The organism is Nostoc sp., from assembly GCF_036919575.1.
In the GTDB taxonomy this organism is placed as follows: Bacteria; Cyanobacteriota; Cyanobacteriia; order Cyanobacteriales; family Nostocaceae; genus Nostoc.
The window spans coordinates 57,672-115,342 of the sequence record NZ_JBALBY010000029.1 but is presented as its reverse complement, the minus strand read 5'-3'; the positions used below and the strand labels follow the sequence as shown (position 1 = coordinate 115,342).

The following is a 57,671-nucleotide window of genomic DNA, read 5'->3' as shown; positions in this document are numbered from 1 at the left end:
TTTTAACTAAATGATGAAGGGCTTAATTAAATGCTTGTTGTTGGCTAAAATCAAAAATTAATTCTTTGGATTTAATTAGGATTTAGAGTTTCAATCAATAAAATATGGAGTAAAATTATGGTAGTCAGCAAATTCAATATAAATGGATTAGGCAGATTTTTGAACACACAAAAGTGGCGTTGGCTGACAAAGTTGCATCTAAATAATTTAAAAGTCAATCGGATTTTGCGACCCACAGATGATTCGGAAATAGGGAAAACGCAGGTAGAAGTAAAAATTTTATCTCTTTCAGAAAAAGATTATAGGAATTTTGTAAATTCCGATGTACTTAGTAAATACAATCAGCTAGGTTTTGTCCATTCCAAGCCTCTTGAATACCTCACAACAATGACTCTGTTAGATTTGAAAGAAGGCGATCAAATATTAGATGCTGCCGGGGGTGAAAAAGCTGAATATATCAAGGCTTTAATGGCGGTTTGTGACTTTAAATTGACTGCTTACTGTCAAGACTCTTTATTAGATGGAAAAGCCGCAGATGGAATTAAATACATTGGTGGCTCTATTGATGCAATCCCTCTCCCAGATGAATCTTTAGATGGAATTAGCTGTCATCACTCTTTTGAGCATTTTCGAGATGATTTGGATATTGAGTTTATTAAAGAGGCAGTACGTTTATTGAGAGTGGGCAGAAAACTTGTAATTGCACCACTATTTCTAGCTAACGAGTATGCAGAAATCTGGAATAATAAACAGATTCAGAAGTCCAATGTTGAAACAGCGCTCACAATTTTTGACAATACTGCAACCTTTGCTGGATGGGGTCCATATGAAGGCTTTGCCAGAACTTATAGTCCGGCTGCGTTTAAAGCAAGAATTATTGACAATTTACCGAGCAATTGTCAGGCAAAAATTTACAAAGTTTTTGTAGATGGAAAACCCGTGCCAGATATCAAGAAAAATTATCATCAACCTCTGCTCAATTCGGAAATGAAGGTACTGGTAATAACTAAAAATTAGACGCCAACTTTTGAGTTTAGTAAGTTTGATCTTGGTATGTGAGAGTTAGTGGTATTTCTCTCATTTTCTATAGATTGGGGTCTATATTCGCTCACATCCACTTTTGTCTAAACTTCAGTTGAAGTGCTTTGATGTTTAATTAGGATCAAAGTACAATTGTATTAAACACGATCGCTACTTTGCTAGTGGATGACTCCGGACAATTGATAGATCGACTGAAACTTATATAGAAAATGCAGATAAATAATAGCCAGACTTCGGAATATAAACAAAATATTCCGTTAGATACTTTAACTCACATCATCGGCACTCAAGTTTTACAGGAATGGAATGACATTCAAGCAGTTGATCAGCAGGATCTATGCATCCATCAGATGTTTGAGATCCAAGTTGAGCGATCGCCTCAAGCCATTGCTGTAGTATGTGAAAATACACACCTGACTTATCGGCAGTTAAACCAACGGGCGAATCAGTTAGCGCACCACTTACGTACTTTAGGCGTTGGGCCGGAAGTACTTGTGGGCATTTGCGTGGAGCGTTCCTTGGAGATGATTGTCGGGTTGCTGGGAATTCTCAAAGCTGGAGGTGCTTATGTGCCTTTAGATCCGGCATATCCTTCAGAACGTTTAGCTTTCATCTTGGACGACACGCAGACACCAGTATTGTTAACCCAAGAAAAATTGGTCAAGAACTTGCCACCGCATCAGGCGCAAGTAATTTGTCTGGACTCAAACTGGCAAGGGAATATCCGAAATAGTCAGGAAAACCCGGTAAATGAGACGACAACTGATAATCTCATCTACGTAATTTACACATCTGGTTCTACAGGACAGCCCAAGGGTGTAATGATCCCTCACCGGGGAATCTGCAATCAACTCTACTGGAAGCAAACAACCTTTGGATTAACTCAGGCAGACAAAGTTTTACTGACTATTTCGTTTAGCTTTGATCCCTCAGTGTGGCAGATATTCTGGCCATTGTGCTTCGGGGGGCAATTGTTCATGGCTCGGCCAGGTGGACATCAAGATACTGCCTACCTTGTGAAGGTGATTACTGAGCAGCAAATCACCGTCCTAGCCTTAGTGCCTTCCATACTCCGTATCTTACTGGAAGAGAAGGGAATTGAAAATTGCCGATTCATCAGGCACATTACCTGCGGTGGTGAAGCTTTACCTGGCGAACTCATAGAGCGCTTTTTTGCCCAACTTAATTTGGACAATGTTCTGCATAATTGCTATGGCCCAACAGAAGCTTCCATTGATACCACTTTCTGGAGTTGCCAGCGCGGTACTAATTATGCCATTGCTCCCATTGGTCGCCCCATTACGAATGCAGAGATTCACATCCTCGATGAAAATTTGCAGCCTGTACCTATTGGTGAATCAGGTGAACTGCACATTGGCGGTATTAGTCTAGCGCGAGGTTATCTGAACCGTCCAGAATTGACCTTAGATAAGTTCATTTTTAACCCTTTTAGCTCTGAAAGAGGGGCACGCCTTTACAAAACTGGGGACTTGGCACGTTATTTAAGTGATGGTAATATCGAATTCCTTGGTCGCATTGACCACCAAGTAAAAATTCGTGGCTTCCGAATTGAATTGGGAGAAATTGAAGCTATATTAGGTCAACATCCGGCACTGACACAGACTTTAGTCATCGCTAGAGAGGATGTTCCTGGGGACAAGCAACTCGTGGCTTATGTTGTTGCCAGTCCAGAGCAAATTCCTAGCCAGGTTGAATTACGTCGGTTTTTGTCAACTCGGCTACCTGAATACATGGTGCCTAGTTTCTTTGTACTTTTGGACACCCTACCATTAAATCCCAATGGTAAAATAGACCGCCGCGCCTTGCCTGCACCGGATACATTTACTCTTGAGCTGTCAACTAACTTTGTTCCACCTCAGAATTCGACACAAGAAGTCTTAGCTAGCATCTGGGCGAAAGTTTTGCGTCTGGAACAAGTAGGCATCCACGACAATTTTTTTGAATTGGGAGGTCATTCACTGCTGGCCACTCAAGTTATGTCTAGGGTTCGCCAAGTGTTTCGGATAGAAATACCGTTGCAACTCTTATTTGAGAATCCCACGATCGCTACTTTAGCTGAAGCGATGCCTACGGCAACCCGAAGCGGGAACGCTCAAAACCAGACTCAAGAAGATGATCCCCAAAATCAGACTATTCTCCAAATAGCCAACCGGGAGTCAGCCCCTTTATCCTTTGCCCAGCAGCGAGTCTGGTTTTTGGAGCAGTTGCAACCCAACAGCCGAGCATATATCCTCTCGAATGCACAGCGCTTAACGGGCAAGTTAAATGCGGCTGTATTGCAACAGTCACTAGATGCGATCGTTATCCATCACGAGGCACTACGAACAAACTTTATCACATCAGTTGATGGTAGCCCCATACAAGTAATTGGCATGCCTCGGCCAGTGGAACTCAAAATGATTCAGGTAAGACAGGAGCAAGTTGAATGTCTGCTAAATCAAGAGGCACAACGCCCCTTCAACTTAGAATCTGACTTGATGCTGCGAGCTACTTTGCTGCAAGTAGACGAACAGGAGCATATACTCTTGTTAGTAATGCATCACATTGCCTCAGATGGCTGGTCAATAGGCATTCTCTGGCAGCAGTTAGCAGCCGTTTATGAAGCCTTTTTGAGCGGTAAGCCTTCCCCCCTGCCAAAATTGCCCATTCAGTATGCGGATTTTGCTGTCTGGCAGCAGCAATGGCTATCAGGTGAGGTACTTTCGGGCCAAATCAACTACTGGAAAACTCAGTTAGCAGGTGCTAATACTGTATTAGAATTACCAACTGACCGACCACGGCCACCAGTCCAAACTGACCGGGGATCGGTGCAATCCCTGATACTACCGCAGACTTTGAGTGCATCCCTAAAAGAACTCTCGCATCAGAAAGGTGTCACCCTATTCATGACATTGCTGGCAGCTTTTGGGACAATACTGCATCGCTACACTGGGCAAGAAGATATTCTCATCGGTTCTCCGATTGCTGGACGTAACCGTTCTGAGATTGAAGGATTAATCGGATTTTTCATTAACACCGTTGTTTTACGGACTGATTTTGTCGGCAACCCCAGTTTTAGTTCAGTGCTAAATCGAGTTCGCCAGATGGCATTAGATGCTTATGCTCATCAAGATATGCCCTTTGAGAAACTGGTAGAAGAACTGCACCCAGAGCGAGATACCAGTCGCAACCCACTGTTTCAAGTGTGGTTTAATATGCTCAACTTCAGGGACATTCAACTGGAACTACCTGGAGTGGCTATAGAACCAGTCTCGATGTTAGAAACAGCTTCCAAGTTCGACTTAACCTTGTACGTTACAGAACAAAACCAAGGAATCAAACTTGATTTAGTCTACAACACCGATCTGTTTACTTCAGAGCGGATGATGGAAATGCTTCATCAATTCCATCACTTGCTGAATCAAATTGTTGCTGCTCCAGAGAGGCAGATTAGTTTATATTCCCTTGTCACATCAGAAGCGCGACCTTTGCTGCCTGAGCCAACGGTGGTTTTGCCAGAACCACGGTATGAATTGGCGACAACAATGTTTACCTCTTGGGTAAATCGCACCCCGGAACATTCATCAATCCGTCAAGGATTTCGCACTTGGAACTATGGGGAATTGAGCAAAATAGCTCAAACCTTAGCACAGGTTATGTTGTCTTTGGGAGTGGAGCGAGGAGATGTCGTGGCCGTGTTTGGGACACGCAGCTTTGGACTGATTGCCAGTATGGTTGGCGTACTCTTGAGTGGCGGTGTGCTACTCACCATCGATCCCAAACTTCCCAGCGATCGCCAGCGACTGATGCTACAGTCAGCTAAAGCCAAATATATATTATATATTGATGGTCAGCGTCCAGAAAATGAAAAAATATGGGATTCTTTAACTATCATCTGTGTAAACCCAGACACAGGAGAAGCCATAAATTCATTCAAAAAGAGCATTCAAGCAGTAAACCTGCCTGAAATTGTTGCTGACGATCCAGCTTATATTTTCTTTACTTCCGGGACAACTGGTGTACCTAAAGGGGTGCTGGGGTGTCACAAAGGGTTGGCGCATTTTCTGAACTGGCAACGGCAGACCTTTGAAATTAATCAGCAAGACCGCGTTGCTCAATTAACTGGTCTTTCCTTTGATGTCGTCCTCAGAGATATTTTCTTACCTTTGACTAGTGGTGCAACCCTATGTTTACCAGAAGAAGGGGATAACTTAGAACCAACTAAAATTCTGCGTTACCTGGAAAATGAGCAAATTTCTGTACTTCACACAGTTCCTTCATTGGCGCAATTATGGTTAGCCAATGTGCCGTCAGGAGTTTCATTACGTAACTTACGCTGGTTGTTCTTGGCTGGAGAACCTCTGAAGGAAACACTTGTACTTCGGTGGCGCGATGCTTTTCCAGAATCAGGTGAAATTGTTAATCTCTATGGCCCGACAGAGACAACTTTGGCTAAATGTTATTACCGAGTACCTGTTGAGTGTCCACCAGGAGTACAGCCAGTAGGATTGCCGCTTCCTCAAACCCAAGCACTAGTTTTCACACCAAATCACCAACCGTGCGGCATCGGTGAACCGGGCGAGATTGTGATCCGAACTCCATTCCGCAGTTTGGGCTACATTAATGCTCAAGAAGAAAACCGTTCTCGGTTTGTCAAGAACCCTTTTCGGAACGATCAACAAGATTGGCTTTATTATACAGGCGATCGCGGCTGCTATCGTCCAGATGGCTCTCTAGAAATTCTCGGTCGCCGAGATCATCAAGTCAAGATCCGTGGGATACGCATTGAGCTAGGGGAAATTGAAACGGTATTAGCCCAACACCCAGACGTACTCCAGACTGTAGTCATTGCCCGTGAAGATGTTCCCGGCGATCAACGTTTGGTGGCTTACATTATACCGAATCAGAAGTCAGCAACTACGATTAGTGATATCCGGCGTTTCCTCTCGACAAAGTTGCCACAGTACATGCTACCTTCGGCTTTTGTCTTGCTGGACACCATGCCATTAACCCCCAACGGCAAGGTAGACCGCCGCGCCCTACCTGCACCAGACTTATCCAGGCAAGAGCCAGAAGCCACCTTTGTTGCTCCCCGCAACGAGGTGGAACGCCAGCTAATACAAATTTGGGAACAAATTTTAGGTGTCCAGCCTATCGGTGTCAGAGACAACTTCTTTGAGCTAGGGGGACACTCCATATTAGCGGTAAAACTGTTTTGGCAAATTGAGAAGACATTTAGTAAAAATCTACCTCTTGCCATTCTCTTCCACTCAGGTACCGTAGAGGCTCTAGCCAAAATAATCTGCCAAGAAGAAGATATAACAAGAAACTTGGCTTTAGTAAATACCTTAAACAAATCAAAATCTAGCTGGTCATCCCTAGTAGAAATTCAACCCAACGGTTCCAAACCACCTTTTTTCTGTATTCACGGACTGGGTGGAGAAGTGTTGTGTTTCCGTGAATTGGCACTGCATCTGGGTTCAGAGCAACCCTTCTATGGACTACAGCCACAAGGACTAGATGGAAAACAGCCTTTCCATAGGCGGGTTGAAGACATGGCAACTCACTACATTCAAGAAATTCAGACCCTTCAGCCCAATGGCCCTTATTTTCTGGGAGGTTATTCTTTTGGGGGTGTAGTTGCTTTCGAGATGGCTCGGCAACTCCAAGAGCAAGGCGAAGAAGTTGGTATTCTAGTTATGCTTGATAGTTGTCGTCTAGGTTATAGCTGGCGGGCGTCATTTCTCAAGCGGATTTTTTTGCATTTAAATAATATTATTCAACAAGGGCCTAGCTACCTTTGGCAAAAGGCCGTGAAATGGAGCTATTGGCGGAAGCAGCATCTCGAAAATAGATATAACCGTTACGTGGAAGAAGTACTTGATTTACCTGGAACTGACAAGCACTTAAAAATTATTGATGCTAACACTCAAGCCATCAGTGAATATATCTTTTCACCTTATTTTGGTCAAGCTATCCTCTTGCGGACAGAAGATCAAAATCGGGACGAAGCTATAGGCACAGAATACGATCCTCAATTCGGCTGGGGCGACCTAGTGCCTGAAGGATTAGATATCCATTACCTTCCTGGATCTCATCTTGACATACTTAAGGAACCCAACGTACAGATGTTGGCCGAAATCTTGAGAAATTGCTTAACTCAGGCGCAGTCTCCAAAGAATTAATGGTACGAGCGTCACCCGAAGGGTATCAACTCAGCCCTGCTGGGTTGTTTTGCTATTTCTTAGTCTAAAAACTAATTGGGAGAATAATGGAAAAATGCTTGCTAGTGGTAAGTACGATGAGATAATTAGTCTGTGGAACAGGAATAGTGATGTAGCGGTTCTCGCTTGAGTAGGTACTGAACCCCACCCCCAACCCCCTCCCCGCAAGCGAGGAGGGGGCTATGATATCCCTCATCTGATAGTCGAATAAGCTGTTGCGTATTTAATTTGTATATTGGACGCGGGCAAGATGCCCGCACTACAATATTTTTGGGTTTTCGTGTTATACAATTTAGCTGCACATCAACTTAACCAAAAGACGTGACCGATTTAATAATGTGATGAATCTTGCTAGTGTCACAGATTGAACAGAGGTAATTATTGTGGCACTGAAAGCTCGAATGACTGTCGTTTTTAGATTTTAAGTTGGTAAGCAATCCACAATCTACTGATGCTATATAGACGATTTGGACGCACAGAATTACAGATGCCAGTGTTTTCCTGCGGTGGCATGAGATATCAGTTCAAATGGCAGGATGTTCCCAATAATGAAATTCCTGCTGATAACCAGGCGAATCTGGAAGCCACTATTAGAAGGGCTGTCGAGGTTGGGATTAATCATATTGAAACTGCCCGTGGTTATGGCACTTCCGAAATGCAATTGGGAAGAATATTGCCCAACTTTGCCCGTGAAAAGTTGATTGTTCAGACTAAAATCAACCCACAGGCAGATGCGAAAGAATTCCGCGAGACATTTGAAAAATCACTACGAAATCTCCAGCTAGATTACGTTGATTTGCTGGGGTTGCACGGCATCAATCATGATGAGTCATTAGACTACAGCATCCGTCCTGGTGGCTGTTTGGAAGTAGCCCAGCAGTTGCAAGCTGAGGGAAAAGTTAGATTTATTGGCTTTTCCACACACGGTTCAACAGATATGATTGTGCAGACAATTAATACCAATCAATTTGATTACGTGAACCTGCACTGGTACTACATTAATCAATGGAATTGGGCGGCAATTGAAGCAGCTAAACGCCATGATATGGGGGTGTTTATTATTAGCCCATCTAATAAAGGAGGTTTGTTGTATGAACCTCCACAAAAATTAGTCAATCTTTGCGCCCCTTTGAGTCCAATGGTATTTAATGATTTGTTTTGTTTGAGTCATCAAGAGGTGCATACTCTGAGCTTGGGAGCAGCAAAACCAGAAGATTTTGATGAACATCTGAAGACTTTAGAATTAGTAGATCGAGCATCGTCAATTTTGCCACCAATTTTAGCAAGGTTGGAATCAGAAGCGATCGCTACTTTGGGAGAAGATTGGGTAAAATCTTGGCAGACAAATCTACCAACCTTTGATCAAACCCCTGGTGAGGTCAATATTCCGGTGATTTTGTGGCTGCGGAATCTAGCGATCGCCTACGATCTGGTAGACTATGCCAAAATGCGCTACAACCTGCTTGGTAATGCTGACCACTGGTTCCCCGGCAACAAAGCTGATCGACTAGATGAATTAAACTTGCGGCAATGTCTCGCCGGCAATCCCCACGCTGATAAAATCCCCCAACTTCTGGAACAAGCCCATCAGATGTTGGCGGGTGCAGAAGTGAAGCGATTGTCTCAGAGTTGAGGATTAGAAACTTAGTATATTTGATGATATACTAAGTGACTACATCTCAATAGTTAGTTAATTAAGTTGGCTAACAAAAATGAAATCTCTATTTTCGCAACATTCAAAACAAATAGAATTACCTCTACAGTTAGTAACTTATCAAAATAAATTCGCATTCATCGATCTATTTGCTGGTATTGGTGGATTTAGAATTGCTTTACAAAAACTCGGTGGTCAATGCTTAGGCTATTCTGAAATAGACAAACAAGCTATAAAAGTTTATCAACAAAATTTTATCAGCTACTTAAACAAAGATGAAATTGAATTAGGAGATATAACAAAAATTACTGAACTTCCTTCTCATGTTGATATAGTGGTTGGTGGTGTTCCGTGTCAACCTTGGTCAGTCGCAGGTCGTTTAAAGGGATTTGAAGATCCAAGAGGAAAGTTATGGTTTGATGTAATTCGACTAGTCAATAAAAATAAACCTAAAGGCTTTATATTTGAAAATGTCAGTGGATTAGCAAGCCCGAAAAATATAGATAATTTGGAACTCATTGTACATGAATTGGAAAGCATCGGATATTGTGTTAAATGGAAAGTCCTCAATGCTTATGATTTTGGTTTACCTCAAAATAGAGAGAGAGTTTTTATTGTTGGAATTAGAAATGATCTGGAAAAATGCCAAGAGTATAAATTTCCTATTCCTTTGAACATTCATCCAAAAGTTTTCGATATATTAGATGATATTAAATCTGCAAAACTTATTGAAAAAGTCAAGTTAGATCGACATACCTTATTTAAAGGTATGATTCCACCATCAAGAACTAGATTTCAAAAAGATGATGAATTAAATGATTTCTTTATTTTTTCTGATTTAAGAAATGGACATACAACAATTCACTCTTGGGATATTATAGAAACCAGTGATAGAGAAAAAATGATTTGCTTAACTCTTCTAAAAAATAGAAGAAGTAAAAAATATGGAGATAAAGATGGTAATCCCTTATCTTTTGATAATTTTAAACAAATAATATCTGATATAGAGATAAATGAATTAAATGAACTAGTCGAAAAAGGAATATTCCGATTAACTGCTGATCATAAGTATGAATTTGTTAATTCTAAAAATATGACAGGTATTAATGATATTTATAGAATTATTTTACCTACTGCTGATATTATGCCAACTTTAACTGCTACTGGCGCTAAAGATTATATAGCTACAGTATCAATTCATGCTAGTCATCCACAGGAATATAAAAATATTTTCTTAGAAAAAATTTATAACCAGAAAAAGTTCATCCCAATCACGGCGAAACACGCTTGCAAATTACAAGGTTTTCCTAGAAATTTTGAATATCACGAAAAAGACGATATTGCCAAAAAACAGTTTGGTAATGCTGTTCCTGTTCCTGTTGTTGAGTATGTAGCTAAAGAGTTGCTAAGTATTCTTGATATTTAAACTAATTTTGGTAAAAAATATCATTAAATTCGGCGGCAAAGTTTTCTTGTCCTAACTCAACAAAAAGTGCTTTTAATTGCTCAAATGTATTTTCAGTTCCAGAACAAAAATCCCAAAATTCATTTTCAACCCATATATCTTGAGCGATATCTAGAGGAGAACTAAATAACTTAGTTTTTTGCATTTCATACCAAGATTTTGGAAAAGGATTAAAAGGAATAGCAATACGAGCCTCTAACTTAGCATTTGTATTTTTAGCAAGTCTATAGGCGTACCACTGTAGCATTTGTTTGTTAAATTTTTGAAAATCACCTTGATTTGGCTGTGCAGTTTTTATATCAAAAAGATATTCAATTCCATCCTTAAACAAATGAATATCAACTCCAGTTCCTGATGGAGGAGATACGTAAATGTAGGCGGCAATGTCTTGGGGATTAGTTTTTTCCGCAGCGTCTCTTAGGCTATCTATGCATTCTTTTGTTGAAACTCTCCTGTTATTAGGCTTATTTTCACGTTCATAAACTAGTTTATCCAATTCATTCTGCAAAGCTTGAGGAAACGGAGTTGGAACTAATATCTTCTCTTTGATGATTTGAAATCCATTGATTTCAGCTAATGTTTTAGATATAGGTTCCCAAAAAGTTGTTCCTAAACTTGTTTCTAATCCACCTATAAGAGAACGTATTCGTCTTTCATTAGGAAAAATATCATCTAATACTTGGTAATTTTTTACTTTTTTATTGTTAAAAAATTTTCTAATTGAAATTTTAAGATTTTCCTTGATTCTTTCTTTAAGATAGTCATCCATAATTCAATTCTTTGATGTTGATTAGGGCGGGCAACATAAGATGCCCAACCGATAAGCTGGTAGGGTACGTTACGGGTTTAGGCTAACACACCATCTAATCTAATATTGGGCACAGTTCATGGAAAATATAAACGATAATTATCAATTCCCAATGCCCAATACTTCGGCTTCGCTCAGTACAAGTGCCCCATTCCCAATACTAGTCAGATTTTTTTGTATCTGCTGATTTACTTGCCTTCGGTATAACTAAGACTTTATCAACACGATTACCATCCATATCCATTACTTCAATTCGCATACTTTGCCATTCAAAATAATCTGCTGCGGCCGGAATACGGCCTAAATTGGTGATCACAAAACCGCCTAAAGTTTGATAACTACCGCGTTCATCGGGTTGCCACTCTTCCATACCGAAAAGTTCCAAAAACTCCTCTACAGGCAACATCCCATCCAAAAGCCAGGAACCATCTTCGCGTTGCACAGCTTGTGGTTGATCCTGCCCATCTGTGGAAGGAACATCACCCACGATTTCGCTCATGATGTCGTTGAGAGTGACTAATCCTTGAATCACGCCGTATTCATCGACTACTAGCGCCATGTGAGTGATGGTTTGCTTGAACAATTCCAAAACTTTCAAGCCACGGGTGCTTTCTGGCACAAATACGGGCTGTCGCAATCCGATCGTCAAGTCTAGCGGTTCTCCTCGGAAACTTCTGGCTAATAAGTCGGTGACAGGGATAACACCCAGCACATTGTCAAGTCCCCCCTGACAAATTGGATACCGAGAATAGGCGCTATCAACCATTTTTTGGCGATTTTCTTCGGCAGAGTCGTCTAAGTCTAGCCAGACAATATCCGGGCGGGGTGTCATTAAGTAGCTGACAGCGCGATCGCCTAAACGAAAGACTCGCTCTACCATATCCTGTTCCGCTTCCTCAAAGGTTCCCGCCTCAGTGCCTTGCTCAATTAAGATTTTAATTTCTTCTTCGGTAACTTGCGGGTCGGTAGAAGCTGTAATTCCCAGTAATCGCAGGATCAAATCTGTAGAAGCGCTTAACAGAAAGACTACTGGAGAAGCGATCGCCGCCAAAGCTTGCATCGGAATAGCTACAATTGATGCAATCTTTTCTGGGTTGTTTAATGCCAGACGCTTCGGTACCAATTCGCCAACTATCAGTGAAAAATAGGTAATCACCAAAACCACTATTCCGAAAGATAGCGGTTCACTATAAGGTGCTAACAAGGGGACACGTTTTACATCGATTGCCAGTCGGTTGGCAATTGTTGCTCCTCCAAAAGCACCAGTCAGGATACCGATCAGCGAAATACCCACTTGAACGGTTGACAGGAAATGATTTGGAGACTCAGCTAGTTTCAATGCTGCTTTTGCCTTGGCATCTCCTTGATTGGCAAGCTGTTGTAGCCTAACTTTCCGTGCTGAGACGATCGCCATCTCAGACATAGAAAACACACCGTTGGCAATAATTAGCACCAAAATGATTAAAATTTCAAAAGTGATGGAGGACATGTTTAAAATTGCGGCTTATCAGAGCGAACGTAGCTCAATCCCTAGTATCTAGTATTAAAGGTGTTTCGATAAATGCTTTAACTGTACACAAAGTAATAGTTATAGTTCTTAAGTCTATTAGTGGCTGTGCATTATTCTCCCACCGAAAGAATAAGAAGGCTGTTAACACTTTTAAAATGGTTGACATAAACTGCCTCAAGATTTTCTGATCCACAAAGACTCCCATCGCTAGTAGTACTTATGTCATTTTCTTCTATTGTGCGTGCCTTAGCGCGATCGCCGCTCACTACTGAATTTATTTCTAAGCTAAACCGACAACAAGAATTGCGGTTAAATGGCATTCCCAGGCTGCCCAAGGCTCTAGTGGCTTCGGCATTAGCCCAAGCTAGTGGCAAGGATTTGTTCGTGGTTTGCGCCACTCTGGAGGAAGCTGGACGCGTTTACGCACAACTGGAGGCAATGGGATGGCAAACAGTACATTTTTACCCCACCTCCGAGGCTTCTCCCTACGAACCTTTTGACCCGGAAACTGAGATGAGTTGGGGGCAAATGCAGGTATTGGCGGATTTGCTTAAAAGTAAAGAGTCATTGGTCATTAGGAGCCACTGCGTTGCGGGGGTTCCCCCCGTTGAAGCAAGTGGCGTTCATTTGTCATTAGAAACAAACCAAGAACAAAGGACAAATGACAAAGGACAAATGACAAATATGGCGATTGTGGCTACTCAAGGGGCGCTGCAACCTCATTTGCCTCCACCAGCAGCTTTTGGGCAATTCTGTCTGACTCTGAAGCGGGGGATGGAATTAGACTTGAATGCCTTCAGTGAGAAGATAACTATTTTGGGGTACGAACGGGTGCCTTTGGTGGAAACGGAAGGCCAATGGAGTCGGCGGGGTGATATTGTTGATGTGTTCCCGGTTTCATCTGAGTTCCCAGTGCGGTTGGAATGGTTTGGGGATGAAATCGAGCAAATGCGGGAATTTGACCCAGCAACTCAACGTTCAGCCCTCGATAAAGTTGACCAGTTAATTCTTACCCCCACTAGCTTTACTCCCGTAGTAATGGCAGCACTGAAGAATAGTTCTGAGTTAGGAGTTAGGAGTTATGAGTTAAATTCTGACTCAGAACTTAGCACTGATAACTCATCACTGATTGAGGGTAGTCGTCGGTTTTTGGGGTTAGCTTTTGAGCAACCAGCATCTCTGTTAAACTACTTAGCAGAAAATACCCTAATTGCCATTGACGAGCCAGAACAGTGTCATGCTCATAGCGATCGCTGGGTAGAAAATGCCCAAGAACAGTGGGGAATGGGGAATAGGGAATGGGGAGTAGGGAATGGTGAAGAATCTACCCCCACTCCCCACTCCCTACTCCCTACTCCCCTATCATTGCCGAAAATTCACCGTTCTTTTGATGAGTGTTTGGCTGATGTTGCCAGGTTTAAAACATTATATTTATCGGAACTGTCAGAGGAAAATAGTGGGATAAATCTGGCCAGCCGACCTGTTCCAGTCATGCCACACCAGTTTGGTAAACTAGCTGAGACTATCCGCCAACAACGCGATCGCAATTTCTCGATCTGGCTGCTTTCTGCTCAACCTTCGCGTTCTGTCTCGCTTTTGCAAGAACATGATTGTCCGGCTCAGTTTATCCCCAATCCCCGCGACTACCTAGCGATCGATAAGCTCCAAATCAACCATACTCCCATAGCCCTAAAATATTCTGGTCTGGCGGAACTAGAAGGTTTTATCCTGCCTACGTACCGTTTAGTAATCGTTACAGATCGGGAATTCTTTGGGCAGCATTCCTTGGCGACTCCCGGCTATATCCGCAAGCGTCACAAAGCTACTTCTAAACAAGTTGATCCCAATAAGCTGCGTCCAGGCGATTATGTAGTTCACAGAAATCATGGTGTTGGCAAATTTGTCAAGCTGGAAAGTTTGACGATTAATAACGAAACCCGTGATTATTTAGCCGTGCAGTATGCTGACGGGTTACTCAGAGTTGCAGCCGATCAAGTCGGTGCTTTATCTCGGTTCCGCGCCGCAGGTGATAAAGCACCGGAACTTAACAGGATGACCGGGAAAGCTTGGGAAAATACCAAGAATAAAGTCCGCAAAGCGATCAAAAAATTGGCGGTGGACTTGTTGAAACTGTATGCAGCGCGATCGCAACAACAAGGTTTTAGCTTCCCAGGTGATATGCCTTGGCAGGAAGAATTGGAAGATTCTTTCCCCTACCAACCCACAACGGATCAACTCAAAGCTGTTCAAGATGTGAAACGTGACATGGAAAGCGATCGCCCAATGGATCGTTTAGTTTGTGGTGATGTCGGTTTTGGGAAAACGGAAGTGGCGATTCGTGCTATTTTCAAAGCAGTCATCGCCGGTAAACAAGTGGCGCTCCTTGCGCCAACGACTATTTTAACACAGCAGCATTACCATACACTTAAAGAACGTTTTGCTCCCTACCCCGTAAATGTCGGTTTACTTAACCGTTTTCGTTCGGCTGAAGAACGCCGCGATATTCAAAAGCGCTTGGCAACGGGTGAATTAGATGTAGTTGTTGGTACACAGCAACTTTTAGGTAAAGGCGTGATCTTCCGGGATTTAGGATTGTTGGTAGTGGATGAAGAACAGCGATTTGGGGTAAACCAAAAAGAGAAAATTAAAAGCCTGAAAACTCAGGTAGATGTGCTTACTCTCTCAGCCACTCCCATTCCCCGGACTTTGTATATGTCCTTGTCGGGAATTCGGGAAATGAGTTTAATCACCACACCACCGCCAACCAGACGCGCAATTAAAACCCATCTGTCACCGATTAATTCCGAAAGTATCCGCAGTGCAATTCGTCAAGAATTAGACAGAGGGGGACAGGTTTTTTATGTAGTTCCACGGGTGGATGGAATTGAAGAGACAACGGCCAATTTACGAGAAGTGATACCGGGGGCCAGGTTTGCGATCGCTCACGGTCAAATGGATGAAAGCGAGTTAGAATCGACCATGCTCACCTTCAGTAATGGCGACGCAGACATCCTCGTTTGTACGACAATTATTGAATCTGGCTTAGATATTCCACGAGTCAACACCATTTTGATTGAAGATGCTCATCGCTTTGGATTAGCACAGCTATATCAATTACGCGGTCGTGTGGGACGTGCAGGGATACAAGCTCATGCTTGGTTATTTTATCCGAAGCAACGGGCATTATCTGACGCGGCACGGCAACGTTTACGAGCAATTCAGGAATTTACTCAGCTAGGTTCTGGATATCAACTAGCGATGCGCGATATGGAAATCAGAGGCGTGGGTAACTTGCTAGGTGCAGAACAATCCGGTCAAATGGATGCCATCGGTTTTGATTTATACATGGAAATGCTGGAAGAAGCAATTCGGGAAATTCGAGGACAAGAAATACCGAAAGTGGAGGATACCCAGATTGACCTTAACCTGACGGCATTTATCCCAGCAGATTATATTACCGATTTGGATCAAAAGATGAGTGCTTATCGGGCGGTGGCCACAGCTAAATCTAAATCAGAATTAAAGCAGATTGCAGCCGAGTGGAGCGATCGCTATGGTAGTTTACCAGTGCCTGCAAATCAACTTTTGCGAGTCATGGAACTCAAACAGCTAGCGAAAAAAATCGGATTTAGCCGGATTAAACCAGAACAAAAGCAGCACGTTGTTTTAGAAACGCCAATGGAGGAACCTGCTTGGAATTTGTTGGCGGCGAATTTACCAGAAAATCTCAAGACGCGCTTTGTCTATTCTCCGGGTAAAGTGACGGTGCGTGGGTTAGGAGTTTTTAAGGCGGATCAACAATTGCAGAGTTTGATTGATGCTTTCGGGAGAATGCAGGGTGCGATTCCAGAGGCGGCTGTAGTTTAACTTTATGAATAGAGTCAAAACAAATCTATGTCAGTTATCACAGTTAAATCTTACGTAGAATATCGTCAAGATGCTTATTGGGTTGCAGGAACTCGGATTTCCCTGGACTCGATTGTCTATGCTTTCCAAAAAGGATTATCGCCTGAAAGCATTGTTAATTCTTTTCCGTTACTGACACTTGAACAAGTTTATGGAGCGATCGCGTTTTATCTAGCCAATCGTGCTGATATTGATGCTTATCTAAAAGCCGAAGAAGCAGCATTTGATACTATGCCTCAACCACTACAAGCCGCCGATCCTGCTTTGTATAACAAGCTCATGGCAGCCAAGGCAGCAAGACAACAGGTAGAATCGTGAATGTTAGCTACCAAGCCGATGCTGATTTGAATCAAGCGATCGTTACGGGAGTTCTGCGACAAGAACCCACCATTGACTTCCAAACTGCCTTGGCTGCTGAATTAGAAGGTGTAAAAGATTCTGAAGTATTGGCGATCGCAGCACAGCAAAGACGTATTCTCGTCAGCCATGACCGTAAAACAATGCCATCAGAGTTTGCCGAGTTCATTACCAGCAATCATAGTGCAGGAGTGATCATTATTTCCCAAAAGCTACCAGTTGAAGTTGCGATCGAGGAACTGCTGATAATTTGGGCGATATCCAGTGCAGAGGAATGGGTTGATCGGATTGCAAAGCTGCCTCTTTGAAATGCGCTGGAATCGTTGATCAATGTATCGGCATAGACCAAACAAAATGCAAAGTGCGTAGGCATAGCCCGTCGTAGACATCGCAGAGGCGGCTATTGTTTGATCAGTAGAAAAAGATTAGTCTATCAAGTGAAAACCTATGTCAGACTTACTTAGAAGAATTACAGTTAATCCCAAACAATGCGGTGGTCGCCCATGCATTCGGGGCATGAGAATTCGGGTATCAGATGTACTGGACTTGTTTGCATCTGGACTTAGTGCTGAACAAATCTTGGAAGAAATGCCCGATCTTGAGGCCGATGATCTCAAAGCAGCACTTCTATACGCATCGCGTAAGCTTAATCATCCAGTGTTAGTAGCTTAAACATTACCGTGTTGTTCCCGGTCTTGTTATGGTACAGCCCTACACACGTTAACAGCTACCCAACACTACGACGTTTTGAGTAAAATGCAAGGTGCGATACTCTTATCTATGTAATTTCGTGGTAAGTTAGTTTTTCTGTGAGAGATTAGGCATCTAAGTTTCTATAGCGCGAACAACCAACGCATTTTGCTACTCTAGTGGCAATTTCTTAAGCTCGGTAGTAACGTTTGAGATATTTGAGATAACGGTGCGTTGTGCCCTTGAGATATGATCGATGCCATCACACTTAACTCTGTCCTCCTAGCATCCACCGTCTTTTGGCACCTTCATTAACCAAGTCTATTTTTATAATGAATTGATTGTCCGCTAATTTCTTCTGTATTAATTTCAAATCGTGATCACCTAAATGATCTGCTAGGTATGCTTCCAATAAAATATCTACTAGTCGAATAATACTACCAGTAGGCATTAAAATATATCTTTGAATATATTTAATTGCTTTTTCGTCATCAGTCATTGCCTTACCACCAATACGTTTAGCAACAACAAAGCAAGATAGTTCTGCATCGCTTGCACGCTTATTTTCGGGAACAGTTGACATCTCAACAAGATCCTCAATTTCTAGAGAAAAACGCGAGATTTCGCCACTATTAAGTAACTTATTGTAATAGGCAAGACTTTCAGGATAGCCTTGTTCAAACTCTAACTGCACATATATGGTGGTCAGTAAAGAATAACCTAACGCCTTTAGAAGATAAAAGCGATTAATATACATGAAGTGAATAATCACACAAGTATCGATAGTCACAATATTGCCCACTAATCACTTACCTCCAAATACGTTAGAAGATCACATAGTAGCTGAGATCCTTGCTCTAGGGGAAGAAGTAACATATCTAGAAGCTTGTGGTACGTGATTTCTCCTCTTCTATAAGCTTGTGTACTTAAATCAATAAAATGCCATGATAAGCCTTGACGAATAACTTGTGTTAGTTTATTTCGTACACCTGATGACAAACTTGGTGGGGTTTCAGGATCGAATTTTTCAGTACGTTTAATCACTAAACGTTTATCCTGAAGTAGCTGTTTCTGCAAATTATCATCAAGCCATCCAATTTCAGAAAATCGAATAATTACTACTTGTGAGCTTACATAAAAACGCTCTGCGACTTGTCGTGCAAGGATGACCCAATTTTCATAGGTAGAAACAGGATAATAATCTATCTCTATTCTCTCCTTTGGAACTAATAAATTGCCAGCAAAACTATTAGCTCTCCACTCAAACTTAGATTTATTATTTGATTTTAAGTATGTCACTTCTTGACCTTGAGATGAGTCAAATAAAGCGTGGCAGTATTCGTGAGCAGCAGAGAAATTTTGCCGATACAAATCCTCTAAATAATTAATGAGAATACAATGGCCAGCAATGGGGTGATTGATATAGAGTGCTGAAATATTCTGATCTTCTAGCTCGCGTTTGAAAACATGAATACCTTGACTTCGTATTACGTCAAAAATGTTTTCAATTGGTCGTTGTTCTAAACTTAGTCGTTTTCTTTCAAAAGTAGCAGCCTCTCTACCTTGTCGTTTAAAATTAGTATGTCTGAATGAGAATTGAGTATAATCAGGAATTAGTGTACGCTCACGCTTAAAAATCTCTCTTTCTAGAAAATCTTCGTACTCACATAAGCGAACAAATTCCTGAATTGCAATACGGTCGCTGCGAGAAAGTGCGGCATTCTGGCGATACATTTCTTGCACTTGAGATTCTGCTGATGGATAATCGCCAGTAACAAAATATCTAAAATCACGACGGTACATAACTGTTAGCAGTACTAACTGATCTCCTGTTACATTTGCAGTTCCAGATTCAATTTTTAAATACTCCTGTATGGTTATTTTAAGCCGTGTTGCTGCCTCTTCTGATGTTATTTGAAGACTCTCACGTGCATTTTTGAGCTTTCGACCTAATACTCCATAATCGAACGTCATAGCTTATATCACCACTGCACAACATAAAAAGGTTTTACAAAGTTTGCGGGCTATCAGGAAGTAGGTTTATTGTACACAAACAATCGGCATCGAGACACAGGTTTACTGGTGAATTTGCAGCAACTTTAATACTGAACACTGACAGATAAGCTGGATGTACTCCTCTGACCGAAATTAACCCTGTTTTGTCACTCTCGGAAAACAATAATCGAAGCAAGATTCTGAACTTTGATTGAGTCAAGCTTTGAGTCTTTATTTTCTAACAGTCACTAAAATTTATAGCCAAAACCTAGAAATTAAAGCCCCGAAAGGCTTTCAGCGATTGGGTTTTCCCAAAGTGATAAAAGAGGGTTAAGCGGTTTAACTATTTATTATATGGCAAATATCAGTATAATTATTTACTTTATAACTATATAAGAACATTAAATTTACCAGAAAATCTCAAAATGCGCTTTGTGTATTCTCTTGGGAAAGTGACGGTGCGCGGTTTAGGAGTTTTTAAAGCAGATCAACAATTACAGAATTTGATTGATGCTTTAGGGAAAATGTAGGATGCAATTCCAGAGGCGGCTGTTGTTTGATGAGCAGGCGGAAATTCCAGACCTAACCCTTTGAGTCTAGTTAGTAGAATTAAAGGAAATACCAACCCAACTTCAACTTATGATAAAAACTATCGAAGGCATTTATCAGGATGGACAAATTCACCTCACCCACCTACCGCAAGATGTTAGCGATCGCTCCCAAGTTATCGTCACCTTTCTAGACCCTGGTAAAATTGACCCCACGAAATTACGCCAACTGATTGATCAGTTGGAGACAATTGCTGGAATTGGACAAGGTTTCGAGGAACTCAACGCTGGTAAAACTCGCCCCATTGGGGATTTCGTCCAAGAAATGCAGCAAAAGTATGGCATTTCAGGTTGAGATTACCCCAATTGCGGAAGCTCAGATTGAGCAAGCTTATCGCTGGTATCGAGAGCGGAATCCTGAATTTGCTGATCGTTGGTTTCGAGGATTGATGAATGCTATTGCTACCCTACAAGAGAAGCCCCAACGTTGTGCTTTAGCAGTCGAACATGAAATTTTTCCAGAAGAAGTACGCCAACTCCTTTATGGAAAAGCCAAAAACGTATACTGAGTACTTTTTACAATTCGAGGTACTACAGTGAATGTGTTGTATGTGCGCCACACTGGACAAGCACCACTGACAGTAGATGATCTAGAGGAGTTAGAAGGTGGAGTTTAGGATTTCAAGGCGATCGCATCCTGTTCATCGCAATCAAGATTTGAAAGTTGGAACCTTGAAAGCCTTGATGAAAATAGCCCAGCTATTTGAAGAAGATTTACTTTAATTTCAAATTACTGCTCTGATTCATTCACTAACTTGCTTGGTTCACCGGGGTAGAAGTCATAGTCCACAATCTCTGACAAACTGTAAGGACACTCTACCGGAAAAGTACGCTTGGGCAAATCTGTTTCTCCAACAGCTAATTCGACACCTTTAAGGTAGGCTTTGCGAAGTGCTTCTTCAAGGTAGGGCTTTAAGCTAGGATTATCTTCAAGCAGTTCAGCAATATCTAAGCGTTGAATCCGAAGTGTTGCTAACCAACTACGGCTACGGCACGCTGACTGGTACTGCCATTTTAGTAAATGTCCAATCAACACACTCAGACGGTTTCGCAGTTCTTGACGTTGCTGTTTACCCAAAGATTGAATCTCCTCAATCAGATTTTGCAGATCAATCTGACTCCACTGCTCATTGCGAAGTAAAGTTACTTGTTCCTGTGTCCAAGCGTAAAAATCAGTTTCGTAGAGGCTTGGTGAAGGCATTGGTATCTTTGGGTTTGTTTCAGGTACACCCATTAGGTTAGTTCAACCTCAACGTCTTTGCTTTTATTGTAGAACTGTCTGAAATCGAGGTGATCAATAAGACGACAAAGGTGGTTGCAAAACCGGGGTCTAATATTTTGGTTGGAGCGATCGCAATTATACAAGTATTATTTATAGCGATCGCACCAAGTTAAATTCAGCTAGTGGCGAACGTTGAAAAACTAGATGCAAAGTTGGGTTAATCGCAGGAAATCCAACACTTGCTACTCAAACCCTATGAATTCTACTATTGAGAGCGATCGCTATGGTAGTTTACCAGTAAGAGCAAATCAACTTTTGCGAGTCATGGAACTCAAACAGTTAGCAAAAAAATCGGATTTAGCGCACTCACTCCTGATACGCTATTATTGGCAGATACGAGGAGATTCCAGCTTGCCCACACTAGAACAGTCAGATACTGCCATATTTGTCTGTCAACTCCTTTCTACTCTGTACCAGCCAATTCAAGTTTTTCATTACTACCAGAAATTCAACACCATTTACATTCAAGCTGGGGTCAATGATGAGATTGCACTTGTGATCGATGAAGATGGAAGTTGGGAGTTTGTTCTATGACATGGAATCTGTCTGAGATGACAAATACTGAGTTAAAACAGTACCTTTCTGAACACAGAAATGATCAGCAAGCTTTCCAGGCGGCATTGGAGGTCTTGATGAGTCGCCGTAATCCAGCCAATCGTCAACCATATCCTTTCGACCTTGCCGATCCCAAAACTGAAGTCGAAGCAATTTTTAGGAAAAAGTTAAACCAGACTGAGTAATAAGAACTCCACCGACGTTTGGCAGAATGGGTTATTTGTCATTAATTGAAGTATTGGGGCTACATTGTCAAATTTCTCTTTCTATCTTATAAAAAAAGTCCGAACACCTTAGAGGGTCGGACAGATTAAAGTTTAAGACCAATCTATTAATTTAGCCCATAAACTTATGAGGTCAGGATACCCCGTTGAGCCAACTCCATAACTATGACACTATAGCAACCACGATAGGCTGCTTCTTTACGACCCACTTCAGCAGGTTTACCCTTGTTGTCTTCATTTTCCTTAAGCACTATTCCAGCCATCTCGTCGATCGTAGCTTTTAATAATTCTTCAGGGTTCACTAGCCAGTCTAGCTCCCCTTGTTCCCAAGCCGCACGAGAAATATTGGCTCTGAACGCTGCTACCATTGGGTAGAGCCACCCAAGGTGCAGATGCCCATTAATTAGCCCACCAGCAAAGTGAGCTTTTCGCTCTTTATTTTTGGGCGAACGAACGCGATTATTTTTCTTTGTGTTGCTGACTTTGAGTTTGCCAGGAAACTTTGGAGCTGCTAATTGCTGTATCCGATCAATTAGAATCAGGATATCATCTAGATGAGGAACAAGTCGCTTAAACACACAACTATCCTTTTCCTTCACATCCTTGATAAAGGTGTCAAGAACAGCTTTGGGCTTACCGAAAATTGTATGAGGATGGTTCTTTCTGTCAGGAAACAGCTCTAAATTAAGGAGATTCATATAAGTGAGGATTTGCTCAATATCAAACTCTCCCGAATCGCCCATCTTGTAGGCTATTTGATCAGATCCTTGTTTTCCTTCTAGAGAACGCTTAATTTCATCAAAAGAGCCTTGCAGATTCTCGATAGAGGTATTGTCTACCTGCAATGAGCGGTTCAATCCTTCAGCAATATCGGCAATCAGGTATGAGTCAACATCCTCCATTGCTAGGATGTGAAGGCGAACATACGCATCCCAAGGATTGGGATACTCGCCGTCTTCAGTTACTTCACGAATTGCAAAGAAAGTGTGACCCCCATTGATCAAGCCGTGCTGAGAGGGGTCTGTAAGTTGCAAGGTTACTACACCTTGCCCACCTTTCTCCTTTACGAACTCTGTGTCCTTTACAATCAGATAAATACCTTGATTTTTGAAAGCAAATTTTTCAGGATGCTCCCTTAAAGTTTCAACGATTTGATGAGCGACAACTCCTGCTAGCGCACCTTTCGTGTTGCGGCGGGGGGTACGCGGGTTAATGGACATCCAATCTTCCAGCTCTTGAGGAACATCTTCTACCCGTACAAAGCAAGTTGCTAGTTTTGCTTTACTTATAGCTCCGTTAGAAGGAACTGGCATAGTACGATATTCATCCGCTGGAATGCGGAATTCAACTACTTTTAACATTATTTTTCCTCAAAAATCCAGTGAGCTATACCCGCTGTAATTGACAAGAGCGCTGAATCAGAGGCTTGATTAAGACTCTAGATTTTGTTCAGTGCTAGCTATTATTGTTACTATAATCTTGCTCTAATTGTCAAGTGAGCGCTCGTATTAGAGACAGAGTGATTGCACATTGGACTGGCGTTAATAGTCCGGTATTAAGTAGCTGGATAAAAACATTTACAGTCATTGCGAGCGGAGCGAAGCAATCCCAGCCCTTGCGGTTGCTTCATTTCGCTTCGCTGCATTCGCAATGACATTGTGTAATTAATTCTGTCTGACTACTTATCTTAGGTTAAGTCCAGGCATAAATGCCCACTGTAAGTGGCGATCGCACCCTAACAACCCCAACAGAGTGCAAGCAGAGATAATTTATACTATAACTTTCGTAACGATTGACAGCTATGACAGAGCTATTTGAACAAGCGATCGCTAAACCCATAAAGAGATAAAGTTTTAATAATACCTTCGCCAATTTCCGAGGATGAGTTGATGATACTTTGATTATTAACTTCGTTTTCTCGCTCGGCTTGGCAAAAACAATAAGTTCTAAAAATTCCTTTAAGGTTTCACACAAGGGTTTTTTAAAGTATGGCTGAACATCCATTTAATGACCAACTGAGTTTAGAAGAACAAACTGAAAAACTTGGAAAGCAAGCAGTAACATTAGGTTTGATTCCCAGCTTTGTGGTACATTACTTTCCCGATACCTGGGTATTTTTTATACCTAATGAAAGTCAATCAGAACCACTGACACCAGAAGAGGCATACCTTCGTTTAAAACAACTGGTTAAACAGTAGATTTCCTATATTTTGACGCCTCGGCGGAGCTTTTCCCTTGCTCCGCTCCTGAATTCTGTTTCGATAATAGCTAGGCACTGCAATTGTTAAGTAACAGTAGTTATGGCGAAACCTGCAATTTTAACTGTCGATGATGATCCAGAAGTGTTGCAAGCGGTGTCACGAGACTTGCGACATCAGTATGGCGATCGCTTCCGCATTGTCCGGGCAGATTCCGGTATTGCCGCTCTGGACGTGGTGCAGCAACTCAAATTGCGGAATGAAGCAGTTGCTCTATTTTTGGTAGATCAAAGAATGCCCCAAATGGGAGGTGTGGAGTTCCTAGAACAGGCAAAAGACATCTTTCCTGATGCCAAACGTACTTTGCTGACGGCCTATGCAGATACGGATGCTGCGATTAAGTCAATTAATAGTGTCAGACTTGATTACTACTTACTTAAGCCCTGGAATCCACCAGAAGAGCGACTATATCCGGTTTTGGATGACTTGCTAGATGACTGGCTAGCTGGATTCCGCCCACCCTTTGAAGGGATTCGAGTCATTGGTAATCGCTGGTCGCCTTTTTCCCATCAGGTGAAAGACTTTCTAGCACGTAACCAGATTCCATACAAATGGTTGGATATTGAACTGGAGCCGGATGCAGCAAAATTAGTGGAATACGCAGAAGCTGATTGCAGACAGCAATTGCCCTTGGTGCTGTTTGCCGATGGTTCCCGATTAATCCAACCATCTAATCTAGAGATTGCCGCGAAAATTGGACTGCAAACCCAGGCAGAACGTCCTTTTTATGACTTAGCGATCGTCGGTGGTGGCCCCGCCGGATTAGCAGCCGCCGTCTATGGCGCTTCCGAGGGATTGAGTACAGTCTTAATTGAGCGTGAGGCACCGGGCGGACAAGCAGGCACGAGTTCACGCATTGAGAACTATCTGGGGTTTCCCGTTGGCTTGAGCGGTAGCGATTTGGCCAGGCGAGGAGTTACCCAGGCGCGGCGATTTGGAGTAGAAATTCTCACTCCTCAAGTAGTAACCGGAGTTAAGCTGCAAGATCCTTATCGGGTTCTGCAATTGGGGGATGGCAGTGAGATTAGTTGCCATGCACTTTTAGTTGCAACCGGCGTTTCCTACCGTTGGTTAAATGTCCCAGGAGCCGAAAAGCTTACAGGAGCCGGAATTTATTACGGTGCTGCCATGACTGAGGCGATCGCCTGTAGCAATGAAGAGGTTTACCTAGTCGGCGGGGCAAATTCTGCGGGACAGGCAGCAATGCATTTTTCTAAGTATGCCAGTAAAGTGATCATCTTGGTGCGCGGTGAGTCGCTTTCATCGAGTATGTCCCAATATTTGATTGACCAGATTGCAGCTACTGCAAATATCAAAGTTTGCACAGGTTGCAGCGTCATCGAAGTAAAGGGAGATAAACATTTAGAAGAAATTGTGATTGCCCATGCCTTGACTGGACAAATTGAAACCGTGCCAGCGCGATCGCTTTTTATCTTCATCGGTGCTACCCCCAAAACTGATTGGCTCGATGGTGTTATTCAACGCGATGCTCAAGGGTTTATCATCACAGGGCCGGACTTAATAGATAATGGCAAATCTCCTCCAGGTTGGCGTTTGGAACGCTCTCCTTTTTTGCTAGAAAGTAGTGTTTCTGGGATCTTTGCAGCCGGAGATGTGCGATCCGGGTCAATTAAGCGGGTGGCATCCGGCGTGGGAGAAGGTTCGATCGCCATTCAATTCGTTCACCGCTATCTGAGCAATGTTTAGCTGGAGTCGGAAAAACTCAGGAGGTTGATTGATGTTGTGTATTGAAGAACTGATCAACTTAGACCCCTTTCAACAGCTTCCGAAAGAGCAATTGGAGTGGGTTTGCGATCGCGCTCAAACGGTTGAACTCCCTACGGGAAAAGTGTTGGCACATGAGGGAGATCCTGGACACGGCTTATTTATCCTAGTCAAAGGTAAAATTAATCTCACCCGCCGCAGTCAAGGAGTTGAAATTCCCATCGGGCAACATCAAGCCCCATCCTTTTTTGGTGAAATTCCAGTCCTCACAGATGAACCTGTACCTGTGACAATGCGGGCATTGACAGATTGCAACCTCTATGAAATTAAGGCAGAAGACTTCCGCAAACTGCTGCATGAATGTCGTGATTTTGAGCGGATGGTCTTCCGCATTATGGAACGTCGTCTTCGGGGGCTAGAATCCTTTATTCGGGGACGGGAAAAGATGGCAGCTTTAGGAACACTTGCCGCCGGTCTAGCTCATGAACTCAACAACCCAGCATCAGCCCTGGTTCGGACTTTCCAGGAAATGCCAGCTGCCATCCTGGAGCTACAACGAATGAACTTAGTTTATGGGCAACGCCATGTTGAGGAAGCGCATACTCAAAACTGGTTGAGACTGCGCGATCAGGGCTATGACGCAATTTTGAATGATCGTTTAGATCCGGTGAGACTAAGCGATCGCGAAACCGTGTTGCTGGAATGGTTAGAAGATTATGGTGTAGAGCAGGCATGGAAATTAGCAGAACCTTTAGCGGAAGGTGGTGTTGAGGTCGAAACCCTAGATCAGATAATGGAACGTTGGCGCAACGACGACACTGAATTGCGAGAAATGGGATTGCACTGGCTATCGCTTTCCTTTGAAGTCATGTCGATGATTAAACATGGTTTGCGAGGCGCTCAGAGGATTTCCGAACTTGTGCAAGCGATGAAGTCTTATGCTTACCTCGATCAAGGCGTTCAGCAAGAAGTGAATCTGCATCAAGGTTTAGAAGATACATTGCGATTGTTTGCTCATAAACTTAAGTGCGGTGTCCAAGTACAACGCAATTACGATCAATGTCTTCCTAAAATGCTTGCTTATGGCAGTGAACTGAATCAGGTGTGGACAAACTTAATCGACAACGCCATTGATGCAATGGATGGTAAGGGACTCCTAGAAATTACAACATACCATTGCGATCGCTTTGCCCATATTGACATCATCGATTCTGGCAGTGGAATTCCATCTGAAATTCAAACCCGCATTTTTGAACCTTTCTTCACCACCAAATCAGTGGGGCGTGGTTCAGGACTCGGTTTGGAAACCGTTCGCCGGATTGTAGAAAATCGTCATCACGGTACGCTCTCATTTGAGTCGCAGCCAGGCAGAACTTGTTTCACCATTTGCTTGCCTTTGTCAAATCATTGAGTAAACCAGTGATGAATATCTGGGAAAGAGATTTTTTTGAAAAGCCGTTTCAATCGCAGTAGCTAAATCATAATATAGCGGTTCTCGCTTGAGTAGGTACTGAACCCCACCCCCAACCCCCTCCCCGCTCTTCGAGAGGGGGCTATGATGTACCTTATGTGATTAGGAAACGCTATAAGTTTCCATAGATCAAATCAAGGCAGTAGGTCTGGGTAGTTCATAGATTAGAATAGGACTTGCTCATGAGGTGTTAATCAACCTCTCAAGTTGAAGCTTGCACTCCGATTATGACCGATCTACCACCCAACGCTCAAAATCCCGAAGAAAATGCTAACAACGATGTGGCACAAGAATTACTGCGAAAGCTGAGGCAAAAACAAGGCAACTGGGTGGAGTGGGGAATGGCGATCGCCTCGTTGCTAAAAGCCGGTTACAATCCCCAAGAAATTTTTGAGGCGACTGGATTTGAGCCAATTCAACAAAATCAGGTAGTTGTTGGTTCTCAAGTTTACAATTCTTTGGAAAAGTTTGGAGCCTCGTCAGCAGCGCGATCGCACTATGCCACACGCGGCAGTGATGTTTTATACGAACTGCGTTTGCTCACCCAAGAAGAACGCGCCAGCGCCGCCGAACTGATTTTCGTCCAGAAAGTCGATGCGGATGAGGCGCGGGAAGTAGCCAAAGCCATTAAAGAGTTCTCCTATTTCCGCATTTTGCCAGAAGGGTTTTCTGCCCATCCTGGGGATGCAGTTGCTCACCAAGTTTGGAAACGCGCCCGCCAAAATACAGATTTGCAACAGCGATCGCGTCTGATCGCCAAAGGTTTACGCTTTGCTCACACGCCAGAAGCAAGGACAAAAATCGAACAGCTACTGACTGATTTTACTAGCGTTCCCCAGCGTCCGGCTCCAATTTTACCTTTTTACCGCCTGGAATCTGAAGAACAATTACCCCGAATCATTCCCGTAGTCGGTGAGTTGCCATTGTCACGGCAAGACTTGCAAGCTGTGCCCATAGTCACAGAAATTGAACCATTTCGCATGGTGAAGTTTTCTGGAGAGCAAGCTTGGGTACCTTTACCAGGTTGGCAAGTGCTGTTGGCGGCAGAAGATCCAGTGGTAATTATCGCCAATAGCGATCGCTTCCCTATCCAAAACCAAAGCCGAATAGAACCCGTCGTCGTTGTGATAGATCGTGCCCAACGACAATGGGATATTTCCAACTACTTTGTCGTTGAAAATGGTGGTGAATTAGATTTTCAGTGGTTTGAAACTGAGCCGGAAATTCCTCTACTAGGACAAATTATTATCATTGTGCGTCCTAAGAAAATTCTGGATGAAGAATTAACTAAGGATTCATGGCAGATTGACGAGTAAATTCAATTTTAGGCAGGACTAACTCTGCGATCTAATCTGTTAAGACTGTCCAAACAATAGCAGATGGGGCATTGGTTCAATTTTCTGTTTGGCCAATGCCACCATTTGTTTTAACTCTCTTAATCAGAATATAGGAATCATATTTGATTTCTGAAAAAATCTCGGTAGTCTTGTAGTAGACCGTCTAGGCTAAAATTTTCCCAAAAAATTGCTTTGTTGGGTGGAGGCTTTGCGTAACCCAACATCCTGATAATTAGTTGGGTTGCGCTCCGCTCCACCCAACCTACGTCTACGTCTAATGCACTATTGCGATCGCTCGGAGGGCTGCTGCCTCCCAGTTTGACAGGAGGCAGCAGCCCTCCCACAAGAGCATTACAAGGCAGAGCCTTGTAACGAGAGGTAATGCACATTTGGTTATGTCTGTCAATGCGTAAGTCCGATAAATTTTAATATAGCGTACTGGATCAAGAATCTCAACAGATGTATCATTCGAGCAAAATTCTTAAGAAATTAGGCATTTTTTTTTGTGATTTTAGCTTTTCCGGTATCTTCATATTTAGGACTTACGCATTGACAGAAAAGCCTAAATGACAGATATGCTTTTCAAGCCTTTTAGCTAGATTTTTCAACGACCTTTTTGCGATGCTCTTCGGCGTAGGCTCAGGGTAAGACCTGGGTTGGGCTACGCCGAAGCAACTAACAAAGGATGGTTTGTAAAAGGCTGAAACGACCTATTTATCTTAATACACAAGATGATTCGTTTGTACAGTGCGTAAGTCCTAATATTTTATCACCGCAATTATTCAGGAAAAAACAAATTCCTATTTTTTCGATTTAGTTTCATAACCAAACAAACGCAATAGATTTCCTGTTGATAGGAATGACTCAAACATTGTGCAACATAGCTATCACTCGTTTGTAGCTGAACAAGGAGTTTTCCCAAAATGTCTCTGACGAAACGTTGTTTGGCCGAATTTATCGGCACATTCTGCCTTGTTTTAGGTGGCTGTGGTAGTGCTGTTCTAGCCGCAGCCTACACAGCAGATGCGGCAAAAATCAGCGAGAGTACTTCTTTTCCATTGGGTATTGGATTAGTAGGTGTATCTTTGGCATTCGGGCTTACCGTCCTCACAGGGGTTTATGCTCTTGGTCATATTTCTGGTGGTCATTTCAACCCGGCTGTTTCCTTTGGACTATGGGCAGGTAAACGCTTTCCGGGGTCTGACTTACTACCTGACATCGGCTCTCAAGTAATCGGTGCAGTTGTTGGTGCGGGCATTATCTACCTGATTGCTAGCGGCAAAACTGGATTTTCCCTGACTGGCTCCAACCCATTGGCTACTAACGGCTACGGAACTCACTCTCCAGGTGGTTACACGCTGTTTGCTTGCCTGATTAGTGAAATTGTGATGACTTTCATGTTTCTGGTGATTATTCTGGGTGTGACTGATAGCCGCGCTCCTAATGGATTTGCACCACTGGCAATTGGTTTTGGGCTTACCTTGATTCACCTGATTAGCATTCCTGTAACCAATACCTCGGTTAATCCTGCTCGTAGTACTGGAGTTGCTATATTTGCAGGCGTAGAACTATTTTCGCAAGTCTGGCTGTTCTGGATAGCTCCGATCTTCGGGGCTATTTTAGCAGGATGGTTATATGTAGCCGTCTTTAGTGAATCAACTGTGGAAGAACGGCAAAATGTCAAAGAGCTAGCCTAAAAGTCATTTTCAACCGGGCTGTACTAGTAGTCTGTCAAGAAAGAATTGATCGGTAAGCAAGTTCGTAGTAAGGATTAAAGTCCTTACTACACACCTTTAAAACCAGCCTGACAAAGTACTAGTACAGCACGGCAGAAATAAGCCACCCATTTGAAACGTCTAAAACCCTTATATAAGAGTAATTACGAACTCTGCAAAGCGGTACTAGCCTGTAATTTCTGATTGTTACAGGAGTTCCTCAAAAGGGGCAATACTTAAATCTGCTTTGTGCCTTTAATCATTAGTGAGAAATTCAGGAGAGATTAAGATGGCATTTATTTACGGTACTACACGTCCTGACAAGATAAATGGGACTTTGGGAAATGACACGATAGTTGGTTGGGCTAAGGGTGGTAATGCCAATATTCCGTCCGGTAACGATAGCTTGAATGGTGCAGCTGGTAACGATTCCCTCGCTGGTGCGACAGGAAATGACACTCTAATTGGTGGCATTGGCAATGACACACTTGCTGGCGGCACAGGTATCAACATCTTGAATGGGGGAGTAGGCGACGACCTTTACATTATTAACAACACAAGTGACATCATTATCGAAGCTCCTAATGGCGGCTCGGATAACGTCTGGTCTTATGTCACCTATACACTGAGTGCCGAACTGGGCGACTTGAAGCTGCTGGGAACTAACGCTATCGACGGGACAGGTAACAGTGTTAACAACTTCCTCTTTGGTAATAGTGCTAACAACACTCTGAATGGAAGAGCAGGCTATGACACACTAGATGGTAATTTCGGTAATGATACCCTCAATGGTGACGACGGCAATGATAGTCTCCAGGGCGGGCCTGGCAATGACTTACTCAATGGGGGTAATGGAAACGATATCCTCATCGGTGTTTATCCTGGTAGTCTGCTTCCACCTGGATTAGGCGAGCTTGATACCTTGACTGGCGGGGCTGGGGCAGATAAATTTGTCCTGGGAGACGCTGTAAATGTTTTCTACGACGATAACAACAGTACGACTCCTGGTTTTGGGGACTTCGCTACTATTACTGACTTCCAGTCTAACCAAGATCAAATTCAACTCAAAGGAACTCCACAGGACTACCGCTTACAAGCTGTTGGAGGCAACACACGAATATTCTATGAGCAACCGGGACAGGTAGATGAACTCATAGGTATTGTGCAGGGGAGAAACAATCTCCAACTTCGTAGTAATGACTTCCTTTACTATGAGCGGGAAGATGCTGGACAAAGTACAAACAACACACTGGGTAACGCTGATGGGTTAGGTTCCTTATCATCAGGCTCAAAAGTTAATATTTCAGGTCAGTTAGCAACACCTCAAGCGGGGGGCAATCCCGATGTTGACTTTTTTACATTTTATTTACCAAATTCAGGAACGGTCACTGTCAACACAGTGACATCGGGAAAGGCAATTATCGGACTGTTTAACGATTCTGCGACTCTACTGACCAGTCAAAAATCGGCACCAATCACCGGTTTCCTGGGTGCAGGTACATACTACATTTCAGTGAGTAAAGATTCTTTCGTACCTCAAAATAATGCAACTTTCTTTGGTATCAACTCTGGACCTGATTTTTCCTATACGCTAGGAATCAGTATTAAATAAGAACGTTATCAACTTCAGAAAGTACTGACATCAGAAGGCAGATTCAAGGATACTTTTTCTGCTGACTAGGGGGACACGGCAACGTGTCCCCCTCATTTTAATTCTTAACCGAACCGTATTGAAATCACTGTAATCGAATATTTGCGATAATTGAAGATTAGGAAGTAAAAAAATAATTGAGGAGTGATAATTGTTTGTAGTTTAGGCTTAAGAATCACCGAAGATTATTCATATCTGCGGTTTGGGAATTACATTCAACATCTATTTAAAATATAAAATTTGATATGTCCGACTCTAAATTTACTGCTGCTGCACCTTTGCAATCACTCCACTCAGAATTGTCTGAGCGATCGCCTGTTCTGACTTTACGGGAGAAGATTCTGGCAATCCGCAACAGTCTACGCCCCGGACAGCAACAAATGGCTGACTGGCAATCTGGCCCTTTGGCTATTTCTGCCGTTCCTGGCGCAGGCAAATCTACTGGTATGGCGGCGGCGGCAGCGATCGCGATCGCCCGTCAATATGAACGTTCATCTCACCGCCGTCACTTGGTAGTTGTGACTTTTACTCGCTCGGCTGCTGCCAATATTAAAGCGAAGATTCGCAAATTCTTACGAGATGATTTATCGCTACCTCAGATGGGCTTTTTTGTCTATACCCTACATGGTTTAGCCTTAAACATTGCCAACCGCCATTCTGATTTGTCAGGTTTGCAGTTAGAAAATGTCACATTAATTACACCAACCCAAAGTCACCGCTTTATCCGAACGGCTGTAGAGCAATGGATTGCGAATAACTCAGGAATATATTTGCGGTTATTAGAAGGTCATCAATTTGACGGAGAAGAGACAGAGAGGTTGCGTCGCCAATCGGTGCTGCGAACAGAAGTATTACCAGAATTGGCTAACACGGTAATTCATGAAGCAAAAAGTTCGGGGATATCGCCAGAATTGTTGCGGGAGTGGAGTAAACAAACCACAGACGAATATCCAATTTTGAGCGTAGCGGCGGGATTGTATGAGCAATATCAAAACTTAATGCGATCGCGTGATTTCATTGACTACGACGATATGATTTTAGCCGCACTGCGCGTTTTAGAAAACGACAGCGCTCGTCGCATCGAGCAAAACCAAGTATTCGCCGTCTTTGAAGACGAAGCCCAAGATTCTAGCCCTCTTCAGACGCAGCTATTGGAAATTTTGGCGAGTGATGGGGGAGATGAGGGAGATCATTATTCACTCAATCCAGACGCGATGAATATAGACGCGATGAATATAGACGCGATGAATATAGACGCGATGAATCGCGTCTCTACTGCTGATTCTTGTACAGACGCGATTCATCGCGTCTCTCCTCACTCCTCACTCAACTTGGTACGAGTTGGCGACCCCAACCAAGCGATTAACTCCACATTTACCCCAGCTGATCCGATTTATTTTCGGCAATTTTGCGAAGAGTGCGATCGCATTAAACGATTGGCAACGATGGATCAAGCTGGTCGTAGTACTAGAATTATCATTGAAGCTGCTAACTTTGCCCTCAAATGGATCAATAATCAGTGGTTAGCAACAACGAATAACGGACAAAAGACTCCTGTCAACCGACAACTACCATTTCGCTTGCAAACAATTCGCCCTGTTGAAGTTGGCGATCCGCAAACTAACGCTAACCCCGCACCAGTCGGACGAGGACTAGAACTTTATACACCGCGTGACATTCATCATACCCTTGAATTGTTATCTCAAAGGGTGATTGAATTATTTGGCGAAGACCCAACACAAAATAGTGCAGCAGTTTTAGTGCGAGAAAATCGCCAAGGACGATGGTTAGCAGAGGCTCTCACACCTGTGTGCAAAGAGCATAATATTATACTTTATGATGTGGGAGAACGCGATCGCCGTTCTCATGTGCCGCAAGAAATTTTAGCATTGCTGCAATTTTGCGATCGCCCCCATTCCCCCGATTACCTCAAAGCCGCACTAGAAGCATTAGTACAGCGCCAATTAATTCCTACCCAAGACCTCAACGCCCTTGCTAGTCTCCCAGAAGAATTTTTGTATCCTGGCCCCTTAGCAGAATCCCAGACAGAAACAGTACAAAAAGCTGCTCGCTTGTGTCGTAGTTTACTTCGCGCTCGCTTGGAATTGCCCCTCTACCAGCTAATTTCCTTTCTCGCCTTGACCTTAAATTACGACCAAGCAGAATTGGCAACTGCTGACAAACTCGCAGAACGGGTAAACCAGCAGATAGCTGGCAATAGTTCGATGGGGGGAATGCTGTCAGCTTTAAGTGAAATCGTCAGTTCTGAACGGTTTGAACCAGTGGAAACCGAGGATTCGGAAGAACGTTACACACGTCGCGGTCAACTGACCATTATTACCATGCACAAAGCCAAAGGGCTGGATTGGGACTATGTGTTTCTTCCCTTTCTCCACGAAAACTTGATTCCTGGGAGATTTTGGGTTCCTCCCCAAAGCCAATTCTTAGGGGATTTTACCTTATCAGAAGTAGCCCGCGCTCAAATTCGGGCTGCTCTCCACGGAGAATCTACGATACCAGATGTCACACAAGCATGGGAACAAGCAAAGCACTTGAAAATATCTGAGGAGTACCGTTTACTCTACGTTGCCATGACACGAGCAAAGCGTCTGGTGTGGATGTCTGCGGCGCAGAAAGCCCCCTTTACTTGGAGTAAACCGGAGAATTTACAAGAACAAGCGCCTTGTCCAGTGTTTCCAGCATTAAAGCGCCAATTCCCTGAATGTGTGGTGAATTTAGGGGCAATGACTAAACAAGCATGATTAAATATGCTGTAGGGGAAAAGCCATGCTAAACCCCTACGAAATATCTGGCTTTTCACCTGATACATATTTGGTATTTCTTGTCAATGCGAAAGTCCTGGTGTTCTGAACGAAAGTCCTGGTGTTGTGAACGAAAGTCCTGGTGTTCTGAACGAAAGTCCTGGTGTTCTGAACGAAAAGACTTGTGTGTACACTATTCTAAGCAACATCAAGCGCACCCACAGCAATTGTTAAATCAGCGATGCAACGATATTAATAGTCATAGCTAAAATGGTGGTATTGAAAAAGAAGGATAATATGCTATGTAACAGAGTCAAGCGCCTCATATCGCGTGATGTCGTCTCTACATCCGAAACTTGACTAGTCATGCCAACTACAAAAGAATAATATAAAAATTCCCAATAGTCTGGACAGTCGTTATGAGGAAAATCTAAACCTCCAGTGATTTCTTCACTATTATTATGTCTAATGTATTTGTAATAGCTGTGTGCATATTGCACTGCAAACATCGTATGCACTAGTAACCAGGAACCGACAATAGTCATAATTGAAAGTATGACATGTAGGTCAAGCAGAGTTGGTGACAACCCTTTTTTATCAGTTAGTAAAAACACAATAGCTAAAACACTAGCACAAGCCGCAGCGATTACCAGCAAGAATATAGCCAAATGTCCTTCATATTCACTTTCAGAATAACGGCGGATTTTTTCTGGCGTAGCTCTGATCATTTTCCACCAGGTTATGGCTAAGAAAAAGTCAACACCGGAATTCCAAGCGCAGAGAATGCGAGTGGGTAAGTGCAGCCAATGCGGAAGGATTAGTGAAACTAATAGAGCGAGTCCGACAGCAATGAACAGTCGGGGTCGGGAGTCAAAGTTTTTAAATAGATTAAGTCTCACAAATGTTGCGATCGCAGAAATTATCCAGTCCAATTTAACTAATTCAATTACGAATTACGAATTACGAATTACTTTAATTTGGCTCTAATCGTCTCTATTCGCTGACGATTGACACCCAAATCGCTTTGACCTAAGCGTGAGGCTGAACGCACTTGGATAACTTTAGCATTCCGGTCTAGATAGAATTCTACATCATCCACAAATCCCAGTAAAGCACTTTTAAATTCTGCATATAAATAATCTTTACTTTCGGTAATAATTTTGGTTCTTGGTAAGGACTGAATAATCTTTTTGAGATTAGCCATCGCTTCTTGTGGAGTAGATGTAAAAGTCAGTGGTGCAATTTTGTGGGTTGCATCTGCACTCTGACTAGAAACGCAGTTAGGAGAATTAGGGCAGGATGCTAATTTACCGTTGTTAACACCTAAATTATTTGGTGGTTTGCCAGCAAAAACCATAATTATCTCTCCGGGTAAGTGAATAAGTAGACTGTCACACTTTATTTAAATTAGTGTAATATGTTGCGGCGATCGCATCTTCTGGCAAATGAGGAATTCACTAAAACATCGGTGATGCGTTCGCTCTATGATGCGATAAGTATCGTCTAGACGAAGACAGATTATGACGCAAACAATTTCAATCAACGACTCTGGGCGCTTGCAACTTACACCGCTAGAAATCCCATCCCGTTTACTGTTGGGGCCAGGGCCATCCAATGCCCATCCCACAGTTCTCCAAGCGATGAATACCTCACCGGTTGGGCATCTTGACCCAGCTTTTCTCGCACTCATGGATGAAATTCAGTCGTTGCTACGCTACGTATGGCAAACAGAAAACCCACTCACCATTGCAGTCAGTGGTACGGGAACAGCCGCAATGGAAGCAACCATCGCCAATGCTGTAGAACCCGGTGATGTGGTTTTAATTGGTGTAGCTGGTTACTTTGGTAATCGCCTCGTGGATATGGCTGGGCGTTATGGTGCCGATGTGCGAAGCATTACCAAACCTTGGGGACAAGTCTTTAACCTGGATGAACTGCAAACTGCTTTAAAAACTCATCGTCCAGCTATTTTAGCTCTAGTTCATGCCGAAACTTCCACTGGCGCACGTCAACCATTGGAAGGAGTTGCTGATTTGTGTCGGGAATTTGGCACTTTGCTGCTGGTGGATACGGTGACAAGTTTGGGTGGCGTCCCCTTATTTTTGGATGCTTGGGGGGTTGACCTAGCTTATAGTTGTAGCCAAAAAGGGTTGGGTTGTCCGCCTGGTGCTTCGCCTTTTACAATGAGTGCGCGGGCAGTTGAGAAATTGCAGCAACGCCAAACAAAGGTTGCAAACTGGTATTTGGATATGTTGTTGCTGGGTAAGTATTGGGGTGCTGAACGTACCTATCACCATACAGCACCGATTAATTTATACTATGCATTGCGGGAAGCATTGCGTTTGCTTGCAGAAGAGGGGTTAGCGAACTCCTGGCAGCGACATCAGAAAAACGTAGAATATCTCTGGCAAGGGTTAGAGAATTTAGGATTGAGTATGCACGTTAAGCAAGAGTATAGACTGCCAACGCTTACCACTGTTTGCATTCCAGCCGGGGTAGATGGGAAAGCGATCGCTCGGCAGTTACTCAATGAACATAATATTGAAATTGGCGGTGGTCTTGGCGAACTCGCGGGTCTTGTTTGGCGCGTGGGATTGATGGGCTTTAATAGTCGTAAGGAAAGTGTTGACCAACTTTTAGCAGCACTAAGGCAAGTTTTGCCTAAGTAGTTTTGGCGTAATTAGGTGCGTTAACAGCAGTGTAACGCACCTGAGACAAAAGGCGATCGCACAGCGAATTTGACAATAAATAACACGATTTGCCGACAAGCGAGCGTGTCTTTAGACCTGAGTAGAGGCAAACGGCAGTTTTAACTGCCTTGAATATTTAGCCGTGGTGTAGATCTTCAATATACTTTTTGATAACTTCGCTACTAACATTTCCCGCACTACTAACAAAATAAGTTCTAGACCACAGACTTGGTAATTTAAGGAGTTCTGGAAACTCTTTTCTCAGATAAAAACTAGAACGACCTTTAAAAGCCTTGATCGCTAGATGTGGTGCATCGGTAGGAGTTACGCTGGGAGTGTCAATACAATCCTTAGAAAGAGGAGCAAAAACCTAATGTCTAAAAAGTCCGATTCGCAGTTCCAAAATCTCTTTAGTTCACACAAATCAACCAACTGGGACGAAAGATTAGCCCAAGTAGCCTATCGCTTTAACCGAGAATATCAAGGTGAAACCTTTGAACTCCCAACAGAAGTACAGGCGATGCCGATATTCCGGGAGTGGATTGCTGGTAGTTTCTCAGGGAGAATTGCTTCCCCTTTCTGGGAAATTGCTCAACCTCAAAAAAACCAGCACTGTATAGATATCGGCTGTGGTATCAGCTTTTTAATTTATCCTTGGCGGGATTGGCAAGCATTTTTTCATGGGCAAGAAATCAGTAATGTGGCACGCGATACCCTTAATTCCCGTGGACCACAATTGAATTCCAAGCTGTTCAAAGGTGTTGAGTTGGGAGCAGCTGATCAGTTAAACTATTCAGCAGAGCAATTTGATTTGGCGATCGCCACCGGATTCAGCTGCTATTTTCCACTCGAATATTGGGATGCTGTATTGGCAGAAGTCAAGCGGGTGTTAAAACCAGGTGGACATTTTGTGTTTGACATCCTTAATCCAGAACAGCCATTAGCAGAAGATTGGGCAGTTTTGGAAACCTATTTGGGGGCTGAGGTATTTTTAGAGCCTGTGGCTGAATGGGAAAAAACGATTAAGGCGGTTGGTGGTAAAGTAGTCGCGCAGAAATCAGGGGAATTATTCGAGTTATATAAGGTACGATTTTGAAAATACTATAGGACTCCTATTTGATTTTTGAACAAATTAAGTACTAATCTAAAAGGCTTATTCCCTACTCCCCACTCCCATTCGGCTACGCTCACGGCAAGCCTATTCCCAACTCCCAGTCTACGCAAGTCAGTTCAATAATCAAAGCGGATTACTATATCACTCAGAGATAAGTGGACTCATTGGATCTAAAGAAGTTGTAAAAACAAAATAGATTACCCCAGTTCCGAGAATCATCACAGCGATACTGAACAGCAACACCCAACGGTCTGTTGGTTCATAAGTATCATCTTCGATATGACGACGCACAGCGAAATAGTGTGACGTTGAGAGCCACACCGTGACCAAACCCACCAGCGAGAAGACTAAACCTAACTTCCAGCCGTTGCCAGGATGGGGTATCAAAGGTACTTGGAAAGCACGCAAACGCACGATGACGACACCAAAACCTAAAAGAGCGATCCCTGTCCGCATCCAAGCGAGGTAAGTACGCTCATTTGCCAAGTGATCTCGGACTCTGGATGGATTCAGTCGTCCTGGCTTTTTTTTATCTTTATCTTCTTCTGTAGGTTTCAATTTTAACTGCATCAATAACACCCTTATCCCCAAAGCGGCTCTTTTCAAAAAAACGCGGAGGTAATACCAAATCTCCTTCCAGATGACTTGCACCCAGCGCAATAGTTGCGCTAATGAAATATACCTGTTGTGATTGTACATTTTTTTCAAAATTTATTTTAATGCAGATATCTAAATAAAACAAGCCTGACCGAGTAATTCGTTATTCGTAATTGATGGTACAGAGCAACTGTACGTAATAAATGGTCATAAAGAAAACAGCCCAGATCAGAGAGACTTTTCACAAGTGCTTGTCCTGTTTTTCCTCTGATTTTGGCTGTCACGCGATTTAAATTGAGAACAATCATTCAAAATATAGACTATGCAGTTCTATTTCAAGACTGATTGGTAGGCGCATTGGGAACTCGTGTATCTATTAGAGCCTGTGATACATTCGGGATAAACCAGTTAACTTCCTTAGCTTTGACAACTTGAGCATTAGGAACCTTGATTTCAATTGCAGCATTATCTGGATTGGTATTAATCACCAACTTACTGCCATCAGGTATTTTGATAGCAACTGGCTCTGTAAATACTTGTCCGTCTGGGATTAAACCTACGATTCTGGCATCATTTGGCAGATAAAAACCATCACAATCCCAGTTATTTTTAGTGGACTGACCATCAGCTAGAAAATACAGGTCATTGGCGTATACGGCATCTTCATTCTCTTCACCATTTGGTCTTTTGCCATATACTGCTACGGTCTTACCTGTTTGGTTGTCGCATTGACCCCAGTTGATTCCTGTCTCTAAAGTATATTTTTGGAATGCTAACTCATCGATTTTCTGCTGAATCTCCTCTGGTGTGACACCTTCGATTTCAGTTTGGGCTTCTTTTGCCTTAGTCAGTGCTTTAATTGATTTAGTGACTTCGATGTAATCAGGGTTTTTGCTAAATTTTGGTCTGTCAGCAAAAGAAGGTTGAGCAAAGGCTAAATTAACGAAAATCATCAAGACAATTAGCAGAGATTTCCAGATTTTCATGATTTGAGTCCTGTTAATGGGTAAATTTTGCAGATTTTAATTCATTTTGACGAAAAAGTTCATGATGCACATCTTCTTAAAGACTTAATCAAGAATTCAGAATTCAGGAGTCAGAATTCAGGAGTCAGGAGTCAGGAGTCAGGAGTCAGGAGTCAGGAGTCAGGAGTCAGGAGTCAGGAGTCAGAAGTCAGAATCAATGAGTAGGGGACTTAAACCCGTCTATTCAGATGCCCTTCGGGTTCGGCAGTCGCTCATGGGGGAAACCCCCTGTTCCCGCGCTGCCGAGGCTCGTTGCGCTAAAGCTTCTCGCCTTGGGAGAAGACTCGCTACCGCAAAGCTTACACCAGTCGTACAGAATTCATTCAGAATTCAGAATTCTGAATTCTGACTCCTGAATTCTGTTTTGTTAATTAATTTGCTCTTTAGGCGATGGCTGATTACTCATATTTAAAATTAATGAAAGGAGATAACTAGAAACTACAGCTATAAGAGTAAAAGTAATATTTTCCATGACTATAAACACACCCAGACCAATCAAGATACAAGGTACAAAAGTGTTGCCATTTTCAGTTAAAAAGTTTGCGATCGCAGGTAAGTAGGTTAACTTATAAGCGGCATAACACCACACACCCACTAGCGAAAAGAATACACCTAATATCACCAGCAGACTATCTAGTTCCGAATTGGCAAACAGGGGTATGTAGACGCTGATATTATCACTACCATTTGCAAAGGCGATCGCCGCTACATTGCAAGTTTGCGGAGAGAGAAAATTGCTCATTATAGAGGGACAAGACGGCTCGGCTTCTTCTTTGGCTTCCTCTGGTGAATCCTCTTCGCGTTTTAGTAAACTACTCAGACCAATGATTATTGGCATTAAACCAAGTAGTCTAATCCAGTCCTGCGGTATAATTAGTCCACCGAAGAAACCGGGAAGGCTAGCAATGATCAATGCAGCAAAACCGAGATATTGACCACCAAGGATGTGACTACTGCGGAACGTTTTATTTATTTGCGAAAAAAGCAGCGTCAGAATGACAATATCATCGATGTTGGTGGCAGTGAATGCCGTAATCCCTGTGGTAATTGCAGTTACTAAATCGCTCATTTTTTTTGGAAGTCCTTATTTTCATGCTTGGGCATTGGGCATTGGGCGTTGGGCACTTGTACTGACTTGTACTGAGCGGCATCGAAGCAGCATTTCCGTTGGCGCAGCCTCTCCAAGAGTTGTATTGGGTATTAGATACTTCCCCTTGCCCCCTCATCTCCCTCATCTCCCTCATCCCCTGCTCATTTGCTTCTGTGCCGAAGCCTTGATTTATACTTTAGTCAAACTAACCGATAGAATCAAATGCTTTTGTTTGTCAGAATGATAAATGAAAGTGATTAAAATTTTGACACCAAGTTGTAGGGATACCATAAATGGCAGGAATGACGCTTGAGCAGCTAAAAATATTTCAGGCTGTGGCGCAGCACTTACACTTTACTCGCGCCGCAGAGGAGCTTTATATTACACAACCTGCGGTCAGCGCAGCAATCCACAACTTAGAGCAAGAATACGGAGTGAAACTATTCCATCGGATTGGTCGCCATATCGAGATTGCTGAGGCTGGTAAATTATTGCAAGTGGAAGCACAGAAAATTCTCGATCAAGTGTCCTTGACTGAAAGGGGATTGCGAGAATTGAACAATCTGCAACGGGGTGAATTGAAATTAGGGTCGAGTCTGACAATTGGTAACTACTGGCTACCAAGCAAGATTAGTGAGTTTAAGAGCCGATATCCCGGTATCAAGATTGACTGTAGCCTTGCCAATACAGACGAGATTTGTGTGGGAACGGCGACCGGACAGTTTGATTTGGGTTTGGTGGAAGGAGATGTGAAGCCAGCGCTTCAGAATACTCTGGAGTACGAAATAGTGGGGAGCGATCGCTTGCAAATTGTCGTAGGTCAAAAACACCCTTGGTTTGAGTGGGGAGAAATTGACTTAAGCCAATTGACTCAAACCCTTTGGGTGATGAGAGAACCAGGTTCTGGAACCCAGCAAAGGTTTGAGGAAGCCTTACAAAATTGGGGAATCAATCTCAGTGAACTGAATGTAATTTTAGTGTTCAATAGTGGAGAGATGACAAAAGCAGCGATCGAAGATGGTGTCGGTGCAATTGGAATTTCTGAGTTGATGGTAAAAAAAGAAATCCAGTTGGGAACTCTGCGGGCAATTCGAGTTATTGATAACAGAGAGGGGAACGGTGCTATGCCTACGGCAGGCTACGCCTACGCAGAAATAGTTCGACCTTTTTTCAAACTCAAACATCGTCAGCGTTTTCAAACTGCTCTTTCCAAAGTCTTTGAACAAATGTTGATATCTTCTATGTTAGATAAGTAAGTCAGCGAGAAAAATTCAATGTATATGAAGAAATATAAATTTGAAGTAGGAGAGTCACTGCGCTGCGCGAGTATCCCGCGTTGTTCGCCCTTGGCGTTCTCGCAGGGTAGCAAGTGGCGTTGTGTTATGTGCCGTATCTCGTTCCCAGTCTCCGACTGGGAATGCCCCTCATTGAGGCTCCGCCTCCGTAACTTGCGGCAGAGCCACCAGGAACTGCATTTCCAGCAAGAAGCTGGAAACGAGGTTTGAAAAGGGTTTCGGCTTAAGTTGACACCAATGCACTGCGTTGCGCGGGTTTCCCGCGTTGTTCGCCCTTGGCGATAAATCCAATCGCCTTCAGACCTTCCGCATATTTCTACTGATGGGGTCAAAACCTCTAGAAAACCGCGTACTTTCATCGTAGTAAGCGCCAGTCAGATTCGCTCCATACAACTTGGCATAGTTGAGTTTGGCTCCCCGGAGATTTGCTTCATTCAGTTTGACACCGCTCAAATTAGCTCTGGTCAAGTTCGCTTTGGCTAAGTTAGTTCTACTCAAATCTGCTCCCCAGAGTTTAGCTTTAGCTAGGTTAGCTTCACTCAAGTCAGATCCCCATAAATTGATTCCAGGCAAATAGGCTCCAATCAGCTTGTCCCGACTCAAGTTGATGGCTGGAAAATATCTTTCTCCGGCGGCAAAACGCCTTTTTAATTCTTCAGCATTCATGCGTCGCGTTGACCTTCCTTAGCAATACAGAAGTTATTTGTTCCCATTCCTGGCTTAGTTCTTCCAAAAACTCTGGCTGACCACTGCGTTGATACCAGAAACGGGCATTGTTCAAATCGCCTTCTTTGCGGTGCAGGTAAGCATGAACCCAGGCACTATCGGCATCGCTGGCATTTGCAACTATTTCATGAGCTTTGCTCCAGTCACCTTTCTTGTCATACCACATTGCTTGCAGCACTTTTGGCAGTGTCTGAGGACATGAGCGCTGGTTTTCGATTAATCGCAGGAATTCCTCTGTATTCACGATCGCCACTCAACAACAATCTAACTTCTATTTCTAAGATACTGTGAGAATTTTAGATTTTAGATTTTGCGAAAAGTTGCGTGCGGGGGTTCCCCCCGTTGAGCAAACTTTTTAAGACGGATTTTGGATTAAAGAATTGAAATTTAATCCAAAATCGTCAATCCCTTTCACATCTACTTAACCGGAATAAGTTCAAACTCGAAAGTACTGATCAAACGGTCATCAATATAGACCTCTATTCTATGCTTACCAACCGGATCACCAGGAGCGATCGTCCAAAAATTCTCAATCACACCCTCTGGAGCCGACTGTGTGCGCCGTGTCACTGATGTAGTGCCGTCTGCTGATATTGAGAAGTCTTCACCATTGTCTGTACCCCAAGTTTCTGGAGGTTTTGGTAAATGCAAGACTTCGCGCCATTTCACTTCACCTTGGTAGTCTTTGAGTTTAATCCGCCATCCGTAGGCATTTCCTTCCTGAAGTGGCACTCTTGTTGTCCTGAAAATGCTAACGTTACCCTTGGAGTCAACTCTCTTGATCCCGAACTCGGTGTTAATAACAGTAATCTGTTTTGTATTCGTTGGTGCAGGAGATGATATAGCATTTTCTACCAAAACAGAAGTAGCGTTGATTGGCTCAGAACCTATGACCCCAGATATTAGCCAAGTAGAAGCTAGCACAACAGCAGTAGCCCAAATTCTCATTAGTATGGTTTTCCTGTCAGACTTTTAGTACTTATTCAAGTAATCTGATATGTTTTCCGGGTCAAGGTTATCGTAAATCAAATCACCGTAAAAAGTATACTGAAGTCTTGCCTCAACCTTTTAAATTAACCTTCCCCTCAAACTTTGACCCATCTTGATGAGATGAAACTTTTTCACTACTGTGATAACTTCTTCGCCAATTTTCGAGATAATCAATAGATATTGATTTAGATATGACGTTCACACCATTTCCTCGCCAAGCAACTTCCGAATCTGTTGTGAAAACCCCGCACTCTAATTGATCTAGCCTCATATTCCAATATTCACTAAATCGGCCTTTTAAAGTAATAACTTGCTCAAATACCTTGTTTCTGTGTTTATTTCTTCTTTTTCTTTCTGTCGCTCCTGTTGCTTCTGTATCAATAAACTTAGTTTCAATTAAAAACAGACTACCTTTAAAGGTCAGGAAGACAAAATCACACTTCCCTAAATCTGTATAATCTGAAATTGGAGATTTTTCAAATAACAGCAATTCAGCGCACGAGGGAAACAAGTCTTTAATATTCAGAAATAAATAAGCTTGCAAGAGAAGTTCCTTATCATAAGGAAACAAGATCACTCCTTCAAAAAACTTTTGAATGTCCTCCTGAGTTTGCGGTTGAATTCTTTTACAGTATGAAACAAATTTATGTAGCTCGTTTACGATCATCAAGTTCCTAACTCCTTCCCCCGGTCGCAGCCTTAAGGGTATTAGCATAAAAAGATACCACTCCCTTAAGGAAAATATCATCCGCATAAGTAACTAAAAAAACGATCCCAATCCTGAATATTTAAGGTAATTTACTGTTGACATTTCAGTAAAACTAATTTTTAACCTGCTTTTTAGTATTTGTTGGATTTTTCACTCCTGGACTCAGCTACCAGTCAGCGATTTTAGATGAGCAGTAAAACTGGCGTTTTGCAAAGCTTGAACAGTTATTCTAGAATCTTGTACGCAAAATTGCCAACCCAAGCGAACAAGTTTACGAGAATTTTCAGTTTGGATAATTCCAATCACTGGCATTTTTGCCTTTTCTTTGTCTCCTGACTGTTCTTGCAAAATTGTTTTCAAGTGATGTAGGTAATCGATATTACCTGCTTGCTGGGGATTTAACTCCACCATCACCATTTGTACTGTTTCCACTGGTTCTGCATCTTCAAGGATAAATTGAGTTTGCTCGTCGCGTCGATCTACTTTTCCCCAAATAATCAATCTGGTATCAACTACGAGTAGGGAACTAATGCGTTCATAGATTTTAGGAAAAACAACAGCCTCTGTTTGTGTAGTGAGGTCTTCTATTTGCAAAATTGCCATCTGATCGCCTTTTTTAGTAACCACTTTTTTCACGTTATTCAACATGACAACTGCACAAAGTCTTATTTCTTCCTTTTGTTCTCCCAGTTGCGAAAGGTTAATTGGCGTCAAAAGTGGTGCTATTTGCCGTAAGGATTTCAGTGGATGATCTGATACATAAAAGCCTAATAATTCTTTCTCCTTCTGCAACTTTTCCTGTGGGGTAAAATCCTTCACAGGTTGAGATTTGGGAACAGTTTCAAAGGCATTCTTTGCTCTTTTATTCTGAGTTGAAGAAAACCCGTCGCCTAATAAATCCAAGAGATTCCCTTGACCACTAGCTCTGTCTTTAGCGCGAGATTGCGCCCAATCATACACTAATTCTAAGTCGTTAATTAACTGTTGGCGGTTGCGTTCAATTTTGTCAAAGGCTCCACAGTAAATTAGCGATTCTACAGTCCGGCGGTTAACAGCACGTAAATCGACGCGATCGCACAAATCAGCGAGGGATTTAAACTCTCCTGTCTCATTTCTCGCCTCCAAAATACAGGCGATCGCATTATGTCCCACGTTACGCACCGCCGAAAATCCAAACAAAATCTTTCCGGCTGTCGGCGTAAAATCAACACCAGAACGATTAATATCTGGCGGATCTATGGAAATACCCATATTTGTACAGTTAGTAATATATCTCTGTACCTTATCGGTATCGCCACTGTTAGCCGTTAACAGTGCCGCCATATATTCCAATGGATAATTAGCTTTTAAATATGCTGTTTGATAAGTTACATAACCATATGCAGTTGAATGGGATTTATTGAAACAATTGGAAGATATTAAGCCATTTTTAACCGCAAAATTATGGTCACGCTCAACTCCAATGTCATAGACATTTTCTTTCCCTAAATATTTACGCGTGGCTATTTTTATCATCTTAACCTACCCCCCGAAAAAAAAAATTGCAAAATTAATTAATTGATAAAATGATGACAATTATAGTCGTATTAATACCTATAATACAAAATTATATCACTAGAAAACACTGCTACACTCTTACACAAAAGTAGCCCAAATACATCAAAACTTTGACAAACTCTTAAATAGACAGTTAATAGCTATATAATTGCTGCTTTGAAAGTTTATTAAACACATTGCAATACATAGTTAATCCGCTTAGTCAAATGACTAGTACCGCTTCTCTACGAGACGCTACGCGAACGCGTAATTCGTAATTCGTAATTCGTAATTACCTTTTAGCAAGGGTTTCAGACATTACAAATGGGTGGCTTATTTACGCCGTGCTGTACTAGGGAGTGGGGAAGAAGCAGGGGAACTCTTAGAGGATGTTTGTCAAGTCTGAAAGTGTACTATTCCTCCCCCCGTTGGCGTCAGCCTGCGGTTAGGCAAGCCCAGAGAGGCTTTGAAACCCCCATTACCTCGTAGGGAAGGGGGATTAGGTTTGGGAGGCTTTGGTGTTACGAAAAATACTTTTCAAACATCCTCTTAGAGGATGTTTGTCAAGTCTGAAAGTATACCAAAAAAACTCGCTTCCATTCGTCCCCTCGAAAGGTCAAGAGGCTTTGAAACCCCTATATTCCCTTGTAGAGAAGGGAATATGGGGGTTAAGTTTGGGAGCTTTTGGTGTTAGCAATAATACTTTTAAAACATCCTCTTAGCTGAGGAGAAAAGTTTTCCCTTCTGCACCCCGCCCTTCAGCCTCTTTCCAATGCCGAATGTGTCAGTTACTATCGTTGAAAAGCAACTCAGTATAAGAGGGTGTTGGTAGGTGAAAGTGGCGCTGATTGTAATTTTGGCGGTGGTTGTGGGATTGTTTGTGGTAGTCGAGATCGGACTGCGATCGCTCTTTGGCTTTGGTAATCCCCTAATTTACATTGGCGATGAGCAGATTGGTTATTTATTGGCTCCTAACCAGCATACCCGTCGTTTTGGTAATCGCATTGAAATTAATCAGTATTCGATGCGAAGTAGTCCGATAAATAAGACGCCTGCACCTTCTGGGCTGCGAGTTTTACTGTTAGGTGATTCTATTGCCAATGGTGGCTGGTGGACAGATCAGACTAATACAATATCAAGCCTGATGATGCGTTCTCTAGCATCATCTACTAATAGTAATTATCAGGAAGTAGAAGTGTTGAACGCTTCAGCTAACTCTTGGGGGCCAAGGAACGAGTTAGCTTATTTACAGAAGTTTAGCAATTTCAACGCGCAAGTGGTAATTTTATTAATTAATACCGATGATTTGTTTGCTACTCCTCCCACTTCTTTACCGGTAGGACGCGATCGCAACTATCCCGATAGTAAACCTCCCCTAGCATTAGTGGAAGTGTGGCAACGTTATATCGTCAACGAAAAGCCAATTCCCGAAATGAAAGCAGTGCATAATGAAGCAGGCGATCGCGTTGGAATTAATCTGGAGGCGATCGGCAAAATTCAAGCCCTGACTCGCCAAACTAACAGTCAATTTCTATTAGTCATGACTCCCTTACTGCGAGAAATTGCTGAACCAGGTTCCCGCGATTATGAAATTAAAGCTCGCCAGCGATTGAACGATTTTACCAAAGCACAGCAAATTAATTATATAGACTTTTTACCGATATTTAATTCAACTACCAACCCGCAAGCTTTGTATCACGATCATATTCACCTTAATTTACAAGGTAATAAATTTGTCAGTGAAGTTATGGAGCGATCGCTTTTAGAAATACTAGGGGAGGCGTCACTTGCTCACTAATAATATGGGCTACTATAGGACTAGTATAAGATTAGTGAAATGCACGTAGTAGACCCTCATGGCTTTAATAGTGCACTAAACGTAGGTTGGGTGGAGCGGAGCGCAACCCAACTGATTATCAGGATGTTGGGTTACGCAAAGCCTCCACCCAACCTACATTTTTTTTGCTAAGAGTAAGTTTAATTAATTTGGTTCTTCAGTACCTGTTATGCCAAATTATTAGTTAAACATCAAAATTTGGCTTAAAAAATAAGGTTAAAAGCCAAAATTATTGCTAAAACCCTAAAATGTTAGTAAATAATGTTAATTATGTTGATATATAAGGGTTTTAGGGTTTTATCAAAGGAATTTAGCATAGTAAGTACTGAAGAGCCATTAATTTTACATTGCTTAATATAGTTTGATGTATTCTTGCCCACTTGGTTAATTCTTCTTAACTGAACAATATTGCGTTATGTCGCACAAACTAATTTGTCGGTTTATGCGTCAACGATTGAATGACATTCAGTAGCTGCTCAGGCGTATATGGCTTAGTTATATAGGCATCAGCAGCTTGCTTCTTTGCCCACAAGTGGTGAATTGCCTGATTTTTGCTACTACAAATTAGAATCGGCACTTTTTGATTAGTCGGATTTGTTTTGATGAAGCGACACAATTCAAATCCGCTCATTCCCGGCATTACTACATCTGTAACAATCGCATCTGGCTTTTCTTCTAAGATTATTTCTAGAGCTTCTTTCGCACTAGTTGCCTTAATGATATTGTAACCCCTATCGCTGAGATAATGACTAATTAATTTCAATTCACTCAGGCAATCTTCTATAACCAGAATGGTAGCGATCCAGGTAATGCTCAATCTTAAATCTCCAAAAAATATGTTGGTAAGTGGAGTTATTTTTTATATTAAGAAATTAAACAATATGTTGAAAGATGACTTTTAGTAAATCTCCTTGTGTCAAAGGTTTAGTTAAATAGCCTGATGCTCCAACCATCTTAGCTTTAGCTCTATCTATAAATCCCACTTTTCCTGACACCATAATCACAGGTGTATTTTTAAAATGTGAGTGTTTACGCAGCAAAGTGCAGAGTTCATATCCGTCTAAATTAGGCATCGAAATATCCAACAAAATTATGTCGGGTTTTGTACGAACAATCTGCATTAAAGCTTTCAAAGAATCGGTGACTCCGACAACAGAAAATGTTTGCTCATCTAAATAACTTTTAATAACATTCAATACCGCCGGACTGTCATCAATACAAAAGATTGTGTAGAGTTTTCTGTCAACAGGCGGTTGGATGATTCCCTGACCTCTATGATCATTTGTATTAATAGGGTAGGCTACTGGTTTATAGCCGTTTGTACTAGGCAACTTTGGTGTAGTTTTGGCTTGAGGTTGTAGCTGATTTATTTGGAACAATTGTGAGGGGTGCGATTGAGAAGTTGGCGATGTCTGATGATAAGCCGTTTCGCTTCGAGGCGTTTGACATCGTTCAACTAATAAGCGGAGATTTAGATAACAAAACTTTGGCATGTCATCCAGAAAGCTATCAGGAATAAACTCATAACTCCCCTGTTCTAAGTTCATAAATGACTCCAAAACTTCTAGCGCTAATTGCTCTATCAATATCGCCGCTTGAGACGGACTGATATATTTTTGATTGACTAACCAGCAAATAGCCAGATAATCTGGATTCGGTATTGCTTGATTTTCAATACCAGTTTCAAATATCGCCCGCAACTGTTCGTCGATTCCGCGAGGGAGAGTAGAAATTTGTTGACTCAAGCGTTGCAAATTCCGATAAAGCGGCTCAAACATTTTCTCTGAATAGCAGGCATAAATTAGTTTACCCTCGTCCATATATATTGACCAAGAGCCTGACGTGCTAAACACCTGCAAACAACCAGTAACCGACTTACTAGTGATTTTTTTTAACAGAGATAAGGGCTGGAGCTTTTGAAAAAATCTGTATCTACTAATCGGAAGTGTCTTCATTGCGATGGCTCTGGAATAAAATTAACATTTGCAGGCAAAATTAGTGAATTACCTTTTCGGAATTCACCGCGACTTTGTTGGAAGCACTGTCAGATACAGCAGAATTCAGAATTCAGGAGTCAGAATTCAGAAGTAAAACAGGCTTTATACCTGGGTTTGAGACTTAGCTTGTGTACAACACCCAACTTGAAATCTCCTGTAAATATAGCGATAACATTTGAGTTAGTACAGAGATTCCACACCCCCCAACTCTTAATTCACCAATCTCTGTTAAGCTATAATCCACGAATTACAACTGAACCAATTCATGCTATTTAGCAATAGCAAAATTGCCCGACTAGTTGTCAGGATATAGTATTTCAAAAATTAGATTGGTTTTTTGTATCTTTCGCTAATCTAGCCAATCTAACAGTAACTCAAGTATCACACACAGACAATTGGCTCTCGCCCATCAGTCACAAAAGCATCATTGTTATCCGTATTTTGCAGCTTACAATTGTAAATACTTTAGTTCTCTTGCAAAAGTTTTTTTACCCCTCTAATATTAAAGTGTGGAGTGACCAAAATCTACTGTAACGTAGACAAAATGGCTTTATATCATGGCTTTTAGGCATTAAGTCCGCGCTGACGAACTATGTTTTTGTCGCCATGACGAAAGTCGTCACGTACTTTTCCAAGAAGTTTATTCTTGAGGGGAACTTCATTAAAAGAAAAAGTATTATTAAAAACTAAGCATTCCAAAAGTTCAATGTCTTACTTAAGTTTGTGATTGTAGAGCAACTCTTAGTGTTGGGATTGGGCAAAATTATCACTTGCACAACAAAAATGGTAAACCTCCGACCAAGGATGAGTTATATCATGTCCGGGTAATTAAGCATAATACCCGGAACCCCAAAGAGCCAAAGCTGCCCTTTAGCTCCCCTAAGAGCCTGCGGGGAGGGGTTGGGGGTGGGGTTCTTTTATTATGGGTAAGCACCGGGACATGATATTAGCTGATAATTGCCGCCATGATGGTATGTGGTGAGATGCACAGGCGACCAAATCAGCAGAAGGGAATCTCTTCATAAGTACAGGAAACGGGTTTTGATGTTTTATGGGGCTAAATAGTCACCCTGTACAGTTTGGAGCGACAAATCAAGAACTTACAGCGAAATTCTTGATTGGTAGTACATACCTGCAAAATAGCTATTTTCAGCTAGATGGTAGATAACAAGTAACGTACTCACTAAAATTCAGGTTACTATAATTTTCAAAAAAAGTTAGCAGAAATATATAAACTTCATGATAAGTCAGTAAACAAAACATCAAAACTAATTAATATCATCTTCCAGATAATTGTCATAAATATTTATTTTTTCGGATGTCCTGAAAGGCTGAAAATGTACAGTAAAAGATAATTTCCGATGCTTATTTAATTACACTTATAAATAAGTGAATCATTTTATGGTAGCAATTTGCCCGAAAAATCTCAAGTTTTAAAAGTCACAAATAAATATAAATACAAAATTATACCTGACTTTTCACGGTATCTGGAAAACCTTATCCAAATTGACTCTATAACTCACAGATTAAAACCTCACCCAAGATTACCCAAGGGTAAATCTTTCCCTCTCCTTATTAAGGAGAGGCACAGGTAGATTTAGAAATGGACATTCTCACTGTTATAGTTCTCCATCTACTTAAACTTGCTCCCGCCAGCACCAGTTTAAAAGTGTACCACCAGCCACCAGCTTAACTACTTCCAGCAGCCAATAACCACCGTGTAGTAAATTCATTGTCGATGGAAGAGCAGCAGCAGCTTCAAATAGGTTGAGTTGAACTCCTATAGCGCACATCTGCGGAGTTAAGAAATAGGTGTCAAGCATAGCTATAGTTAGCAGTAGCGCAGATAAAACAATACTGCCAATACGCCAGTGATATTGGGTTTTGCTCAAAGCTAATGTCCCAGTCAGTACTACAGCAGCAGAGAATAATTCCATCCGATTGAAGTTCCAAAAAATCGTATAGCCTGCTGTCGTAAAACCAGCTTGGCTCATCATCCCAGAAAGATAAAGACTAGGCATAATTACCCAGTCTAAAACTAGACTAGCACTAAGCCAGAAGCCCAAAGTCAATACGATCGCGGTTTGCCAAATTGGCCGTTTGAATTCAAGGTTAGAAATAGCACTCATATCATCAAATAATTGCGTGTGTTATATTCTTAGTCTCTAACTTCAGTAGCAGTTTGACAATAAATATTAACTAACTTTACAAAGCGATCGCTCTTAATTCTGAACTCAAGACTTAGAGGGTGTTTGAAAAGTATTTAGTTGTGATTTTAGGCACTTCTAGATCCCCCCTAACCCCCCTTAAAAAGGGGGGAACCGGAATCAAAGTCCCCCAATTTATCGGGGGATTTAGGGGGATCTAGAACGTTTTGCTACCAAGAAGAGGACTTTTCAAACAACCTCTTAGAGGAGATATTGGGATAATAGATCAAGCTAATGATGTTTTTAGCAGAAGGTAAGGTGATTATGGCAATCACATTCGATAAAGCTGCATCTGGGAATATGACTCTTGAGGAGTTTTTTAATTATGACGATGGTACAGATGCTCTCTATGAGTTTGAAGATGGAGAATTGCTTCTGATGACGGCTGAGAGTGAGATAAATCGACGAATTGCCATGTTTATCCTTGTCTGCTTTGTGCAACTGGGTATTCCTGCTTATCGGCTGTCGATGAAAACGGAAATTGTGACTACTGGCTCACGGGTGCGCGTTCCTGATTTGGTAGTGTTTTCTGAGGAGTTGGCAACTGCAATGGAGGGGGCTAAACGATCTACGGTGATGCCAGAGATGCCACCGCCGTTATTGGTGGTTGAGGTGGTGAGTTCCAATCAGAGCAGTCGTGATTATCGCTATAAGCGATCTGAGTATGCAGCGCGGGGTATTGCTGAATATTGGATTGTTGATCCGATAGAACAGCGAGTGACGGTTCTGGAATGGGTAGAGGGTTTTTATGAGGAGAAGGTGTATCTAGGAGATAGTGCGATCGCAACGCTTGTATTTGCTGATCTAAACTTGACTGCCGCTCAAATTTTACAAGGTTGATGGAGATTCAGAGATTCTGATTCTAGTTCCACCTTAGAAGAACAGCGACAAATTGCAGAGATACTCGATCGCACCCAAGAACTCAGTCTATACGTCGGGAAGCGATCGCTCTTAATTGTTAACTCAATCCCAATGTTTTTTAAACTTAGTTGAGAAATATTAAGATTTTATAAAAAGTAATTTAAATAATGTCCCAAGTGAATAGTGAAAAAGTATAGCTTAAAGACAAAGAGATATGACAATCCTTATTGAGTAGCGCCCTATTGGCTTAGGACTTACGCACAAGTTACGGAATAACGGGTGCATCCCGATTTGGCAGATTTATTTGTAGTGCGAGCATCTTGCTCGCTGCTATCTATTACGCGAGCGAGACGCTCGCACTACATATTACATTATGGGATGCTCCCCGGAATAACGAACCACAGAGGCGCAGAGGACACAGAGAAATCAGAGTTTGAGAGATATTTTGCGTAAGTCCTATGGCTGATAAAAAAACGATAATTTTTCATCCTTCAATAATCTCTAGATCGACGATAATTTCACCATTGGACAAAATAGTATTTTGGAACAAAGCCCCGTGGGTATGACCGAAATTACCAATAGCTCCTTTGAGGTTAGCATTTTCCAAACTGGCACCAACTATGGAAGCACTAGTCACATTAGCACCCTCAAAATTAGCACCAGTCAACTTAGCCAGACTCAATTTGGCATAGCTGAGATTAGCCCCACTCAAATTAGCCTCACTCAAATTAGCTGCCAACAGATTAGCTCGACTCAGGTTAGCTCCGCTCAGGTTAGTCCCACTCAGGTCAGCCTCTTCCAAATTAATCCCACTAAAGTCTCTCTCCCCAGCAGCATAACGCTTGAGCAACTCTTCAGCATCCATAAATCACCTCTTGCATCAATGTTCCCAAAGTCCATAAATTAGTTTGTAATACTTAATATTCGATAAACTAATAATTAGTATTTCATAATATTGTGATTTCCAACACATATTTTTTTGTATGGATTGTGTAAAGTCTATCTACGGAGTCAGATTACTAGATAAATTTATGGTAATTCGAGCGCCAAGCAGTAGCATCCCTAGCTCTGCCGTGGTATAGACCTTATTTACAGTTCGGTTCTTTCATTCCTTGTAGAGCAATTAGCAGACAACGGAAGCGCAAGTTTAGTTGCTGCCAAAGTATTCCATTATTACATTCACTATCTAGCAAGAGGTGAATACCTGAGAGCTAGACACGAGTATCTCAAAGCTTTATGAGGAAATGATTTTATTGCTCTGCCATCCCTTGTATTTTTTGGGCGGACGCAAATTGGCGATACCAACCGTAGAGCTACCGCTAACGCACTATAAAAAAGAAAAAAGCAGATGAGTACAACACGCAAGTTTCGTTTAGGTGCATTCATTCAAGCCACTGGGCATCATATCTCTGCTTGGCGACACCCCGATTCACAAGCAGATGCTGGTCTGAATTTCGAGCATTACAAGGAAATTACCCAGACAGCCCAACGCGGCTTGTTCGATGCAGTTTTCCTAGCGGACAGTCCAGGTGTCTGGGGCGGCGCTCCAGAAACTCAGTATCGCAACGGTAAAATCGCCCATTTCGAGCCGGTTACTCTCTTCTCGGCCTTGTCCTCCGTGACCCAAAACATCGGCTTCATTTCCACCGCCTCGACCACCTATGAAGAACCCTATACCCTGGCACGTAAGTTTGCTTCCCTGGACTACTTGAGTAAGGGGCGGGCAGGGTGGAATGTTGTCACCACAGGCAATGAGAATGCTGCACGTAATTTTGGCCTTGAGCATCACCCGGAACACAGCCAGCGTTATGAACGTGCTGAAGAGTTTGTGGAAGTGGTGAAAGGATTGTGGGATAGCTGGGAAGATGATGCCTTCATCCGTGACAAAGAATCTGGTGTTTATTTCGACCCAGATAAACTACATACACTTAACCACAAGGGCAAATATTTTTCTGTAAAAGGCCCTTTGAACGTCGGTCGTCCGCCCCAAGGTTATCCCGTGATTGTTCAGGCTGGAGCCTCCGAATCGGGACGGGACTTGGCTGCACGCACTGCCGAGGTGATTTTCACCGCCAATCAAACCCTAGCTGATGCACAAGAATTTTATACTGACATAAAAGGTAGGCTGGCGCAATATGGGCGATCGCCAGACGATCTAAAAATTATGCCTGGTGCTTTCCCAATCATTGGCCGTACTGAATCAGAAGCTCAAGAGAAGTACGAATTCCTGCAATCGTTAATCCATCCCGATGTCGCCTGGGGTATTTTAAAGAACTATTACAAAGGTGTCGATCTATCTAAATATTCTTTAGATGATCTGGCTCCTGAACTACCTAGCGACACCAACACTAACAAAAGTCGTCTCAAGCTGGTCAGAGATTTGGCGACTCGTGGGACTCTCACACTACGCCAGTTGTATCTCTCTCTTGCCACCGCACGAGGACATCGTACCATCCTTGGTACTCCCGAAAGCATTGCCGACCAGCTAGAAGAATGGTTCAACAACGGTGCAGCAGATGGCTTTAATATTATGCCGCCAATCCTCCCCACAGGATTAGATGACTTCATTAACCTAGTCGTTCCCATCTTGCAGAAACGCGGACTGTTCCGTACCGAATACGAAGGCAGTACCTTGCGTGAAAACCTGGGATTGCGTCGTCCGGGCAATCGTTTTGCCGCCAAACAAGTGGATGAAAGATTGGTGTTAGCGTAAATGACTTTTAATATCTGCACCGTATTTAAGCAGACATTAAAATTCATTAGTTATACACAAATCAGCGATACCGACTGTAGAGCTACCGCTAACGCACTATAGAAAAGAAGTATATGAGTACAACACGTAAGTTTCGTTTAGGTGCATTTATTCAAGCCACCGGGCATCATATCGCCGCTTGGCGGCACCCCGATTCACAAGCAGATGCTGGATTAAATTTCGAGCATTACAAGGAAATTACCCAGACAGCCGAACGCGGCTTATTCGATGCAGTTTTCCTTGCCGATAGTCCCAGCCTACAAGACAACAGTGAACCAGAGGTGCTGAAGCGCAACGGCAAATTAGCCAAGTTCGAGCCAGTGACGCTATTTTCCGCACTCGCCCCACTGACCAAACATATTGGCTTTGTTGCTACCGCTTCGACGACCTATGAAGAACCCTACACGCTTGCACGTAAGTTTGCATCGCTAGACTACCTAAGTAACGGTCGGGCAGCCTGGAATGTCGTGACTACAGGCAATGAGAATGCCGCCGGTAATTTCGGTAGCGACCAGCATCTAGAGCATGGACAGCGTTATGAACGCGCCGAAGAGTTTGTGGAAGTGGTGAAAGGCTTGTGGGATAGCTGGGAAGATGATGCTTTCATCCGCGACAAAGAATCTGGTGTCTATTTCGACCCGGATAAACTGCATACACTCAACTATAAAGGCAAACATTTTTCTGTAAAAGGCCCTTTGAACGTCGGTCGTCCGCCTCAAGGTTATCCGGTGATTGTGCAGGCTGGTGCTTCAGAAGTCGGTCGTGAACTGGCGGCACAAACTGCTGAAGTTATTTTTACTGCCAACCAGACACTCGAAGACGGGCAAGAATTTTATGCGGATGTGAAAAGCAGGTTGGCTAAATATGGCCGCCATCTGGACGATTTGAAAATCATGCCGGGTGTGTTCCCGGTGATTGGCCGCACTGAAGAAGAAGCCCAAGAAAAATACGAATTCCTGCAATCACTAATTCACCCATCGGTAGCGTGGGGCTTACTCAAAACACGT

49 protein-coding genes and 2 pseudogenes (1 of these 51 only partly in view) are annotated in these 57,671 nt (G+C 42.5%); 28 read left to right on the top strand and 23 right to left on the bottom strand.

Translation table 11 applies throughout. The features are described 5' to 3' along the window. The first annotated feature begins 117 nt into the window (after positions 1 to 117). The 4 genes from V7K27_RS09935 to V7K27_RS09920 all read left to right on the top strand — a co-directional run bounded on the left by V7K27_RS09935 (position 118) and on the right by V7K27_RS09920 (position 10,345). Positions 118 to 1,017 (top strand): class I SAM-dependent methyltransferase, encoded by a 900-nt coding sequence (locus tag V7K27_RS09935; RefSeq protein WP_334946620.1) that lies wholly within the window; start codon positions 118 to 120, stop codon positions 1,015 to 1,017. Between the two features lie 233 nt (positions 1,018 to 1,250). After that, positions 1,251 to 7,226, top strand: a complete 5,976-nt coding sequence (locus tag V7K27_RS09930; protein WP_334946618.1) for an amino acid adenylation domain-containing protein — start codon at positions 1,251 to 1,253, stop codon at positions 7,224 to 7,226. Between the two features lie 490 nt (positions 7,227 to 7,716). Further along, on the top strand, positions 7,717 to 8,898 hold the full coding sequence (locus tag V7K27_RS09925; protein ID WP_334946616.1) for an aldo/keto reductase: 1,182 nt from the start codon (positions 7,717 to 7,719) through the stop codon (positions 8,896 to 8,898). Positions 8,899 to 8,977: 79 nt separating this feature from the next. Beyond that, positions 8,978 to 10,345, top strand: a complete 1,368-nt coding sequence (locus V7K27_RS09920) for a DNA cytosine methyltransferase (RefSeq protein ID WP_334946614.1) — start codon at positions 8,978 to 8,980, stop codon at positions 10,343 to 10,345. Between the two features lies 1 nt (position 10,346). On the opposite strand, the gene V7K27_RS09915 is transcribed toward V7K27_RS09920, so the two are convergent. After that, positions 10,347 to 11,153: a TdeIII family type II restriction endonuclease gene (locus V7K27_RS09915; RefSeq protein ID WP_334946612.1), complete on the bottom strand. Its 807-nt coding sequence runs from the start codon at positions 11,151 to 11,153 to the stop codon at positions 10,347 to 10,349. 199 nt (positions 11,154 to 11,352) lie between these two features. Next, positions 11,353 to 12,681, bottom strand: coding sequence for a hemolysin family protein (locus tag V7K27_RS09910; RefSeq protein ID WP_334946611.1), 1,329 nt, complete (start codon positions 12,679 to 12,681; stop codon positions 11,353 to 11,355). A 240-nt stretch (positions 12,682 to 12,921) separates the two neighbouring features. Between V7K27_RS09910 and mfd the strand changes: the two genes are divergently transcribed. The 4 genes from mfd to V7K27_RS09890 all read left to right on the top strand — a co-directional run bounded on the left by mfd (position 12,922) and on the right by V7K27_RS09890 (position 17,637). Beyond that, entirely contained in the window at positions 12,922 to 16,569 is a 3,648-nt protein-coding gene (gene mfd / locus V7K27_RS09905; protein WP_334946609.1) for a transcription-repair coupling factor, read from the top strand. Positions 16,570 to 16,596: 27 nt separating this feature from the next. Further along, the gene (locus V7K27_RS09900; protein ID WP_334946607.1) at positions 16,597 to 16,926 is read left to right on the top strand and encodes a DUF433 domain-containing protein; all 330 of its coding nucleotides are present in this window, start codon (positions 16,597 to 16,599) and stop codon (positions 16,924 to 16,926) included. Continuing rightward, the gene (locus V7K27_RS09895; RefSeq protein ID WP_334946605.1) at positions 16,923 to 17,273 is read left to right on the top strand and encodes a DUF5615 family PIN-like protein; all 351 of its coding nucleotides are present in this window, start codon (positions 16,923 to 16,925) and stop codon (positions 17,271 to 17,273) included. Before V7K27_RS09900 ends, V7K27_RS09895 begins: the two co-directional genes overlap by 4 nt. 139 nt (positions 17,274 to 17,412) lie before the next feature. Continuing rightward, a complete protein-coding gene (locus tag V7K27_RS09890) occupies positions 17,413 to 17,637 on the top strand; it encodes a DUF433 domain-containing protein (protein ID WP_292805920.1) in 225 nt (74 codons plus the stop codon). Between the two features lie 286 nt (positions 17,638 to 17,923). Here V7K27_RS09890 and V7K27_RS09885 read toward each other — a convergent pair whose 3' ends face one another. Both V7K27_RS09885 and V7K27_RS09880 read right to left on the bottom strand, forming a co-directional pair. Further along, positions 17,924 to 18,445 carry a hypothetical protein gene (locus V7K27_RS09885; protein WP_334946603.1) on the bottom strand — a complete coding sequence of 174 codons (522 nt, stop codon included), beginning with the start codon at positions 18,443 to 18,445 and terminating at the stop codon, positions 17,924 to 17,926. A gap of 11 nt (positions 18,446 to 18,456) precedes the next feature. Beyond that, a complete protein-coding gene (locus V7K27_RS09880; protein ID WP_334946601.1) occupies positions 18,457 to 19,629 on the bottom strand; it encodes a helix-turn-helix domain-containing protein in 1,173 nt (390 codons plus the stop codon). A gap of 660 nt (positions 19,630 to 20,289) precedes the next feature. On the opposite strand from V7K27_RS09880, the gene V7K27_RS09875 reads away from it, so the two are divergent. Together V7K27_RS09875 and V7K27_RS09870 are read left to right on the top strand one after the other, a co-directional pair. Further along, on the top strand, positions 20,290 to 20,553 hold the full coding sequence (locus V7K27_RS09875; protein WP_334946599.1) for a hypothetical protein: 264 nt from the start codon (positions 20,290 to 20,292) through the stop codon (positions 20,551 to 20,553). Next, complete coding sequence (locus V7K27_RS09870; protein ID WP_334946597.1) at positions 20,537 to 20,767, top strand: type II toxin-antitoxin system RelE/ParE family toxin; 231 nt, start codon at positions 20,537 to 20,539, stop codon at positions 20,765 to 20,767. The genes V7K27_RS09875 and V7K27_RS09870 overlap by 17 nt, the downstream gene beginning before the upstream one ends. Positions 20,768 to 20,988: 221 nt before the next feature. Here the strand turns inward: V7K27_RS09870 and V7K27_RS09860 are convergent, their stop codons facing one another. After that, positions 20,989 to 21,459 (bottom strand): DUF29 domain-containing protein, encoded by a 471-nt coding sequence (locus V7K27_RS09860; protein ID WP_334946593.1) that lies wholly within the window; start codon positions 21,457 to 21,459, stop codon positions 20,989 to 20,991. Between the two features lie 294 nt (positions 21,460 to 21,753). Between V7K27_RS09860 and V7K27_RS36440 the strand changes: the two are divergent. From V7K27_RS36440 to V7K27_RS09850, 3 genes and pseudogenes are all read left to right on the top strand, one after another. Beyond that, a pseudogene (locus V7K27_RS36440) lies at positions 21,754 to 21,857 on the top strand (TRCF domain-containing protein); the annotation flags it as partial. Between the two features lie 34 nt (positions 21,858 to 21,891). Next, a complete protein-coding gene (locus V7K27_RS36435) occupies positions 21,892 to 22,074 on the top strand; it encodes a DUF6888 family protein (RefSeq protein WP_442947603.1) in 183 nt (60 codons plus the stop codon). Then, positions 22,071 to 22,280, top strand: coding sequence for a DUF6887 family protein (locus tag V7K27_RS09850; protein WP_334946589.1), 210 nt, complete (start codon positions 22,071 to 22,073; stop codon positions 22,278 to 22,280). The genes V7K27_RS36435 and V7K27_RS09850 overlap by 4 nt, the downstream gene beginning before the upstream one ends. Positions 22,281 to 22,444: 164 nt before the next feature. Here the strand turns inward: V7K27_RS09850 and V7K27_RS09845 are convergent, their stop codons facing one another. Together V7K27_RS09845 and V7K27_RS09840 are read right to left on the bottom strand one after the other, a co-directional pair. Further along, positions 22,445 to 23,680, bottom strand: coding sequence for an AIPR family protein (locus V7K27_RS09845; protein ID WP_334946588.1), 1,236 nt, complete (start codon positions 23,678 to 23,680; stop codon positions 22,445 to 22,447). A 331-nt stretch (positions 23,681 to 24,011) separates the two neighbouring features. Next, positions 24,012 to 24,293 carry a hypothetical protein gene (locus tag V7K27_RS09840; RefSeq protein ID WP_334946586.1) on the bottom strand — a complete coding sequence of 94 codons (282 nt, stop codon included), beginning with the start codon at positions 24,291 to 24,293 and terminating at the stop codon, positions 24,012 to 24,014. A gap of 14 nt (positions 24,294 to 24,307) precedes the next feature. Here V7K27_RS09840 and V7K27_RS09835 point away from each other — a divergent pair, with 14 nt between their 5' ends. From V7K27_RS09835 to V7K27_RS09820, 4 genes are all read left to right on the top strand, one after another. Next, positions 24,308 to 24,517 (top strand): hypothetical protein, encoded by a 210-nt coding sequence (locus tag V7K27_RS09835; protein ID WP_334946584.1) that lies wholly within the window; start codon positions 24,308 to 24,310, stop codon positions 24,515 to 24,517. A 102-nt stretch (positions 24,518 to 24,619) separates the two neighbouring features. Then, positions 24,620 to 26,284, top strand: a complete 1,665-nt coding sequence (locus V7K27_RS09830; RefSeq protein WP_334946583.1) for an FAD-dependent oxidoreductase — start codon at positions 24,620 to 24,622, stop codon at positions 26,282 to 26,284. Positions 26,285 to 26,315: 31 nt separating this feature from the next. Further along, a complete protein-coding gene (locus V7K27_RS09825) occupies positions 26,316 to 27,713 on the top strand; it encodes an ATP-binding protein (RefSeq protein ID WP_334946582.1) in 1,398 nt (465 codons plus the stop codon). Between the two features lie 287 nt (positions 27,714 to 28,000). Next, a complete protein-coding gene (locus V7K27_RS09820) occupies positions 28,001 to 29,089 on the top strand; it encodes a RuBisCO accumulation factor 1 (protein WP_334946580.1) in 1,089 nt (362 codons plus the stop codon). A 137-nt stretch (positions 29,090 to 29,226) separates the two neighbouring features. Here V7K27_RS09820 and V7K27_RS09815 read toward each other — a convergent pair whose 3' ends face one another. After that, positions 29,227 to 29,499, bottom strand: coding sequence for a hypothetical protein (locus V7K27_RS09815; protein WP_334946578.1), 273 nt, complete (start codon positions 29,497 to 29,499; stop codon positions 29,227 to 29,229). 534 nt (positions 29,500 to 30,033) lie between these two features. Here V7K27_RS09815 and aqpZ point away from each other — a divergent pair. The 3 genes from aqpZ to V7K27_RS09800 all read left to right on the top strand — a co-directional run bounded on the left by aqpZ (position 30,034) and on the right by V7K27_RS09800 (position 35,238). Then, the gene (gene aqpZ, locus V7K27_RS09810; protein ID WP_334946576.1) at positions 30,034 to 30,807 is read left to right on the top strand and encodes an aquaporin Z; all 774 of its coding nucleotides are present in this window, start codon (positions 30,034 to 30,036) and stop codon (positions 30,805 to 30,807) included. 307 nt (positions 30,808 to 31,114) lie between these two features. Next, positions 31,115 to 32,437, top strand: coding sequence for a calcium-binding protein (locus V7K27_RS09805; RefSeq protein WP_334946574.1), 1,323 nt, complete (start codon positions 31,115 to 31,117; stop codon positions 32,435 to 32,437). Positions 32,438 to 32,721: 284 nt separating this feature from the next. Further along, positions 32,722 to 35,238, top strand: a complete 2,517-nt coding sequence (locus tag V7K27_RS09800) for an ATP-dependent helicase (protein WP_334946572.1) — start codon at positions 32,722 to 32,724, stop codon at positions 35,236 to 35,238. Between the two features lie 230 nt (positions 35,239 to 35,468). Here the strand turns inward: V7K27_RS09800 and V7K27_RS09795 are convergent, their stop codons facing one another. Both V7K27_RS09795 and V7K27_RS09790 read right to left on the bottom strand, forming a co-directional pair. Beyond that, positions 35,469 to 36,170 carry a DUF1345 domain-containing protein gene (locus V7K27_RS09795; RefSeq protein WP_334946571.1) on the bottom strand — a complete coding sequence of 234 codons (702 nt, stop codon included), beginning with the start codon at positions 36,168 to 36,170 and terminating at the stop codon, positions 35,469 to 35,471. A gap of 35 nt (positions 36,171 to 36,205) precedes the next feature. Next, positions 36,206 to 36,595, bottom strand: a complete 390-nt coding sequence (locus V7K27_RS09790; protein WP_334946569.1) for a DUF1499 domain-containing protein — start codon at positions 36,593 to 36,595, stop codon at positions 36,206 to 36,208. A gap of 163 nt (positions 36,596 to 36,758) precedes the next feature. Here V7K27_RS09790 and V7K27_RS09785 point away from each other — a divergent pair, with 163 nt between their 5' ends. Beyond that, on the top strand, positions 36,759 to 37,907 hold the full coding sequence (locus tag V7K27_RS09785; RefSeq protein ID WP_334946567.1) for an alanine--glyoxylate aminotransferase family protein: 1,149 nt from the start codon (positions 36,759 to 36,761) through the stop codon (positions 37,905 to 37,907). Positions 37,908 to 38,064: 157 nt separating this feature from the next. On the opposite strand, the pseudogene tnpA reads toward V7K27_RS09785, so the two are convergent. Beyond that, positions 38,065 to 38,256, bottom strand: a pseudogene (gene tnpA, locus V7K27_RS09780) (IS200/IS605 family transposase); the annotation flags it as partial. Between the two features lie 45 nt (positions 38,257 to 38,301). Here tnpA and V7K27_RS09775 point away from each other — a divergent pair. Beyond that, positions 38,302 to 39,024 carry a class I SAM-dependent methyltransferase gene (locus V7K27_RS09775; protein WP_334946565.1) on the top strand — a complete coding sequence of 241 codons (723 nt, stop codon included), beginning with the start codon at positions 38,302 to 38,304 and terminating at the stop codon, positions 39,022 to 39,024. Between the two features lie 159 nt (positions 39,025 to 39,183). Here V7K27_RS09775 and V7K27_RS09770 read toward each other — a convergent pair whose 3' ends face one another. Next, positions 39,184 to 39,612, bottom strand: a complete 429-nt coding sequence (locus tag V7K27_RS09770; protein WP_334946563.1) for a YidH family protein — start codon at positions 39,610 to 39,612, stop codon at positions 39,184 to 39,186. Positions 39,613 to 39,974: 362 nt separating this feature from the next. Beyond that, entirely contained in the window at positions 39,975 to 40,625 is a 651-nt protein-coding gene (locus tag V7K27_RS09765) for a hypothetical protein (RefSeq protein ID WP_334946562.1), read from the bottom strand. A 27-nt stretch (positions 40,626 to 40,652) separates the two neighbouring features. Here V7K27_RS09765 and V7K27_RS09760 point away from each other — a divergent pair, with 27 nt between their 5' ends. Beyond that, complete coding sequence (locus tag V7K27_RS09760; RefSeq protein ID WP_334946560.1) at positions 40,653 to 40,829, top strand: hypothetical protein; 177 nt, start codon at positions 40,653 to 40,655, stop codon at positions 40,827 to 40,829. Positions 40,830 to 41,031: 202 nt separating this feature from the next. Here the strand turns inward: V7K27_RS09760 and V7K27_RS09755 are convergent, their stop codons facing one another. Beyond that, on the bottom strand, positions 41,032 to 41,733 hold the full coding sequence (locus V7K27_RS09755; RefSeq protein ID WP_334946558.1) for a cadmium resistance transporter: 702 nt from the start codon (positions 41,731 to 41,733) through the stop codon (positions 41,032 to 41,034). A 314-nt stretch (positions 41,734 to 42,047) separates the two neighbouring features. On the opposite strand from V7K27_RS09755, the gene V7K27_RS09750 reads away from it, so the two are divergent. Further along, positions 42,048 to 43,010, top strand: coding sequence for a LysR substrate-binding domain-containing protein (locus V7K27_RS09750; RefSeq protein ID WP_334946557.1), 963 nt, complete (start codon positions 42,048 to 42,050; stop codon positions 43,008 to 43,010). A 336-nt stretch (positions 43,011 to 43,346) separates the two neighbouring features. On the opposite strand, the gene V7K27_RS09745 is transcribed toward V7K27_RS09750, so the two are convergent. The 5 genes from V7K27_RS09745 to V7K27_RS09725 all read right to left on the bottom strand — a co-directional run bounded on the left by V7K27_RS09745 (position 43,347) and on the right by V7K27_RS09725 (position 46,989). Then, the gene (locus V7K27_RS09745) at positions 43,347 to 43,715 is read right to left on the bottom strand and encodes a pentapeptide repeat-containing protein (RefSeq protein ID WP_334946555.1); all 369 of its coding nucleotides are present in this window, start codon (positions 43,713 to 43,715) and stop codon (positions 43,347 to 43,349) included. Next, positions 43,705 to 44,019: a hypothetical protein gene (locus tag V7K27_RS09740; protein ID WP_334946553.1), complete on the bottom strand. Its 315-nt coding sequence runs from the start codon at positions 44,017 to 44,019 to the stop codon at positions 43,705 to 43,707. The genes V7K27_RS09745 and V7K27_RS09740 overlap by 11 nt, the downstream gene beginning before the upstream one ends. 173 nt (positions 44,020 to 44,192) lie before the next feature. Continuing rightward, positions 44,193 to 44,723: a hypothetical protein gene (locus V7K27_RS09735; protein WP_334946551.1), complete on the bottom strand. Its 531-nt coding sequence runs from the start codon at positions 44,721 to 44,723 to the stop codon at positions 44,193 to 44,195. Between the two features lie 112 nt (positions 44,724 to 44,835). Continuing rightward, the gene (locus V7K27_RS09730; RefSeq protein WP_334946656.1) at positions 44,836 to 45,432 is read right to left on the bottom strand and encodes a hypothetical protein; all 597 of its coding nucleotides are present in this window, start codon (positions 45,430 to 45,432) and stop codon (positions 44,836 to 44,838) included. Positions 45,433 to 45,636: 204 nt separating this feature from the next. Continuing rightward, complete coding sequence (locus V7K27_RS09725) at positions 45,637 to 46,989, bottom strand: helix-hairpin-helix domain-containing protein (protein WP_334946549.1); 1,353 nt, start codon at positions 46,987 to 46,989, stop codon at positions 45,637 to 45,639. An 853-nt stretch (positions 46,990 to 47,842) separates the two neighbouring features. On the opposite strand from V7K27_RS09725, the gene V7K27_RS09720 reads away from it, so the two are divergent. After that, positions 47,843 to 48,808 (top strand): SGNH/GDSL hydrolase family protein, encoded by a 966-nt coding sequence (locus tag V7K27_RS09720; RefSeq protein ID WP_334946548.1) that lies wholly within the window; start codon positions 47,843 to 47,845, stop codon positions 48,806 to 48,808. A 466-nt stretch (positions 48,809 to 49,274) separates the two neighbouring features. Here V7K27_RS09720 and V7K27_RS09715 read toward each other — a convergent pair whose 3' ends face one another. The 3 genes from V7K27_RS09715 to V7K27_RS09705 all read right to left on the bottom strand — a co-directional run bounded on the left by V7K27_RS09715 (position 49,275) and on the right by V7K27_RS09705 (position 52,973). After that, a complete protein-coding gene (locus V7K27_RS09715) occupies positions 49,275 to 49,664 on the bottom strand; it encodes a response regulator (RefSeq protein WP_334946546.1) in 390 nt (129 codons plus the stop codon). A 55-nt stretch (positions 49,665 to 49,719) separates the two neighbouring features. Continuing rightward, entirely contained in the window at positions 49,720 to 50,802 is a 1,083-nt protein-coding gene (locus V7K27_RS09710) for a response regulator (protein ID WP_334946544.1), read from the bottom strand. A 1,679-nt stretch (positions 50,803 to 52,481) separates the two neighbouring features. Next, positions 52,482 to 52,973 (bottom strand): hypothetical protein, encoded by a 492-nt coding sequence (locus V7K27_RS09705; protein ID WP_334946543.1) that lies wholly within the window; start codon positions 52,971 to 52,973, stop codon positions 52,482 to 52,484. A gap of 312 nt (positions 52,974 to 53,285) precedes the next feature. Here V7K27_RS09705 and V7K27_RS09700 point away from each other — a divergent pair, with 312 nt between their 5' ends. After that, positions 53,286 to 53,891: a Uma2 family endonuclease gene (locus V7K27_RS09700; protein ID WP_442947602.1), complete on the top strand. Its 606-nt coding sequence runs from the start codon at positions 53,286 to 53,288 to the stop codon at positions 53,889 to 53,891. Between the two features lie 505 nt (positions 53,892 to 54,396). On the opposite strand, the gene V7K27_RS09695 is transcribed toward V7K27_RS09700, so the two are convergent. Next, positions 54,397 to 54,777, bottom strand: coding sequence for a pentapeptide repeat-containing protein (locus tag V7K27_RS09695; protein WP_334946541.1), 381 nt, complete (start codon positions 54,775 to 54,777; stop codon positions 54,397 to 54,399). A gap of 483 nt (positions 54,778 to 55,260) precedes the next feature. Between V7K27_RS09695 and V7K27_RS09690 the strand changes: the two genes are divergently transcribed. Both V7K27_RS09690 and V7K27_RS09685 read left to right on the top strand, forming a co-directional pair. Further along, positions 55,261 to 56,625 carry an LLM class flavin-dependent oxidoreductase gene (locus tag V7K27_RS09690; protein WP_334946539.1) on the top strand — a complete coding sequence of 455 codons (1,365 nt, stop codon included), beginning with the start codon at positions 55,261 to 55,263 and terminating at the stop codon, positions 56,623 to 56,625. A 113-nt stretch (positions 56,626 to 56,738) separates the two neighbouring features. Beyond that, on the top strand, positions 56,739 to 57,671 hold the 5' portion of the coding sequence (locus V7K27_RS09685; protein ID WP_334946537.1) for an LLM class flavin-dependent oxidoreductase. 435 nt of this gene lie beyond the right edge of the window; the window shows 933 of its 1,368 coding nt (coding positions 1-933); the start codon lies at positions 56,739 to 56,741; the stop codon falls past the right edge of the window.

Bases quoted from the DNA above. Each gene is read 5' to 3' on its own strand.
- V7K27_RS09935 (WP_334946620.1), top strand. From the start codon at position 118: ATGGTAGTCAGCAAATTCAATATAAATGGATTAGGCAGATTTTTGAAC.
- V7K27_RS09930 (WP_334946618.1), top strand. From the start codon at position 1,251: ATGCAGATAAATAATAGCCAGACTTCGGAATATAAACAAAATATTCCG.
- V7K27_RS09925 (WP_334946616.1), top strand. From the start codon at position 7,717: ATGCTATATAGACGATTTGGACGCACAGAATTACAGATGCCAGTGTTT.
- V7K27_RS09920 (WP_334946614.1), top strand. From the start codon at position 8,978: ATGAAATCTCTATTTTCGCAACATTCAAAACAAATAGAATTACCTCTA.
- V7K27_RS09915 (WP_334946612.1), bottom strand. From the start codon at position 11,153: ATGGATGACTATCTTAAAGAAAGAATCAAGGAAAATCTTAAAATTTCA.
- V7K27_RS09910 (WP_334946611.1), bottom strand. From the start codon at position 12,681: ATGTCCTCCATCACTTTTGAAATTTTAATCATTTTGGTGCTAATTATT.
- mfd (WP_334946609.1), top strand. From the start codon at position 12,922: ATGTCATTTTCTTCTATTGTGCGTGCCTTAGCGCGATCGCCGCTCACT.
- V7K27_RS09900 (WP_334946607.1), top strand. From the start codon at position 16,597: ATGTCAGTTATCACAGTTAAATCTTACGTAGAATATCGTCAAGATGCT.
- V7K27_RS09890 (WP_292805920.1), top strand. From the start codon at position 17,413: ATGTCAGACTTACTTAGAAGAATTACAGTTAATCCCAAACAATGCGGT.
- V7K27_RS09880 (WP_334946601.1), bottom strand. From the start codon at position 19,629: ATGACGTTCGATTATGGAGTATTAGGTCGAAAGCTCAAAAATGCACGT.
- V7K27_RS09875 (WP_334946599.1), top strand. From the start codon at position 20,290: ATGATAAAAACTATCGAAGGCATTTATCAGGATGGACAAATTCACCTC.
- V7K27_RS09870 (WP_334946597.1), top strand. From the start codon at position 20,537: ATGGCATTTCAGGTTGAGATTACCCCAATTGCGGAAGCTCAGATTGAG.
- V7K27_RS09860 (WP_334946593.1), bottom strand. From the start codon at position 21,459: ATGCCTTCACCAAGCCTCTACGAAACTGATTTTTACGCTTGGACACAG.
- V7K27_RS09850 (WP_334946589.1), top strand. From the start codon at position 22,071: ATGACATGGAATCTGTCTGAGATGACAAATACTGAGTTAAAACAGTAC.
- V7K27_RS09845 (WP_334946588.1), bottom strand. From the start codon at position 23,680: ATGTTAAAAGTAGTTGAATTCCGCATTCCAGCGGATGAATATCGTACT.
- V7K27_RS09835 (WP_334946584.1), top strand. From the start codon at position 24,308: ATGGCTGAACATCCATTTAATGACCAACTGAGTTTAGAAGAACAAACT.
- V7K27_RS09830 (WP_334946583.1), top strand. From the start codon at position 24,620: ATGGCGAAACCTGCAATTTTAACTGTCGATGATGATCCAGAAGTGTTG.
- V7K27_RS09825 (WP_334946582.1), top strand. From the start codon at position 26,316: ATGTTGTGTATTGAAGAACTGATCAACTTAGACCCCTTTCAACAGCTT.
- V7K27_RS09820 (WP_334946580.1), top strand. From the start codon at position 28,001: ATGACCGATCTACCACCCAACGCTCAAAATCCCGAAGAAAATGCTAAC.
- V7K27_RS09815 (WP_334946578.1), bottom strand. From the start codon at position 29,499: ATGTGCATTACCTCTCGTTACAAGGCTCTGCCTTGTAATGCTCTTGTG.
- aqpZ (WP_334946576.1), top strand. From the start codon at position 30,034: ATGTCTCTGACGAAACGTTGTTTGGCCGAATTTATCGGCACATTCTGC.
- V7K27_RS09805 (WP_334946574.1), top strand. From the start codon at position 31,115: ATGGCATTTATTTACGGTACTACACGTCCTGACAAGATAAATGGGACT.
- V7K27_RS09800 (WP_334946572.1), top strand. From the start codon at position 32,722: ATGTCCGACTCTAAATTTACTGCTGCTGCACCTTTGCAATCACTCCAC.
- V7K27_RS09790 (WP_334946569.1), bottom strand. From the start codon at position 36,595: ATGGTTTTTGCTGGCAAACCACCAAATAATTTAGGTGTTAACAACGGT.
- V7K27_RS09785 (WP_334946567.1), top strand. From the start codon at position 36,759: ATGACGCAAACAATTTCAATCAACGACTCTGGGCGCTTGCAACTTACA.
- V7K27_RS09775 (WP_334946565.1), top strand. From the start codon at position 38,302: ATGTCTAAAAAGTCCGATTCGCAGTTCCAAAATCTCTTTAGTTCACAC.
- V7K27_RS09770 (WP_334946563.1), bottom strand. From the start codon at position 39,612: ATGCAGTTAAAATTGAAACCTACAGAAGAAGATAAAGATAAAAAAAAG.
- V7K27_RS09765 (WP_334946562.1), bottom strand. From the start codon at position 40,625: ATGAAAATCTGGAAATCTCTGCTAATTGTCTTGATGATTTTCGTTAAT.
- V7K27_RS09755 (WP_334946558.1), bottom strand. From the start codon at position 41,733: ATGAGCGATTTAGTAACTGCAATTACCACAGGGATTACGGCATTCACT.
- V7K27_RS09750 (WP_334946557.1), top strand. From the start codon at position 42,048: ATGGCAGGAATGACGCTTGAGCAGCTAAAAATATTTCAGGCTGTGGCG.
- V7K27_RS09745 (WP_334946555.1), bottom strand. From the start codon at position 43,715: ATGAATGCTGAAGAATTAAAAAGGCGTTTTGCCGCCGGAGAAAGATAT.
- V7K27_RS09735 (WP_334946551.1), bottom strand. From the start codon at position 44,723: ATGAGAATTTGGGCTACTGCTGTTGTGCTAGCTTCTACTTGGCTAATA.
- V7K27_RS09730 (WP_334946656.1), bottom strand. From the start codon at position 45,432: ATGATCGTAAACGAGCTACATAAATTTGTTTCATACTGTAAAAGAATT.
- V7K27_RS09725 (WP_334946549.1), bottom strand. From the start codon at position 46,989: ATGATAAAAATAGCCACGCGTAAATATTTAGGGAAAGAAAATGTCTAT.
- V7K27_RS09710 (WP_334946544.1), bottom strand. From the start codon at position 50,802: ATGAAGACACTTCCGATTAGTAGATACAGATTTTTTCAAAAGCTCCAG.
- V7K27_RS09705 (WP_334946543.1), bottom strand. From the start codon at position 52,973: ATGAGTGCTATTTCTAACCTTGAATTCAAACGGCCAATTTGGCAAACC.
- V7K27_RS09700 (WP_442947602.1), top strand. From the start codon at position 53,286: ATGATGTTTTTAGCAGAAGGTAAGGTGATTATGGCAATCACATTCGAT.
- V7K27_RS09695 (WP_334946541.1), bottom strand. From the start codon at position 54,777: ATGGATGCTGAAGAGTTGCTCAAGCGTTATGCTGCTGGGGAGAGAGAC.
- V7K27_RS09690 (WP_334946539.1), top strand. From the start codon at position 55,261: ATGAGTACAACACGCAAGTTTCGTTTAGGTGCATTCATTCAAGCCACT.